Origin of the sequence: Weissella ceti, from assembly GCF_018394055.1 — a bacterium.
Classification (GTDB): Bacteria; Bacillota; Bacilli; order Lactobacillales; family Lactobacillaceae; genus Weissella; species Weissella ceti.
On the sequence record NZ_CP074441.1, the window covers coordinates 115344 to 173014 of the forward strand.

General features: G+C 41.9%; 42 protein-coding genes, 7 tRNA genes and 3 rRNA genes (1 of these 52 only partly in view). 45 read left to right on the forward strand and 7 right to left on the reverse strand.

Annotation, left to right across the window (positions count from 1 at the left end; all coding sequences use genetic code 11):
- The 3 genes from KHQ31_RS00575 to KHQ31_RS00585 all read left to right on the forward strand — a co-directional run.
- On the forward strand, positions 1–113 hold the final stretch of the coding sequence (locus KHQ31_RS00575) for an ABC transporter permease (RefSeq protein WP_213409101.1). 694 nt of this gene lie to the left of the window's left edge; 113 of the gene's 807 nt are visible here — the last part of the coding sequence; its start codon lies beyond the left edge, outside the window; the stop codon is at positions 111–113.
- A gap of 26 nt (positions 114–139) precedes the next feature.
- The gene (locus KHQ31_RS00580) at positions 140–1903 is read left to right on the forward strand and encodes a hypothetical protein (RefSeq protein WP_213409102.1); all 1764 of its coding nucleotides are present in this window, start codon (positions 140–142) and stop codon (positions 1901–1903) included.
- 111 nt (positions 1904–2014) lie between these two features.
- Positions 2015–2635 (forward strand): DedA family protein, encoded by a 621-nt coding sequence (locus KHQ31_RS00585; protein ID WP_213409103.1) that lies wholly within the window; start codon positions 2015–2017, stop codon positions 2633–2635.
- A 113-nt stretch (positions 2636–2748) separates the two neighbouring features.
- Here the strand turns inward: KHQ31_RS00585 and KHQ31_RS00590 are convergent, their stop codons facing one another.
- The 3 genes from KHQ31_RS00590 to KHQ31_RS00600 form a co-directional block, all read right to left on the reverse strand.
- Positions 2749–3339, reverse strand: a complete 591-nt coding sequence (locus KHQ31_RS00590; RefSeq protein WP_213409104.1) for a DUF308 domain-containing protein — start codon at positions 3337–3339, stop codon at positions 2749–2751.
- Between the two features lie 135 nt (positions 3340–3474).
- Positions 3475–4866, reverse strand: a complete 1392-nt coding sequence (locus KHQ31_RS00595; RefSeq protein WP_213409105.1) for an Nramp family divalent metal transporter — start codon at positions 4864–4866, stop codon at positions 3475–3477.
- A gap of 232 nt (positions 4867–5098) precedes the next feature.
- Entirely contained in the window at positions 5099–6457 is a 1359-nt protein-coding gene (locus KHQ31_RS00600) for a UDP-N-acetylmuramoyl-tripeptide--D-alanyl-D-alanine ligase (RefSeq protein WP_213409106.1), read from the reverse strand.
- A 150-nt stretch (positions 6458–6607) separates the two neighbouring features.
- Between KHQ31_RS00600 and mreB the strand changes: the two genes are divergently transcribed.
- From mreB to KHQ31_RS00660, 12 genes are all read left to right on the forward strand, one after another.
- Positions 6608–7588, forward strand: coding sequence for a rod shape-determining protein (gene mreB, locus KHQ31_RS00605; protein WP_213409107.1), 981 nt, complete (start codon positions 6608–6610; stop codon positions 7586–7588).
- A 9-nt stretch (positions 7589–7597) separates the two neighbouring features.
- Positions 7598–7798, forward strand: a complete 201-nt coding sequence (locus tag KHQ31_RS00610) for a DUF2969 family protein (RefSeq protein WP_213409108.1) — start codon at positions 7598–7600, stop codon at positions 7796–7798.
- Between the two features lie 19 nt (positions 7799–7817).
- Complete coding sequence (locus tag KHQ31_RS00615; RefSeq protein ID WP_213409109.1) at positions 7818–9011, forward strand: FtsW/RodA/SpoVE family cell cycle protein; 1194 nt, start codon at positions 7818–7820, stop codon at positions 9009–9011.
- Between the two features lie 99 nt (positions 9012–9110).
- On the forward strand, positions 9111–9926 hold the full coding sequence (locus KHQ31_RS00620) for a pyrroline-5-carboxylate reductase family protein (protein WP_264336108.1): 816 nt from the start codon (positions 9111–9113) through the stop codon (positions 9924–9926).
- A 99-nt stretch (positions 9927–10025) separates the two neighbouring features.
- Positions 10026–10097, forward strand: a tRNA-Glu gene (locus tag KHQ31_RS00625).
- Positions 10098–10116: 19 nt separating this feature from the next.
- Positions 10117–10188: transfer RNA gene (locus KHQ31_RS00630), tRNA-Glu, on the forward strand.
- Between the two features lie 100 nt (positions 10189–10288).
- Entirely contained in the window at positions 10289–11101 is an 813-nt protein-coding gene (locus tag KHQ31_RS00635) for an HAD-IIB family hydrolase (protein ID WP_213409111.1), read from the forward strand.
- Between the two features lie 97 nt (positions 11102–11198).
- Entirely contained in the window at positions 11199–13157 is a 1959-nt protein-coding gene (locus KHQ31_RS00640; RefSeq protein ID WP_213409112.1) for an ABC transporter ATP-binding protein/permease, read from the forward strand.
- A 143-nt stretch (positions 13158–13300) separates the two neighbouring features.
- The gene (gene nagA, locus KHQ31_RS00645; RefSeq protein WP_213409113.1) at positions 13301–14479 is read left to right on the forward strand and encodes an N-acetylglucosamine-6-phosphate deacetylase; all 1179 of its coding nucleotides are present in this window, start codon (positions 13301–13303) and stop codon (positions 14477–14479) included.
- Complete coding sequence (locus KHQ31_RS00650; RefSeq protein WP_213409114.1) at positions 14479–15180, forward strand: GntR family transcriptional regulator; 702 nt, start codon at positions 14479–14481, stop codon at positions 15178–15180. Before nagA ends, KHQ31_RS00650 begins: the two co-directional genes overlap by 1 nt.
- Positions 15181–15401: 221 nt before the next feature.
- A complete protein-coding gene (rpsD, locus tag KHQ31_RS00655; protein WP_213409115.1) occupies positions 15402–16013 on the forward strand; it encodes a 30S ribosomal protein S4 in 612 nt (203 codons plus the stop codon).
- A 224-nt stretch (positions 16014–16237) separates the two neighbouring features.
- Positions 16238–17989 (forward strand): septation ring formation regulator EzrA, encoded by a 1752-nt coding sequence (locus KHQ31_RS00660; RefSeq protein ID WP_213409116.1) that lies wholly within the window; start codon positions 16238–16240, stop codon positions 17987–17989.
- A gap of 338 nt (positions 17990–18327) precedes the next feature.
- On the opposite strand, the gene KHQ31_RS00665 is transcribed toward KHQ31_RS00660, so the two are convergent.
- Positions 18328–19635: an NCS2 family permease gene (locus tag KHQ31_RS00665; RefSeq protein WP_213409117.1), complete on the reverse strand. Its 1308-nt coding sequence runs from the start codon at positions 19633–19635 to the stop codon at positions 18328–18330.
- A gap of 254 nt (positions 19636–19889) precedes the next feature.
- On the opposite strand from KHQ31_RS00665, the gene KHQ31_RS00670 reads away from it, so the two are divergent.
- The 3 genes from KHQ31_RS00670 (at position 19890) to KHQ31_RS00680 (ending at position 23199) form a co-directional block, all read left to right on the forward strand.
- Positions 19890–21182 carry an adenylosuccinate synthase gene (locus KHQ31_RS00670; RefSeq protein WP_213409118.1) on the forward strand — a complete coding sequence of 431 codons (1293 nt, stop codon included), beginning with the start codon at positions 19890–19892 and terminating at the stop codon, positions 21180–21182.
- A 4-nt stretch (positions 21183–21186) separates the two neighbouring features.
- Positions 21187–21723: a phosphoribosyltransferase gene (locus KHQ31_RS00675; RefSeq protein ID WP_213409119.1), complete on the forward strand. Its 537-nt coding sequence runs from the start codon at positions 21187–21189 to the stop codon at positions 21721–21723.
- 111 nt (positions 21724–21834) lie between these two features.
- Entirely contained in the window at positions 21835–23199 is a 1365-nt protein-coding gene (locus KHQ31_RS00680) for a DUF2130 domain-containing protein (protein WP_213409120.1), read from the forward strand.
- Positions 23200–23279: 80 nt separating this feature from the next.
- On the opposite strand, the gene KHQ31_RS00685 is transcribed toward KHQ31_RS00680, so the two are convergent.
- Positions 23280–24113, reverse strand: coding sequence for a hypothetical protein (locus KHQ31_RS00685; protein WP_213409121.1), 834 nt, complete (start codon positions 24111–24113; stop codon positions 23280–23282).
- Between the two features lie 170 nt (positions 24114–24283).
- On the opposite strand from KHQ31_RS00685, the gene KHQ31_RS00690 reads away from it, so the two are divergent.
- The 7 genes from KHQ31_RS00690 to KHQ31_RS00720 all read left to right on the forward strand — a co-directional run bounded on the left by KHQ31_RS00690 (position 24284) and on the right by KHQ31_RS00720 (position 35209).
- Complete coding sequence (locus KHQ31_RS00690) at positions 24284–25111, forward strand: Cof-type HAD-IIB family hydrolase (RefSeq protein WP_213409122.1); 828 nt, start codon at positions 24284–24286, stop codon at positions 25109–25111.
- A 170-nt stretch (positions 25112–25281) separates the two neighbouring features.
- Positions 25282–26070 carry an isoprenyl transferase gene (locus KHQ31_RS00695; RefSeq protein WP_213409123.1) on the forward strand — a complete coding sequence of 263 codons (789 nt, stop codon included), beginning with the start codon at positions 25282–25284 and terminating at the stop codon, positions 26068–26070.
- A 17-nt stretch (positions 26071–26087) separates the two neighbouring features.
- Positions 26088–26879 carry a phosphatidate cytidylyltransferase gene (locus tag KHQ31_RS00700; RefSeq protein WP_213409124.1) on the forward strand — a complete coding sequence of 264 codons (792 nt, stop codon included), beginning with the start codon at positions 26088–26090 and terminating at the stop codon, positions 26877–26879.
- Positions 26880–26947: 68 nt separating this feature from the next.
- Positions 26948–28204, forward strand: coding sequence for an RIP metalloprotease RseP (gene rseP / locus KHQ31_RS00705; protein ID WP_213409125.1), 1257 nt, complete (start codon positions 26948–26950; stop codon positions 28202–28204).
- A 68-nt stretch (positions 28205–28272) separates the two neighbouring features.
- Positions 28273–29985 (forward strand): proline--tRNA ligase, encoded by a 1713-nt coding sequence (locus KHQ31_RS00710; protein WP_213409126.1) that lies wholly within the window; start codon positions 28273–28275, stop codon positions 29983–29985.
- A 156-nt stretch (positions 29986–30141) separates the two neighbouring features.
- Positions 30142–34464 carry a PolC-type DNA polymerase III gene (locus KHQ31_RS00715; RefSeq protein ID WP_213409684.1) on the forward strand — a complete coding sequence of 1441 codons (4323 nt, stop codon included), beginning with the start codon at positions 30142–30144 and terminating at the stop codon, positions 34462–34464.
- Between the two features lie 142 nt (positions 34465–34606).
- Complete coding sequence (locus tag KHQ31_RS00720; RefSeq protein ID WP_213409127.1) at positions 34607–35209, forward strand: TrmH family RNA methyltransferase; 603 nt, start codon at positions 34607–34609, stop codon at positions 35207–35209.
- A 94-nt stretch (positions 35210–35303) separates the two neighbouring features.
- Here the strand turns inward: KHQ31_RS00720 and KHQ31_RS00725 are convergent, their stop codons facing one another.
- Positions 35304–35690 carry a hypothetical protein gene (locus KHQ31_RS00725; RefSeq protein ID WP_213409128.1) on the reverse strand — a complete coding sequence of 129 codons (387 nt, stop codon included), beginning with the start codon at positions 35688–35690 and terminating at the stop codon, positions 35304–35306.
- Positions 35691–36206: 516 nt separating this feature from the next.
- On the opposite strand from KHQ31_RS00725, the gene KHQ31_RS00730 reads away from it, so the two are divergent.
- From KHQ31_RS00730 to KHQ31_RS00770, 9 genes are all read left to right on the forward strand, one after another.
- Positions 36207–37784 (forward strand): 16S ribosomal RNA (locus tag KHQ31_RS00730).
- A gap of 92 nt (positions 37785–37876) precedes the next feature.
- Positions 37877–37950: transfer RNA gene (locus KHQ31_RS00735), tRNA-Ile, on the forward strand.
- Positions 37951–37957: 7 nt separating this feature from the next.
- A tRNA-Ala gene (locus tag KHQ31_RS00740) sits at positions 37958–38030 on the forward strand.
- 199 nt (positions 38031–38229) lie between these two features.
- Positions 38230–41146: ribosomal RNA gene (locus tag KHQ31_RS00745) — 23S ribosomal RNA — on the forward strand.
- 93 nt (positions 41147–41239) lie between these two features.
- Positions 41240–41356: ribosomal RNA gene (gene rrf / locus KHQ31_RS00750) — 5S ribosomal RNA — on the forward strand.
- Together the 16S, 23S and 5S rRNA genes with 2 tRNA genes alongside form the textbook arrangement of a ribosomal RNA operon.
- A complete protein-coding gene (locus KHQ31_RS00755; protein WP_213409129.1) occupies positions 41353–42651 on the forward strand; it encodes a DEAD/DEAH box helicase family protein in 1299 nt (432 codons plus the stop codon). Before rrf ends, KHQ31_RS00755 begins: the two co-directional genes overlap by 4 nt.
- 30 nt (positions 42652–42681) lie before the next feature.
- Positions 42682–43314, forward strand: a complete 633-nt coding sequence (locus KHQ31_RS00760) for a ComF family protein (protein ID WP_213409130.1) — start codon at positions 42682–42684, stop codon at positions 43312–43314.
- Positions 43315–43423: 109 nt separating this feature from the next.
- Positions 43424–43972 carry a ribosome hibernation-promoting factor, HPF/YfiA family gene (gene hpf / locus KHQ31_RS00765; protein ID WP_213409131.1) on the forward strand — a complete coding sequence of 183 codons (549 nt, stop codon included), beginning with the start codon at positions 43424–43426 and terminating at the stop codon, positions 43970–43972.
- A gap of 105 nt (positions 43973–44077) precedes the next feature.
- Positions 44078–46759: a cation-translocating P-type ATPase gene (locus tag KHQ31_RS00770; protein WP_213409685.1), complete on the forward strand. Its 2682-nt coding sequence runs from the start codon at positions 44078–44080 to the stop codon at positions 46757–46759.
- Positions 46760–46873: 114 nt separating this feature from the next.
- On the opposite strand, the gene KHQ31_RS00775 is transcribed toward KHQ31_RS00770, so the two are convergent.
- Positions 46874–47500, reverse strand: coding sequence for a DUF1648 domain-containing protein (locus KHQ31_RS00775; protein WP_213409132.1), 627 nt, complete (start codon positions 47498–47500; stop codon positions 46874–46876).
- 192 nt (positions 47501–47692) lie between these two features.
- Here KHQ31_RS00775 and KHQ31_RS00780 point away from each other — a divergent pair, with 192 nt between their 5' ends.
- From KHQ31_RS00780 to KHQ31_RS00830, 11 genes are all read left to right on the forward strand, one after another.
- Entirely contained in the window at positions 47693–48136 is a 444-nt protein-coding gene (locus KHQ31_RS00780; protein ID WP_213409133.1) for a hypothetical protein, read from the forward strand.
- Positions 48137–48156: 20 nt separating this feature from the next.
- On the forward strand, positions 48157–50313 hold the full coding sequence (locus KHQ31_RS00785) for a Tex family protein (protein ID WP_265583733.1): 2157 nt from the start codon (positions 48157–48159) through the stop codon (positions 50311–50313).
- 112 nt (positions 50314–50425) lie between these two features.
- Positions 50426–50578 carry a hypothetical protein gene (locus KHQ31_RS00790; protein ID WP_213409134.1) on the forward strand — a complete coding sequence of 51 codons (153 nt, stop codon included), beginning with the start codon at positions 50426–50428 and terminating at the stop codon, positions 50576–50578.
- A 54-nt stretch (positions 50579–50632) separates the two neighbouring features.
- Positions 50633–52987 (forward strand): copper-translocating P-type ATPase, encoded by a 2355-nt coding sequence (locus KHQ31_RS00795; protein ID WP_265583734.1) that lies wholly within the window; start codon positions 50633–50635, stop codon positions 52985–52987.
- Between the two features lie 163 nt (positions 52988–53150).
- Positions 53151–53240: transfer RNA gene (locus KHQ31_RS00800), tRNA-Ser, on the forward strand.
- Positions 53241–53254: 14 nt separating this feature from the next.
- Positions 53255–53328, forward strand: a tRNA-Met gene (locus KHQ31_RS00805).
- A 5-nt stretch (positions 53329–53333) separates the two neighbouring features.
- Positions 53334–53423: transfer RNA gene (locus KHQ31_RS00810), tRNA-Ser, on the forward strand.
- A 64-nt stretch (positions 53424–53487) separates the two neighbouring features.
- Positions 53488–55071, forward strand: a complete 1584-nt coding sequence (locus tag KHQ31_RS00815) for an HAD family hydrolase (RefSeq protein ID WP_213409135.1) — start codon at positions 53488–53490, stop codon at positions 55069–55071.
- Between the two features lie 148 nt (positions 55072–55219).
- Positions 55220–56785, forward strand: a complete 1566-nt coding sequence (rny, locus tag KHQ31_RS00820) for a ribonuclease Y (RefSeq protein WP_213409136.1) — start codon at positions 55220–55222, stop codon at positions 56783–56785.
- Between the two features lie 185 nt (positions 56786–56970).
- Positions 56971–57213, forward strand: a complete 243-nt coding sequence (locus KHQ31_RS00825) for a hypothetical protein (protein ID WP_213409137.1) — start codon at positions 56971–56973, stop codon at positions 57211–57213.
- An 8-nt stretch (positions 57214–57221) separates the two neighbouring features.
- Positions 57222–57461: a hypothetical protein gene (locus KHQ31_RS00830; protein WP_213409138.1), complete on the forward strand. Its 240-nt coding sequence runs from the start codon at positions 57222–57224 to the stop codon at positions 57459–57461.
- Positions 57462–57671: the final 210 nt, after the last annotated feature.

Here is a 57671-nt window from a genome sequence, read left to right on the forward strand (position 1 = left end):
TTTGGCAAGATATGGGGCATATGATTTTTTTCTGGGGCACGATTGGTGTCTTGTTCTTTATCGGAACAATGATGCATATGCGCTTTCGAGATACATTTACTGAACTACTTTAAGCACGAAAGAATTGGAGTCGGATCGCATGGAATTACAAATTGAAGCAACGCCGACTACGATGAAGATTCGTAGTACGGAACAGTTAGCAAACTTACGCAGCCAGTATCAGACGCAGACGATGGTATGGACTGAAGAAGTAATGAACGATGCCTACGTTTATACGGTGTCTCAAGATGAGTTGATTCTTTTTTTTGCATACGAAAAAGCAGTATCTGCTAGCATTGTGTTCGATCAAGATGAAGAGCTAGTAGAATTAGCGGTTAACGATGCAAAACTAGTCTTTGGTGATAACCTTGATCTGCCGGTTAATGAGAATATCGTATCAATGTACGTGAGCTTGAAATCAACATTGCGAATTGGCTGGAATTGGTTTGGTACGACAGAGGCACTCGTTGAGGAACGTCGTATCAAGCACTATGAAATGACCGATGCGGGTTTGTTAGTTGATGTATCTGTCCGTACTAAATTCTTCGCACCAACCGTACTTGAAGCGAATGTTGTCGGAACTTTATTACCAACCCCCTTGGTGTACACCATCAAGAATCTGACAACAACTAAGAATGGCATGGATGGCTATGATACACATGGGCAGATATTGGTGCCTAATACTGACATTGCAGCCATGCATGCTCAAATTGTGCCACATCAAACCAAGCTAGAAACGTTTGAACTGAAGTTTAAGCTGCAAATCGATCAAGCACGTCTATCCAAAGACACGATGAAGTGGACAGCTGATAAGGATATGGTTTTAGCTAATCCGTTATTAAAACTCACAACGTCAACTTCAGAAGATTTAGTTTTAGCCACGCGTGTATCGGGTGCAGGCAATGTGATGTTTGTACCGTTAATCTTGGATCACGGTGAATTTGAAGCAGCACGCCAACAATTGTTAGATACAGATCTTACAATTGAACGCACAAAAATTGTCTTACTAGACCAAGGGATGACACGAGAACAACGCCAAAATACCCGTTTGGTATTTACGCATATGATGACACTTAATCGTAAGGACGTGTTCTTATTGACCGATGGTCAGTTTGAAGATGACGTAATTGATAGTTCAAACGAACAAATTGTATTTGCGAATTCAAAAGCACACGTTGGATTGTATCCACAAATCAAGAAGTTAGTAGTAACGGGTAATCGCCATGATGCACTACCGTTTGGTGCGCAAGCCGTTATCCCAATGAGTATCAAACACCATGTCTTCTTAATTGATGACCTTGTTGATCAAATCGAAACACAAGGCTTTAATTTTCCAGTACATGGTCAATTAGATTTCTTAGTTGCGAATCGACAAAATCGAAAGCTCGTAACGCATGCTGCGGGTAAGCATGCTAAGGTTCACGTAACTGGTTTACCACAATATGCGACATACGAACGTGAATCGCCAAGCGTTCCTGCAGAGGACATTGGGTTTGTCTTGTCTGAGTTAGACATGACAGTCTTCGAGGATATCACGACCAATATGGTGAAAAAAGAAATTAGCGAAAACGCTAATTTTAGAGCGTATAACTTGATTGTGACTGATCAATATCAGGTTGCCGTTAAAGCATCTTCCTTACAAGTGCCGGTGTTGTATATCAATCAAGAACTAACATTTGAAACAGTTGACCGCTTTTATCGCTTAGCTGGACCGGTGGTGCGAGATGTAAAGAGTGGAATGCCAATTATTTCGAAAGTTTTTCAACAGACATTTGATTTTAATCCATATGTAACCCGAGCCAATGAAAACTTGAACGGGGTACATCGAGCAACCGTTTGTGAAAGAATTGCTAAGTTTTTATAGACGAAATAAAAATTGTTTTTTCAGGCTCATTTAATACTTAGTAAGTATAGTAATTAGTCATTACGGCACATAAAACGTAGAGACGCTATGCGCGTAGAAATGAGGACTAATATGGAACAATTTATCGAAACGGCGATTAGCCAATATGGTTATTTAGCAATTGCGTTACTAATTACCATTGAGAATGTCTTTCCGCCAATTCCTTCTGAATTGATCCTAACATTTGCTGGATTTGTGACTTTTACGAGTGATTTAACAGTCGTAGGGGCAGTTTTAGCCGCAACGTTAGGTGCGATTTTAGGTGCAACAATCCTATATTGGATTGGAACATACTTGGATATGGAACGATTAGAAAAGCTAGTTAATAGCCGTTTAGGTAAAATTCTACGTTTACGTCTATCAGATTTTGAAAAAGCTGAAAAGCACTTTATGAAGCATGGGCGTGCAGCGGTTTTTTTCGGACGTTTCGTGCCAATCGTACGTAGTTTGATTTCTGTGCCCGCGGGGATGACGGGGATGCCATTTGGGACGTTCTTGTTGTACACAAGCCTAGGAACATTAATTTGGAATACAGTGCTTGTCTCATTAGGCCACTTTGCTGGGCGTGCATGGACGCAAGTATTAGCTACGGTGGATGAAGTCACATCAATCATGAAGATTGTGTTAATTGTAGCGATTATCATTGGTGGTGTTATCTACATTGTGCGTCGAAAGAAAGAAACTGCTAAATAATAGACAATAAAAGCGTTGTGAATCTTAGGATTCACAACGCTTTTTGTATATACGCCATGTAACGAAAACAAATAAAAACCACCTCATTAAGATGAGGTGGTCATATTTTTAAATTACTTGAAAGTCCCAGACTTCTTAGCGCTGAACAAAGCAACAAGTAGGTAGTAGATACCTAGCAAATCAGCGAAGATTCCTAAGATAATTGATTGTGTGTTTGGCGCAACGTTAGGGAAGATTGTTAGGTACATCCCCATCAAAATTCCAATCAAACCAATCGCGATACCGGCAAAACGATACCAGTTGTTCAATAGTTCAGGCAACCAAACTTGAGAAAGGATGCTGATGGCATTGAATAGTACCCAGAAGCCAAATACAAGGCCTAGGAATTCGTTAGTAACGTCTTGGCGGAATAGCATAGTTAGTCCCATAACAAAGCTTAGAAGCGCTGAAACAAGGAAACTACCACGTAGTGCTTGGCTCTTTGTAAACAACATCATATCTAGTACCGCTAGAAATAGTGTGTAAACGGCGAACAAGGCACTCATCGTGGCTAAGCCCTTAGTTGAAAAAGTAAACGCAAAAATTCCCAAAACAATTGCGATCATTCCGGCGGCGAAAAACAACTTGCGAGTTAAGTCGTTTAGCAATGCTGGTTGACCATCAGCGTAAGTCGCTGTGTTATTGTTATCTGTTAAAAAATTCATGGTGAGAGCTCCCATCTCATATTATTTTATTATATTAAATTTATCAGGCTTACTAGCAAAGGTCAAATTGATACTAGTACGATATGATGACAAAAAGGCACAAAAAAAGACGCCGAAGCGTCTTTAATGTATCGATTAGAACCAAGCAGCGATCAATTCAGGCAAACCGTATAGGTCAAGTCCGATCAAAATGATAACTGAGATCCAAGCGATTGTCTTAATGATAGGTCCGTTAGCGTATTCTCCCATGTACTTCTTGCTTGAAGTGAAGTATACAAGTGGAATCATTGAGAATGGTAGGGCAATTGATAGGAAGACTTGTGAGTTAACCATCAATGTGTCCAATGCGTGTTCGCTACCACCGTACATAATAGTACAGATCATAACAGGAACGATCGCAACCAAACGAGTTAGCAAACGACGTGCCCAAACTGGCATCTTCAAGTGGATGAACCCTTCCATAACAATTTGACCAGTCAAAGTACCAGTGATTGTTGAGTTTTGTCCAGATGCTAGCAAAGCAACGGCGAACAATGTTGATAGCAATGGTGACGCGATGGCACCAGCTAGTGTAGGATCTTGCAAAGCGTCGTAAAGGGCACGGAATGTTTCCAATCCATCACCACGTCCGAAGAACATTGCAGCCCCGACCAACAATAGCAACATGTTGATGATGAAGGCGATTGTTAGTTGGATGTTTGAGTCGATGGCTGAGAACTTCAAAGCCTTCTTAACTTCAGTGTCATCTGAACGGTCGATCTTACGTGTTTGTGACAATGATGAGTGTAGGTACAAGTTGTGAGGCATAACAGTGGCACCAATGATACCAAGCGCCAATGTCATAGCACCCTTGTCCATGAAGACTTCTTGATGAGGTACCAAGTTAGTTACCATTTGTTCCAAATCAGGGTTAGCCAACCAGACTTCGTAAGTGAAGACTCCAAGGATAACGATGATAAGTGTGATAACAATGGCTTCAATCTTTCGGAATCCTAGCTTTGTTAGGAACAATAGTAGGAAGACATCCAAGATTGTAAGTGCAACACCCCAAACTAGTGGGATATTGAACAAAAGGTTCAAGGCAATCGCAGCCCCGATAACTTCGGCAATATCAGTGGCCATGATGGCTAATTCAGTGATAATCCAAAGCATGATACCAACAGGCTTGTTCGTGATGGCACGAGTTGCTTGCGCCAAGTCTTTTTGGGCAACAATTCCAAGCTTAGCTGACATGTATTGTAGCAACATGGCAATCAAACTTGACATTAGGATGATTGATCCTAGTAAGTATCCGTATTTAGCACCACCGACGATAGAAGTAACCCAGTTACCTGGATCCATGTATCCGACAGCGACAAGGGCACCGGGACCTGAAAAGGCAAACAGTGTACGCCAGAAACCAGCGTTTTTCGGGATTGAGACTGATCCGTTTACTTCACCCAAGCTAGCATCATCTTCTGTAGCGGGAGTGAAAAAGCGGTTGCTCTTTGTTGTTGTGGCTTCGTCAGCCGGGTTGTTCTCTAACATTGAGAATCCCTCCTTTTGTGTAACTTTAATTATGTAACTTAATTCTTTCAGACTTAAGTTACTCTTATGTTTGGCGTAGGTCAATACTTTTTCTTGATTCCACCAATGGTGAAATTTCTTCCTTGAAAAATTTTTCATATGTTTAGAAAATAAAATATACGGGTAGTAAAAAATCGTACATGCGAACTAATGGTCTAGTCGCGTGTACGATTTTTTATAGGGGGTAAACTAATTAAGTTAATGCTGTGACGATTTCTTCTAGGTGGATACCATGTGATCCCTTTAATAGGATCATATCGTCTGGGGTTAGTGCTTTCTTTAAGTCAGTAACCAGTGTTTCTTTATCTGTTTTTGCATAACGGTGTACGTGACCGGCGAATTCTTCCGCAATGGCTGTTTCAAGATTGACCATTAATTCACCAACAAGGTATACATCGGAAATGGCCGCACTATTTAGTGACGTTGCCAAGCCGGCGTGTAGTTCTGGACCAGCTTCACCAAGTTCTAACATGTCACCTAGCACGACAAAACGACACCCGTTAGTAGGGACACTACTAAATAGGTTAAGGACTTCGTGAGTCGCAGTTGGGTTGGCGTTATAAACGTCAGATAGAATTTGACCACCAAAGGTACCAGTCAACCATTGTGTACGGTTAACTGTCATTGTAGCTGTAGCTAAACCAAGTGCCATTTTGTCAGTTGGGATATCTAGTAAGGTACCTACTAAAATAGCAGCTAGTGCATTGGCAACATTGTACTCACCACTCATTGGAATTGAGTATGTTTGGCCATCAGTGGCTGTGAAGGTTGCAGATGATGGTGTCATTTCAATGTTATTTGCAGACAGATCGTTTGAAGCTGATAGTCCAAATGAACGACTAGCCATATCTGGTAGTTTAGCAACACGTTCAAGTAACAAAGGTTCGTCACCATTGAAGACGAACGTACCATCGTTGGCTAGACCAGCGACGATTTCCATCTTACCGTCCGCTATACGGTCGCGTGTCTTGAAGAATTCGATGTGTGCTTCACCAATCATGGTTAGTACGGCGATATCAGGGTTAACCATTTCTGATAACTTAGTTAGGTCACCCGGGTGATCCATGCCGAATTCAACAACTAATAGTTCAGTATCAGCTGGCATGGCCAAAATAGTTGTTGGCACACCAATTTCATTATTGAAGTTGTTAGGTGTCTTAGTTGTCTTGTAAGTTGTTGCACCGATGGCAGCGATGAAGTCCTTAGTTGTTGTCTTTCCATTTGAGCCAGAAACAGCAACAATCTTTGGGGCAACTTCCTTTAGATAGGCCGCAGACAAAGCTTGGAAAGCTTCTAATGTGTCATCAACCAAGATGGCAGGCACGTCGGTTGGGTATGGTGTGTGGTCGCGTTGCCATAGCGTAACACTTGTTCCATTTGCAACAGCGCTAGCCAAATATTGGTGGCCATCATTTTCAGCAATCAATGGAATAAAAAGACTGCCGGGATTTGCAGTACGTGAATCAAAAGTTGTTGTTGTGACTGTAACGTCGGCAGGGTTGATAAACTCTGCATGAAGCAATTCGGCGATGTTTTGCGCAGATAGTTGCATGGCTTTAAGTTCCTTTTAGTTAATTTACTTTAATTTTACACTGCTAAGGAATACAAGAGCAAATTTATCTTAATTTGTTGTATACTATAAAGATACTTAACTGATAAAACTAATAGTGGGGAAGCCCATTTAAAAACAAGAGGTGGAAAAATGGCTAAAGGAATCGGAATCGATTTAGGAACGGCAAACGTTCTAATCTACGTTGAAGGAGAAGGAATCGTTTTGAACGAGCCTTCTGTTGTTGCCGTAGACACAAAGACTGATAAAGTGCTTGCTGTGGGATCAGAAGCATACCGCATGGTTGGTCGTACTCCAGGAAATATTCGTGCCGTACGTCCTTTGCAAGATGGTGTTATCTCTGACTTTGATATGACAGAAGCAATGTTGTCATACTTCATGTCAAAGTTGAACGCCCGTGGATTGCTATCACGTCCAAACATCATGGTCTGTGCACCAACAAACATTACAGAAATTGAACGTAAGGCGATTATTGAAGCTGCTGCTAAGTCAGGTGGCGGAAAGGTCTTCTTGGAATACGAACCAAAGGTTGCCGCAGTTGGAGCTGGATTGAACATCTTCTCACCAATTGCCTCAATGGTTATCGACATGGGTGGTGGAACTTCAGATATCGCCGTTTTGTCATTGGGAGACATTGTTGAAAGTGCCTCAATTCGTATGGCCGGAGATAAGTTGAACGCTGATATTTCTAACTACATCAAGCGTGTACACAACTTGCAAATTGGTGAACGCTCAGCTGAAACAGTTAAGATGACAATCGGAACTGCTTTGCAAAAGGCTGAACCAAAGACAATGGAAGTTCGTGGACGTGATATGTTCACTGGAATGCCAAGCACAATTGAAATTAACGAAAACGAAGTGGAAATTGCTATCCACGATACATTAGCTCGTATCGTTGAAGCAGCCCACGAAGTATTGTCACGTTTGCAACCAGAATTGGCTGCAGACATTATCGACCGTGGAATCGTCTTGACTGGTGGAGGAGCTTTGCTATCAGATATGGACCAATTGCTAACTGAACGTTTGAACGTACCAGTTGTCATTGCTGACCAACCACTAGATAACGTTGCTCGAGGAGCTGGTAAGCTGCTTGACCACATGACTGAAAAGTAAGGAGAAAACATGGCACGTAATAATAAGCCAGTCGCTGTTGAAATGATTGATACAGCCGATGGACGTACAGAAGTGAAGATTAACAAGGTAAGCCTTGGTTTTGTAGATGACACAAACAAGATTACTTTTTCTGATGGTCGCACAAACTCAGCTAGTGATTTTGATTCAGCAGTTGCAATGTTGATTGCTGATTTTAATCTACATCATTAGGCTGTAAGGGAGTGACAACATGTTGAAAAAGTTTTTTAACACTGATGGAGAAATTGATTGGGCCATCATCTTTGTTGTCTTGATGTTAGCGTTAATTGGGTTGGCATCACTGTATGTGGCCGGATCGTTTGATACTAGTGGAACAATCAAGGCGACACGAATGGTTGTCATGCAAGGCGCATACTATGTTGTTGGGATTTTCGTGGTTGCTGTTATCATGCAATTTGATTCAGAACAATTGTGGCGAGTAGCACCATATCTGTTTATGGCAGGTGTTATTTTAATGGTCGGTGTTTTGTTCTTGTATAACAAAACATATTACGATAATACAGGTGGTAAATGGTATGCATTTGGGCCGGTAACTTTCCAGCCTGCCGAAGTCATGAAACCAGCCTTCATCATTATGTTTGCGCGCGTAATCGCCCAACACAACAATGAATACCCAGAACATACCTTACGCTCCGATCAATTGTTATTGAAGCGTATTTTGATGTGGTGTGTGCCGATGATTTTCCTAATGTTGTTGCAAAAAGACTTTGGAACAACACTGGTTTTCTTAGCGATTATGTTCGGAATGACAGTTGTATCTGGTTTAACATGGCGAATCCTAGGACCGATTGTGGCCGTCGTTGGAGTTCTTGGGACGACAGCGATTGTGTTGGTTACCCAAACTTGGGGACGTTTGCTACTGGAAAAAGTGGGATTTAAGGGATATCAATTTGACCGTGTTGACTCATGGCTAAATCCGCAATTGGACACAACGAACGCTGGATTCCAGTTGTGGCAATCTATTAAGGCGGTTGGCTCAGGTGGGCTAACTGGAACAGGGTTTGGTGTTTCAAATGTTAAAGTGCCAGTTCGTGAATCCGATATGATTTTCTCTGTTATTGGAGAAAATTTCGGGTTTATTGGTAGTATGCTGTTGTTGATTTTATACTTCTTGTTGATTTACCAAATCTTCCAAGTAGTGTACGACACAGCGAACCAATTCTACGCTTATATCGCATCAGGGGTTGTTATGATGTTGATTTTCCACATTTTCGAAAATATTGGTATGACCATTGGATTGGTACCTTTGACCGGTATCCCATTGCCATTCATCTCACAAGGTGGATCAGCGCTGGTCGGAAATATGATTGGAATTGGGTTGGTGATGTCGATGCGTTATCATAACAAGTCATTTACGTTATCAAGTCAACGTGGATTCCATTAAACGTGATAAAATAGAGACGTTCCTGAGAAATCAGGAGCGTCTTTTTCTAAACAATATAATGAATAACTAAACACCTTCGTTAAAACTGAAGGAGAACTGATAAGGAGAACAAAAATGCTAACAATTGGATTTATTGGCGCTGGTAATATGGGGCAAGCGATGATGCAAGGTTGGGCTCCTAACAAAGAAATTAAGCAATTAGTTTACAGCACAACCATGGAAAAATCGGAAGCTGTTGCAGCTAAGATTGGTGGTGAAGCACGTGGTTCAATCATGGAACTATGGGCTGAATCAGACATGGTTGTGGTCGCTGTGCCGCCAACAGCCTTGGCTGATATTGCACCAGAAATTAAGCAATGGGCGATGTTGAAGCCAAGTGTTATTTTGACATCAGTGGTTGGTGGTGTTGACCTAGCCGCTCTGCATGCTCACTTTGGTGAACAATTGATGATTGTCCGCGCCTTGCCAAACATCAACGTCGCTTTGCGTTATGGATACACAGCCTTGGCGTTCGACGGAACAGTTGATGCAGATACACGTGGTGCGCTTGCGATGTTGTTCCTAGACTTTGGTCGTGCAGATGAATACCCAGAAGATCAATTTGGGGCGGTGAGTGCGCTAGCTGGATCAGGTCCAGCCTTCGTAGCTGGCTTTACTGAAGCAATGATGAAGGCGGGACTGGCAGCTGGGATTGATGCTGAAAAGGCCGAAAGTCTAGCTATTCAAACTGTTGCGGGTACTGGAAAGAATATGATTGATTTGAAGAAGGCCCCTAAGGATTTGGCTAATGAAGTCATGACTCCAGGTGGTTCAACAGCGGCCGGTTATGATGTATTGATGACGCAATTAGATGGGTTAGTACGCGAAACTATTGATGCAACAATGATTAAGAACGCTGAAGCGAGCGAAAATTAAAGAAAAAGCAAATAAATTGAAAAATAATATCAAAAAGGGGTTGCGCACCCCATAAATACTTGGTATTATAAATTTTGTTGTTAAGGCAACAAGGTTTATGGCTCATTGGTCAAGTGGTTAAGACTCCGGTTTTTCACACCGGCATCCAGGGTTCAATTCCCTGATGAGCTATTGTTTGAAAAAACAAAATGGTCCATTGGTCAAGTGGTTAAGACTCCGGTTTTTCACACCGGCATCCAGGGTTCAATTCCCTGATGGACTATAATGAAAAGGCATCTACATTCTTGTAGGTGTCTTTTTTTGTTACAATTAAGGTGTATCGAATTAAGAACAGAATTGTGAATCAAAGATCGGAGTAAGGGATGCTATTTTTAACAACGGATTTAGATGGAACTTTTTTGCATGATGATCATGATTTTGATCGCCCACGTTTTGAAAAGCTATTAGCCGAATGGCGTGCACAAGGTAATCGCTTTGTTGTGGCAACGGGCCGTGAATATAAGTGGGTAGCCTCAGTGTTTGCCGATTACCTAAATGATATTGATATTATTTCAAGTAACGGAACGGTCATTACGCTAGCTGGCCAAGAAGCTGATATGGCTTCAATTAAGCCAGAAAGTTTAGATGCCCTACAAAAGATTATTGCGGACATGCCAGTGAAGCCAAGTGGCTCAGTACGTGCTTATACAGAAAACAAAGTTCATTTGTTGAAGACTGATGTCTATGGACAAATGGAAGAAAAAGATGTGGCCTTTATGGCCCCTTTGTATGACGGTATCGTCGACATTGATAATCTACTAGATATTGATAAGCCGGTATCTACAGTAACTGGTGTTTGGGCTGATCGTGACAGTAGTGAAGCTGTCTCTGATGTCGTGAATAATGCCAACATTGGCATCCATGCTACAACATCTGGTTATGGTGCTGTCGACTTTTTGCCAAGTGGGGTTAATAAAGCAGCGGCGATTAAAAAGTTGTTGTCGCATTATGGCACAACAGAACAAGCTGTCTATGCCTTTGGGGATGGGATGAATGATTTAGAGATGTTGCAACTAGCTGGACATGCTTATGTGATGGCGAATGGGGATGATAAGCTACGTGTCTATGGCTTTGAAGAATTACCTAACACACATATGGAAGATGGCGTCTTAGTAAAGTGGGAAACCTTGGTATAGCAATCAAATCCTACCTTTATGCTTAATTTATCAAAAAAAGGATACTCTTTTTTTACAGATTTATTATGTGAAAATAAGTGAGTATTGGGAGAATACAATGGCATTTCTAGAACTACGAGACATTTTTAAGTCTTACTACATTGGAAAAGAAGAGTTTCCAGTTTTAAAAGGAATTGATTTAGATTTTGAATTGGGTGAATTTGTTTCAATTCTAGGGGAATCTGGTGGTGGAAAGTCTACTTTGATGAACATCATTGGGGGACTAGATCGTCAATTTAAGGGTCAAGTCACCATTGATGGTCAAACACTAGATCACACACAAGAAAAGCAACTAGATGAATACCGTCGTTCAACGATTGGTTACATTTACCAATCATATAACTTGATCAATCATCTATCTGTTTTGGACAATGTCCTATTGTCACTAGATATGACAACATTGTCTCGTGGTGAAAAGATTAACCGTGCCAAAGAATTGTTGGCGGATGTTGGACTATCTGACCAAATTAAGAAGTTTCCAAATCAACTATCTGGTGGACAAAAGCAACGTGTCGCTATTGCGCGTGCACTTGCTAAGGACCCAGATGTGATTATTGCGGACGAACCAACTGGTGCGTTGGATGCGGTAAACACGCAAGAAGTCTTGGTTATTTTGAATAAGATTGCTAAGCAAGGTAAGTTGGTGATTACGGTTACCCACTCACAAGACGTTGCGGACAATGGCTCACGTATCGTCCGTTTGGTAGACGGTAAGATTGCGAGTGACGATGTGATTCGTCCAGAAGAACAGAACGTTGAACCTGATAAGAAGGCCTTTGCTTCAAAGCCACTTCGTTTCATGGACAGCTTACGAAGTTCATGGAAGCATCTATGGCGTAATATCGGTAAGAATTCACTAATCATTATCGGAACGGCTATTGGTTTGTTTGCGGTGATTTTGTTTGGTGGATTGGGGAACGGCGTTAAGTCATACATTAATGACCAGGTAAATTCATTGGTTAACCCGCAATCAATTACGGTTATGCGTGCAATGGATGAAAACAGTATGGATGGGATGAACCTAGACCCAAGTACAATGGGAATTTCAGATAAGCAAATTAGTCAACTAAAAACAGTTAAGAATGTTGACAGTGTCGAAGCTGGTTACGAATTCCAAAATGCGCAAATGTCAGGATTGTCTAAGAAGCCAGTTAGCCTATCAAGTGTGCGTAGTTGGACTGCACAATATAACAATGACATGATCGTTGCTGGTAAGCCAGCGAAGGAAAATGAAATGGTCGTTGATAAGGCGTCTGTTGCACAACGTGTCGACAAGAAGAACTGGAAGTCAGTAATTGGTAAGACGGTTAAGGTAACGTTTACCAGTGCTGATAAGGATGGTAAGCCAGTCATCGTTGAACACGATGTGAAGATTTCAGGAATTACTGAAAGTCAACAAGGGGCTGTTAATGCCATGCAAGCGGCAACCATGTCAAAGATTTTGAAGGATGCCGGGGCGATGTCTGAACCAGTCTTTGTGGGGATGCAAGCCAATGATCGTGATGATGTTGATAAGATTAAAAAAGAGATTGAAGGTATGAAGGTTAACGGTAAGGCTGCCTATACCGTTATTACAGTTGGAACTATCTTGGACACTGTGAACATCTTCGTTGACCTAGCAACTAACATCCTAGCGATGATTGCTGGTATCTCATTGATTGTGTCTGCTTTGATGATTATCGTGACAATGTACATGTCTGTTGCGGAACGTACGAAGGAAATTGGTATTCTACGTGCATTAGGTGAATCAAAGCGTGATATCCGTCGTTTGTTTACAAGTGAATCAATTATGATGGGGTTGATGTCAGCTGCCCTAGCAACAGGACTAGCATTTGGACTAGGAACGTTGATGAATAGCGCTTTGTACAGCATTGCTAAATTCGATATGATCCAAATTGGGGTTGGAAATGTTATCTCAACATTTATCCTAGCTTTGGTTATTTCATTCTTAGCAGCCTTGTTGCCAGCTCGTCGGGCAGCTAAGTTGAACCCAATTGATGCTTTGTCTGCGGATTAAAATAATGCATAGTTATTTAAAAGACTTACGTAAAAAGTAAGTCTTTTTTTACTGGATTGGCTTATTTGACTGGAAAAATTGGACTATACCATCTATAATGATAGGTAACAGTTACTAATCAAACATATGCGGAGGGCGATACAATGAGTAAAGTATTAACACATGTAGATATCTATACCGGTGATGAAGAGAATCCAGTGATCAAAGATGGATTCATTCGTTTTGAATCAACCATTGAAGCTATGGGAAGTATGAAGACTTTCGTACCAACTTCAAGTGACGACATCACACGTGGTGACCGTCAAGTGGTAGTACCAGGGTTTATCGACGTCCATGCTCACGGTGCTTATGGTTTCGATACGATGGATGGGAAAGCATCAGATATCGTCAACATGGCACATGGGCAAATCACAGAAGGAATCACATCTGTATTCCCAACAACGATGACGCAATCAGTTGAAAACATTGATAACGCCATGGTTGCGATTAATGAAGCTGCGCAAGAAGAACCATCAATCGTTGGGGTTCACTTGGAAGGTCCATTCATTAACCCACACTACAAGGGTGCACAACCAGAACAATACATCATTGCGCCATCCGCTGAACTAGTTGCAAAGTGGCACCACATGTCTGGTGACCGTGTGCGTTTGATTACGTACGCACCAGAACAAGCTGAAGATTTGGCTAGCTTTGAAAACTACTTGCTAGACAACAACATCATCGGTTCTGTTGGACATTCAAATGCAACACGCGAATTCCTACAAAATGATGTTAAGGCAAGCCACATTACTCACCTATACAACGCGCAACGTCCAATGAGCCACCGCGAACCAGGAGTTGCTGGTCACGCGATGCTAGAAGACAGTATCCGCGCTGAAATGATCGTGGATGGTTTCCACATCAAGCCAGACATGGTTAAGTTGGCCTACAAGTTGAAGTCAGCTGACCGTATCGATTTGATCACTGACTCAATGCGTGCCAAGGGACTTGGGGATGGTGAATCTGAACTAGGTGGACAAAAGGTTTGGGTTAAGGATAAGCAAGCACGTCTTGAAGATGGAACTCTTGCTGGATCAGTACTTGAATTCGATGATGCTTTCCGTAACATGATGGCCTTTACTGGGGCAACTGTTGAAGAAGCGGTTAAGATGTCATCAATTAACCAAGCTGAAGAATTTGGTCTAACACAAAAGGGTGCATTGCGTACTGGTAAGGATGCGGACTTTAACGTATTCAGCGCTGACTTTGCAACTCTTGATGCAACATACAGTCTAGGACGTCGCTTTACAAAGGCAGATGCTCCTAAAGGAGAAATGATTTAATGAAAGCACCAGTCTATGTACAAATTCACGATGATATTCGTGAAGCGATTGATGCCGGCCGCTGGCAAGCAGGGGATAAGATTCCATCAGAACGTGAATTAGCTGATCAATTTGATGTGTCTCGTATGACACTTCGTCAAGCTGTGATGTTGTTGGTTGATGAAGGGGTTCTTGAACGCCGAGTTGGGTCTGGAACTTATGTTGCAGAACAAAAAGTGCAAGAAACTTTGAATGGGCTAACATCATTTACAGATTTGATGGCAGCAATTGGTAAGGTTGCGACAACTAAGACAATTAGTTATCACATTGGGAAAGCAACTGCATCCGAACAAAAGCGTTTGAACATGAATGAAGGTGATAATGTTTTGCGTATGGAACGTGTCCGTTACGGTAATGAAGAACCAATTGCGTTCGAAGTTGCGGCAATTCCGGCACGATTAGTACGTGGATTGTCACGTGAAGCACTATCAAATTCGCTATATCACACATTGGAAACAGAACGTGATATTCATGTTAACTATGCACGTCAAACTGTGACAGCATCCGCTGCGACAGAACGTATTGCAGACTTATTGGATATTAAGCGTAGTGATCCAGTTCTAGTATTGCGTCAAACTACATTTGGTCAAAACGATGAACCATTTGAATATGTACGCACACAATATGTTGGATCACGTTTTGAATTCTATCTAGAGCGATAATTCTTTGTTGCTTCAAGGTTGTTAATTTGCTATGATAATGGAAGTGTTGAAAACTGCAGCGGATTGCCCGCAAGCTCGTCAACAATTTATCGACCTGTTTCAATTATGGCAGTGAAGATCTAGTACCCGCGCTGCAGCGGTGAACGTTAGGATAAATTGCACGAATGTGAGGTAATTCTCCTAGAATTCAACAAAAATTATAAATTCTGGAGGACATTTACATGTCACGTTATACTGGACCAAAGTACCGTCTATCACGTCGTCTTGGCGTATCATTGTCAGGTACAGGTAAGGAACTAGCTCGTCGCCCATACGCACCTGGAGATCACGGAAACGACCGTCGTAGCAAGATGTCAGACTACGGAATGCAACTAGCTGAAAAGCAAAAGGTTCGTTTCACTTACGGTTTGACAGAACGTCAATTCCACAACTTGTTCAACAAGGCCGGTAAGGTTCGTCAAGGAACTCACGGTGATAACTTCATGATCTTGTTGGAACGTCGTTTGGACAACATGGTTTACCGTTTGGGATTGGCATCAACTCGCCAACAAGCCCGTCAATTGGTTAACCACGGTCACATCTTGGTAGATGGAAAGCGCGTAGACATCGCTTCATACGAAGTTGCTGTTGGGCAAGAAATCTCAGTTCGCGAAAAGTCACGTAACAACGTTCACTTGGTTGCATCATTGGATGCCCAAGCTGGAACTTTGCCATTCGTTGAATTTAACCGCGACACAATGACTGGTTCATTGGTACGTTTGCCAGAACGTTCAGAACTAGACAACGATTACAACGAATCATTGATCGTTGAATACTACAACAAGTTGGGATAATTTTAATTATTACAATCTGTTGTACAAAGAAGTCTCAAGTCTCGTACTTGGGGCTTTTTTTGTGCTTTTAAAAAGCAATCCATTAAAAAAAAGTTAAGAAATACAAGTAAACCTAAAAGAAATGGTAAAACCAAGCATGAAAACGGCGGGCATGATAGTCTAGAGTTAATAAGTCTAGACAGAGGGAGTTAGGTGGTTTAGAGACCATCAGAATGTGACTAAGTATGACACAAATTGGACATATCGTAATCGGCCTAATTGTTGTATCAGCAGCAATTTATTTAATCATTTTCTTAACACAACTTGTGACCAAGCGTAAAGTTGCCGCATTGATTGCACGAAAAGAAAAGTTAATGACCATTCCCATGCGTGATCGCTTGGTAAAAGGTCGTCAAATGAGTTTGACAGGGCAATCTTTAAAGCAATTCCAAATCCTAGAGGGTAAGTACGTGGCATTAGAAGAACAAGGCTTCGAAGAAATCGATGACTTGGGGAATGCAGTTGTATACGAATCACAAGGGTTAAATTTCGTAAAGTCAGCTCAAAGTCTACGACGTCTCCAAAATGCTTTGCGTGATGCAGAAGCAACAATCGATATTGTTAACCAAGGTTTGAGTGACTTGGAACAACTAGATATCGCCCACAAGCAAGCCGTTAAGGAACTTGAAGGGAAGTATCAAGCTGTTCGTTCACAACTACTTGCGGAATGTGAACAGTATGGACCAGCATTTGCTGAGCTTGAAAATGTCTTGGATTCTTTGGAAGAAGACTTCAATGAATTTGCACGCTTGACCGAAGAAGGTGACCATGCGGCCGCGGCGCAAGTATACGAAACATTGGGTATGGAAACAACGCAATTAGAACAACGTATGCAACAACTACCAGCTTTGGTTCACACGCTGGAAGAAGTTATGCCTGATCAATTAACTGAATTGCATGAAGGGTACCAACACATGTTGGGAACTGGATTCAAGTTCAACCAAGACATTGATGCCGATTTGGGTGCCATTGAAAAGGAACGTCGTGTTGGAGTTGAAGCACTACGTAACTTGCAACAACGTGCAACGAGTGAAACAATTGAACGTACAGCAAAGTTGATTAATGATATGTACGCCATTTTTGAAGCAGAATTTGATGCCTCACAACAAGTTGTGGCTGATAACCAACAATTAGGCGACTACGCACGTCATGATCACAAGTTGAACCATGAACTAGAAATTGAAATTGACCGTCTAGCACAAGATTTCATCTTTACGAAGAGTGAAGCGTCACAAGTTCGTGGCTGGAAGGCTGAATTGTTGAACGTTGATACAGCATTACGTGCGATGCGTAAGGCAATCAAAGCGCAAGATGTGGTCTTTTCTAACTTGCTAGAACCACAAGCAGCAATGCGTGCGGATCTAGAAAAGATTGAAGAAGCACAAGTAACCATGTTGGCTGAATTCAAAGAATTGCCAACGATCTTGAAGCAAGAACGTGACCGTTTTGTCCGTCTGCAAGAAAAGATGCGCCAAATCCAACGTTCCGTTGAACGCCAAGCTTTGGCAGGTGTTCCTAAGAACTACATGGACCAATTCTACGTTGTAACTGACGAATTGGGCCGTGTTGAAAAGCAATTGCAACTGAACCGCATTGACCTAGATGATATTCAACGTCAATTGAGTGTTGTTGCTGCTGACTTAGATACATTGGATGAAGCAACTAACGATTTGATTGAAGCCGCAACCGTTACTGAACGTCTAGTTCGTAAGGCGTCAACTTTCCAAGAAAACGAAACACTAGAACAAGCAACAGCCATGGCCAAGCACTACTACGAGAGTGAATTTGACTATCCTAAGGCAATGCAAGTACTAGCGGACGCCTTGGAACCATTAGTGCCTGGTATTTTGAAGCAAACGGTTAACACATACCGTCAAGAACAAGCTACTTTGAAAGCAGAGTTCGCTGAAAAAGAATCAACACGTGCTATTAATTAATATCGAAATAGAATCACAAATAAACACTGACAGTAAGTCTTAAACTTGCGGTCGGTGTTTTTGTTTGGAGAAATAGATGTGTGTAAAGAAGGTTCTCTAGAGTAAATGACTTAGATGTAGAGCTTATAGTTGGATTGAATGAAATAAATTCATAATCAGTTCCGGACATTGTCATACATAGACGGTGTCCCTGGTATGAACATGCTATATACATGTGCGTATTGTCGAAACAGAATTCAAGGGAAGTGAAATAGTGTAAATATAAAAAGCCGCTTACTCATCGAGTAGGCGGCTTTTATCTTGAGTTTATTGTGTTTTACTGAATGTCTGTGTAGATATTAGTGGTTAATCAAGAATAGGAAGGCAAAGAAGATGATAGCCAAGATGTACATCAATGGATGCACTTGCTTAGCGCGCTTCGTTACGATCATCATGATTGGGTAAAGCATGAATCCAAGCGCAATTCCGTCTGAGATTGAGTATGTTAGTGGCATACCAACGATGATAAAGAAGGCAGGAGCAGCAACTGCAAAGTCATCCCATTCAATATCACGTAGGTTACGAGCCATTAGGACACCCACGACAATCAATGCAGCAGATGTCACTTGTGATGTGATCACGGCTAGTAGTGGTGAGAAGAACAAAGCGAATAGGAATAGAATTCCAGTTACAACTGATGTGAATCCTGAACGTCCACCAACGGCAATACCAGCAGATGATTCAACGTATGTTGAAGTGGGTGATGTACCAAGCACAGCTCCGGCAGTCATTCCCAATGCATCTGAGAACAAAGCCTTACCGGCACGTGGCATCTTACCATCCTTCATGAAACCTGCTTGTGTGGCAAGTCCGATCATTGTTCCAGCAGTATCGAAGAATGTAACAATCAAGAAAGTAATAACGACAGTAGCAAGTTGTAGTGAGTTGATATCACCTAGATGTTGGATAGCCACACCAAATGTTGGTTCAAGTGATGGCACACCAGCAACGATTGTATCAGGGACACTAATCAAACCAGTTAGCATACCTAGAATGGCAGTAGCTACCATTCCGATAAAGATAGAAGCTGGAACGTTACGTGCCATCAATACGAATGTTAGGACAACACCGAAGATAGCAAGTAGCGTTGTTGGTTCAGTTAGGTTTCCGATACCAACAAGTGTGGCGTCGTTGTTCACAACGATACCTGAATTAACTAATCCAATGAATGTGATGAACAATCCGATTCCAGCTGCGATGGCAGCCTTCAAGTTTTCTGGAATCGCGTTAATGATTGTTTCACGAATCTTGAACAATGTTAGGACTAGGAAAATCATTGCGGCAACCAAGACACCAGCTAAGGCTGTTTGCCAAGGGATTCCCATTCCTAGAACAACTGAATAAGCGAAAAATGCGTTCACACCTAATCCGGGTGCGATAGCGATTGGATACTTGGCAACAACTCCCATGAAGATTGTAGCTAAGGCGGCGGTCAGACCTGTGGCGGTAAAGACGGCTCCTTGATCCATCCCAGCGGCTCCTAGGACACTAGGGTTGACGAAAAGAATGTATAGCATGGATACGAAAGTCGTTAATCCAGCGATAGATTCGCGTGTAAAGTTCGTGTTTAGTTCGTCAAATTTGAAAAATTGGCGTAAAGACTGCATGGTTTCCTCCGTGTAAAACTCGTCTATATTGCGGTAACACCCACATTTTAGGGAATGACAAAATATAAGTCAACCTTAAAACACGAACATTAAAAACGAGCGAAAATAAAATTCCGCTATTTAAGCGAACTTTAAACGATTTACCTGTTGATTAATATTTTTTTTATTGGTAGAATGAAATTAACGATAAAAGAGTTATTGTTCGTGTTTTGCTGATTATAATCAATTTTGATGAAAAAACAGAGGAGAAAATCATGGCAGGTATTGTAGTTGTTGGTAGTCAATGGGGTGATGAAGGTAAGGGAAAGATCACAAACTTCATCGCAAAGGATGCGGACATGGTTGTTCGTTACCAAGGTGGAAACAATGCTGGACACACTATTTACGTGGACGGTAAGAAGTTTGAACTTTCAGCGGTTCCATCAGGAATCTTCAACCCAGAACGCTTGGCTGTTATTGGGAACGGTTCAGTCGTTAACCCAAAGGCTCTGCTAGAAGAATTGGCAAGCATCCAAGTTGAAGGCATCACAACTGACAACTTGCGTGTGTCAGATCGTGCGCACGTTATCTTCCCATACCACATGTTGATTGACCGTCTTTCAGACGCCAAGAAGGGTGACAGCAAGATCGGAACAACAGGACGTGGAATCGGACCTGCTTACATGGACAAGGCTGCTCGTACAGGAATTCGTGTCGTTGACTTGTTGGATGAAGAAGTCCTACGCGAACGTTTGACAACTGTTTTGGCAGAAAAGAACGAAATCCTAGAAAAGATTTACAATGAAGCACCATTGGACGTTGAAGAATTGGTTGCTGAATACTCAGAATACGGACGTATTTTGAAGCCATACATCACAGATACAACAGTTATCGTGAACGACTACTTGGATGCTGACAAGCAAGTGTTGCTTGAAGGGGCGCAAGGAGCCATGCTAGACATCGATCACGGAACATACCCATACGTTACTTCATCATCACCAGTTGGTGGAGGAGCAACTATCGGTGCCGGAATCGGACCTACTAAGATTGACTCAGTTGTTGGGGTTGCTAAGGCCTACACATCACGTGTTGGTGATGGGCCTTTCCCAACAGAATTGTTTGATGAAACTGGTGATCGCATCCGTGAAATCGGACATGAATACGGTGTTGTGACAAAGCGTCCTCGTCGTATTGGTTGGTTGGACACAGTTGTTTTGCGTCATGCTTCACGTATTGGTGGATTTACACACCTATCATTGAACTCATTGGACGTTTTGTCAGGACTACCAACATTGAAGATTGCGGTTGGTTACGAACTAGACGGACAACGCATTGACCACTACCCAGCAAGTTTGGCTGAAGTTCGTCGTGCAAAGCCTGTTTACGAAGAATTGCCAGGATGGGATGAAGATATTACTGACATCAAGTCACGTGATGCTTTGCCTGAAAATGCACAAAAGTACTTGAAGCGTGTTGAAGAATTGATTGGTGTGCCTTTGTACACATTCGCAGTTGGTCCTTCAAACGAACAAACAATCGTCTTGTTTGATATCTGGAACGAAGGGTAAACCAATGGAAAAGATGAACTTAGAACGTGTCGTATTAACACCTGAAGAAATTGCAACAATGGTTGATCGTGTTGCAATGGAAATTAATGCCGAATTGGCTGACATTGAACGTCCAGTCGTTGTAGGAGTTATGAAAGGTGCATATGTCTTTATGGCTGACGTGTTACGTGCCATGGATCGTGATGTTGATATGGATTATATCGATGTTTCAAGCTATGTGGGTGACTCATCTACAGGACATATCACTATTCAACGTGATATTAAGACAGACTTAGCGGGTAAGACCGTCGTGATTTTGGATGAAGTTGTGGATACTGGATTAACATTGAAGTATCTAAAGGCTGATTTCGAACGCCGTGGTGCTAAGAAGGTCTACGTCGCAGTTGCGGTCGACAAGCGTGATGGATTGAGTGACGGTGGTGTCACACCAGACTTCACCGGTGCTAAGGTACCGAATGAATTCTTGGTTGGTTACGGAATGGACTACAAGAACCACTACCGTAACTTAGGTTCAGTTTACGTTTTGTCCCTAGATAAATAAGTGAATCTATTTCGAAAGACTCGTCAGGAACTGACGGGTCTTTTTTTGTGTCTCTTGTTATAATGAAAGCATTAACCGATTAAATGCAGCGAAATATGAGGAGGACGTATAATGGCGAAAGTGAAATTCCATATTCAATCACAACATGAATTAGTGTTAGATCAAGATGCTAAAGAAGGGGATGTGATTGATTTAACTGAAGAACAAAATATTGATACGTCCGTTATTTCAAAGAACATTCAAGAGATGGTCGAAGCACAAAGTAAGAAAGACCAAGCAGAATGGCAAAAGCAACAAGATGTCCTAACTAAGGAACGTTTAGCTGCCGAATTGACTAAGGCGGAAGCTGGGCATGCGTCTGAATTGAGTAAGCGTGAACAAGAAGTCGAAGTCTTGAAGGCTAAGTTATTAAGTGCCGAAGAAGCAACTGACACAGCGGTGAAGACTAAGTTGATGGAACAAGAAGCTGCACAACAAAAGGCATTGAATGAACAAGCGCAACAAATTGCCGAACTAAAGGCTGAATTGAAGACGCAAGCGTTGGAAAAGGATTCAGAAAAGCAACAAGCCCTTGCGGATTCAGCGAAAAAGGTAACGGAACTAGAAGGAAAGTTACAATTCAAGGATCAAGAAAAAGAATTGGCTAAGAAAGAAGTTGAGAGTAAGTTCGCTGTTCAATTAGAAAAAGCAAATGAACAAGTCGAATTCTACCGTGACTTTAAAGCACGTCAATCAACGAAGGATATTGGAGAAAGTCTAGAACAATATGCTTTGAACGAATTCAACAAGATTCGTATGAGCGCTTATCCAAATGCTTACTTCGAAAAGGATAACGAAGTATCAAAGGCATCAGGATCTAAGGGAGACTTTATCTTCCGTGACTATGCTGATGGCATGGAATACATCAGTATCATGTTTGATATGAAGAATGAAGCTGATGAGACTGTTGCGAAGAAGCCTAATTCTGCGTTTTTCAAGGAATTGGACAAGGATCGTCGCGAAAAGGGAACCGAATATGCAGTTCTTGTTTCGATGTTGGAAGCAGATAGTGACTTCTATAACACTGGAATTGTGCAAGTGTACGAATACGAAAAGATGTACGTTGTCCGTCCGCAATTCTTTATTCAATTGATTGGAATCTTGCGTAACGCGGCATTGAACAGTATCGAATACAAGCGTGAACTTGAAACAGTTAAGGAACAGAATATCGATATTTCTAACTTTGAATCAGAACTACAAGCATTTAAAGATAATTTCGGTATCACAGCGACTCGTTTCAACGGAAACTTAGAAAAGTTGGATAAGAATCTTGAAGACAGTATCAAGAAGTTGGAAACAGCCCGTGATGAATTGCGTAAGGCGATGAAGAACTTGGGAACGGCAGAAAACAAGATTGATAAGGTTGATATCAAGAAGTTGACAAAGAATAACCCCACTATGGCGGCGAAGTTTGAAGAACTAAACAGTCAACAATAGAAACAGCTAAAAAGGACCGGCATTTCATATCGAATGCCGGTCCTTTTATTTGATTAGATTACCGTACTTTTCTATAGGACTTACTTTTGTTGTAAGAATATAGCTAAAATCGTAATCGCTTGAAGCGCTGATAGAATACCAAATAGGTACTCAGTTTTAATCGTTAGATTGATCAAAATCAACCAAGTGAAGACAATCAAGACAACTGCCAATAATGTCCAACTATTCCAAGGTAACGTCAAAACGTTAATTAGCAAAATGGCTCCCAAAACAAATGATGCGATACGCTTGTGACGTGTGTTCGTAATAAAAATACTAGCCATGTAGTATAGATATGAGAAGAACAATGGCAACAAACTATAAATAAATGGAATCGTTAGGAAGGTGTTTTGTTGGTAGAAAATTGCGACAGGTACAGAGACCGTAGCGATAACTGCGAACAAATTTAATCCAACGATGTTTTGTAACTTCAATGGCTTAATGTTGATCAGGATCAAAGTAATAGGCAACAAGCTCAATAGGATAACTTGTTGTGCTGTCATTTGTTGATACAAGAAGTACAGTGAAGCAACGGGTACGAAAGCGATAGCCAACGTACTGATTTTGTAACGACTTTGACCAATGGTGAAGTAAATTGAAATCGCCAATAGAATTGTGTACACCACGAATAGTGGGTTTTGTTGCCATTGACCACCAGCCAAGTTACGTGAATAAATCAGTGGATAAACCCACCAAATGGCTAATTGCGAAATGATTGAAATGAACAAGGTAATCGCTGCAGCACGTGGAAAGCCACTGAATCGGCGTGGTGGTGTTTGTTTTGGTTTGTTTTGGTTGTTGTATGAAGTTGGTTCGGTTGAAATGTCGTTCAATCGGTTCAGACGTGACAACCGGTCTTCGTATTCTTGGTCCATGTTAAGTCCCCTGCTTAAAATGTTTATTTGGTCTAACTTTATAAGTTGCTCTTAATATTGTATCAAATTTCGCGCAAATCGGTTGGGTTTGATATAATTCTAATCAATGAATCGTTTGACATGGGAATCAGACGGTAAATACATACTCAAAATAGAAAGCAGGTTAGAACATGACTTTTAAATTAATTGCCACTGATATGGATGGAACATTTTTGCAAGATGACCGTAATTATGACGTCGCGCGTTTTGATGCTGCGCTAACTGAAATGGAAGCTCGTGGGATGAAGTTTGTTACAGCGAGTGGGAACCAATACGAACAACTACGTAATTACTTTGCACCAGTTGGTGCTGACCGTATTACTTACGTTACAGACAACGGTGCCTTGGTGATTGATCAAGGTAAGGTTTTGTACGAAGGAACATTATCACCTGAAAAGATTGAAAAGGTGATTACTTGGAATCGTGAACACCATGGAGTTGCAGGGAACTTGATTATTTTGTCAGGGGTTAAGGGTGCTTACGTATCAAACCACGCCACACAAGAAATCATTGACCGTGCCAAGTTGTTCTACCCAAATGTTTATCAAGTTGACAAGTTTAAGGATATTGATGACGATATCTTCCGTGTGTCATTCATCTGGGATGAAAATGCGGATGTGTATGAATATATTGTGAAGTTGCGTGAAGCCTTTGATGGGGATGTGCACGTAACGGGTTCAGGATTTGGATCAGTGGACGTGTTAGCAGGTAACGTCAATAAGGCGCATGGTTTAGCTGAACTATCAATTGCTTGGGATATCAAGCCGGAAGAAATGGCTGCCTTTGGTGACAATGGGAATGACTTGGAAATGCTAAGTTACGTTGGTCAAGGGTTCGTGATGCCGAATGCAGAAGAATTCATGTTGAACAAGGTTGAAGATAAGGCTTTGAACGATAATAACCATGCTGGAGTTACTGAAACAATTGAAGCGATTTTAGCTGGTAAGTATGATCGCTAAAAGTCAGACGAATTTGCTTAAAGAAAGCGTTGGGCGTTAGTGCCTGGCGCTTTTGTCGTTTGAGAAAAGCGATGAATTATTTGTGAATTTTACGAGCTAGTTAAGATTGTGTAGTATAATTAGAAGATTGAAAACGAATCAAATGGATTCGGTATGAAGGAGCAAATATCGTGCTATTTAATTGGACCCGAAAAAAAGCAGTAACTGTAACGTCTGCCGTTGATATGAATCGTGTACCAAACCATGTGGCAATCATTATGGATGGAAACGGTCGTTGGGCGAAGAAGCGCAACATGCCACGTATTGCAGGACATCAACGTGGAATGGAAGTCGTTAAAGAAATTACTAAGGCTGCAAATAACTTAGGTGTGAAGGTTTTGACGCTGTACGCTTTTTCTACTGAAAATTGGAAGCGTCCTGAAAAAGAAGTTGGCTTTTTGATGCAACTGCCAGGTAAGTTTTTTGATACATTCGTACCTGAATTGATTGAACAAAATGTGCGTGTCCAAGTTATGGGATACATAGATCAATTACCAGCGGATACACAACGTGCCATTAATGATGCAGTTGAACAAACAGCCAATAACACTGGGATGGTTTTGAACTTTGCCTTGAATTATGGGGCACGTGCCGAAATCACAACAGGTGTTCAAGCGCTAGCCCAACGTGTTGCTGATGGTGAAATGACTGTTGATGAAATCACTGAAGAAACAGTTAGTGCATCACTGATGACTGGTTCATTGGGTGAATACGCAGATCCAGAACTATTGATTCGTACTAGTGGGGAACAACGACTATCAAACTTCTTGGTTTGGCAATTAGCATATGCGGAATTCGTCTTTATGCAACAACATTGGCCAGAATTCACGCCAGACATCTTTGAAGAAGCGATTATGATTTTCCAAAAGCGTGATCGTCGTTTCGGCGGATTGGCTGAAAATAAAAGTGATAAAAAATAATTGAGGTAGGGAATTTTATGAAGACTCGTGTTATTACAGCGGTAATTGCGTTAGCAATTTTTGTGCCGATTGTTTTATTTGGGGAATGGGCAATTCAAGCAATGGCAAGTCTGTTAGCGTTGATTGCTACAAGTGAAATTGTACGTATGCGTCGTACATTGTTGATTGACTTCGGAGCAATCTTGGCAATGGTTGGGGCGGTGTTTGTAACGTTGCCAGCAACATTATGGCAACAATTGAACTGGCCAATTTTGTTGCAAGGTTCAACAATGCTATACATCTTTGTGCTGTTGATGTTGTTCCATACAGTTATTGCCAAGAACAAGTTTAACTTTGAAGATGCTGGTGTTTTCACGATTACGATGATTTATGTTGGAATGGGATTCCACTCATTCGTACAAGCGCGTGATGCTGGTATTTCAACAATTTTCTTCGTATTGCTAATTGTTTGGATTACTGATTCAGGTGCTTACATGGTTGGTCGTAAGATTGGTAAGAACAAGCTTGCACCAAACATTAGCCCAAACAAGACTTGGGAAGGATCAATTGGTGGAACATTGGTTGCTGTTATCGTTGCGGCTATCTATGTCTACTTCTTCCCACAACACTACGGTTGGTTAACAATGGTCGGAATCGCTTTCGTGGTTTCGGTTGCTGGTCAATTTGGTGACTTGATGGAATCTGCTTTGAAGCGTTTCTACAAGGTTAAGGACTCTGGTGACATCTTGCCAGGTCACGGTGGAATTCTAGATCGTTTCGACTCAATGTTGATTGCGTTCCCAGTATTCTTCCTATTGGGTGGATTTTAGAAATTTTTAGACATCGACGTCGGTCGGTGTCTTTTTACTATCAGAGTAAAATGTGAAAGGTGGGAAACATGCAGTCAATTATTGCGTTTATTTTTGTGTTTGGCTTAATCGTTGTGGTCCATGAATTTGGGCACTTTATTGTGGCGAAGAAAGCCGGTGTGCGAGTCCGTGAATTTGCGGTGGGGATGGGGCCAAAGTTATTCCAAACACAGAAGAATGGGACAACTTACACAGTACGCGTATTGCCACTAGGTGGTTATGTGCGTTTAGCCAGTCAAATGGATGATGAGACAAGTTTAGAAGCGGGGATGACCGTTACATTAGCGCTTGAAGCTAAACGTGTCATGAAAATTAATGCCTCAAAAGACAATGATCTATTTGCAGGGCAGCCATTAATTGTGAATCGTTTTGATTTAGTAGATGACATGTTTATCGAAGGTTACCGTGATATGGAATCAGATGAATTGATTCGCTATGTGGTTGATCATGATGCCACAATCGTTGAAGCAGATGGAACAGCTGTGCTAGTTACACCGCGTGACACGTTAGTTGAATCAGCTAAGTTATGGCAACGTACCTTGATTAATATCGCCGGGTCATTTAATAACTTGATGTTAACGATTGTGTTGTTCATTGGATTGGCGTTTGCAATGCCAGGGGTAACGACAACAGGAGTTGATCAAGTTGCACCAAAGTCACCAGCTGCTGTGGCTGGTTTGAAGTCAGGTGATCAATTGACGTCAGTTAATGGCCAAGAGATGTCAAAGTGGTCAGATATTCAAATGGCTATTCAAGGATCAGCTGACAAAGAGCTGACGCTTGGTGTAATACGTAGTGGTGAAACAGAAACAGTTAAAGTAACGCCAAAGGCAACTAAAGTTCAAGATATGACAATTGGTCAAATCGGGATCACCCCAGCAATGGATGCATCAATTGGCGCACGTGTGCAGTATGCCTTGAATGCGACGGTGACTTCGGTATCACAAATTTGGCACGCTATCTTGAACATGACACAAGACTTCTCGCTTGATAAGTTAGGTGGACCGGTAGCTATTTACAAGACAACCGAAACGGTTAGTGGTTTTGGTATTTTAGGCTTGCTAGGATTTATCGCCATGTTGTCAGTTAATTTGGGGATGATGAACTTACTACCAATTCCCGGACTTGATGGTGGGAAGTTGTTGTTGAACTTGGTTGAGGCGATTATTCGCCGCCCAGTGCCAGAAAAAATTGAAATGGCTGTGACACTAGTTGGGGTTGGAATCTTAGTATTCTTGATGCTCGCTGTGACAGGAAATGACATTCTACGCTATTTTGTACGCTAGATATGTTAAGATAGATATCTATATAGCGCTAAACGTTTGGTGAAATAGGAAAAAGAGGATTTGAGAATATGAAGCAATCAAAGGTATTTATTCCCACATTACGTGAAGTACCCGCTGATGCCGAAGTGATTTCGCATCAACTACTTGTACGTGCCGGATACATTCGTCCAGTTTCAGCTGGAGTTTTTGCATACTTGCCATTGGCACAACGTGTCTTGAACAAGATTAACGAAATTATCCGTGAAGAAATGGAAGCAATTGACGCAGTTGAAATGGCTGCGCCAGTTTTGTTGCCAGCTGAAATGTGGCAAGAATCAGGACGTTACGAAACATACGGTCCGAACTTGTTTAAGTTGAAGAACCGTCATGAACGTGACATGATCTTGGGCCCAACACACGAAGAAACACTAACGACATTGATTCGTGATGACATTAAGTCATACAAGCGTTTGCCTTTGACAATGTACCAAATTCAAACTAAGTTCCGTGATGAAAGTCGTCCACGTTTCGGATTGTTGCGTGGTCGTGAATTTATCATGAAGGATGCTTACTCATTCTCTGTGGATGAAGAAGGATTGAACCAAGCATACAACCAAATGGAATCAGCTTACATCAAGATCTTTGATCGCGTAGGTTTGGATTACCGTGTTATCGTTGGTGACGCTGGAGCCATGGGTGGTTCAGATTCTAAGGAATTCTCAGCCCCTGCAGCAGCTGGTGAAGATATCATTGCTTACTCAGATGCGTCTGATTACGCAGCAAACTTGGAAATGGCCAAGGATCTTTACACACCTAACAAGTCACATGCTCCTGAAGTTGCTTTGGAAAAGATTGCAACACCAGAAGTGAAGTCAATTGAAGAATTGGCTGAATACCTACAAACAACGCCTGACCAATTGGTTAAGACAATTGTTATGTACGCTGACGAACAACCTGTTTTGATCTTGATCCGTGGAGACTTTGAAGTTAACGAAGTTAAGGTTCAAAACTTGTTGAACGCAGATGAACTACGTATGGCAACTGATGAAGAAGTTGTTTCATTGCTTGGTGCCCCAGCTGGATCTCTTGGACCGGTTGGTGTTGGTGAAGATGTTAAGATCATCGCTGACGAATGGGTAACTGACATGGTTAACCTAACTGTTGGTGCTAACGATGCTGGATTCCACTACCTAAACGCTAACGTTAACCGTGACTTCCGCATTGATGAAGTTGCTGACGTTCGTACAGCCCGCGAAGGAGACTTGGCGGTTGATGGTAAGGGACACTTGAAGTTCACTCGTGGAATTGAAATTGGTCACATCTTTAAGTTGGGAACTCGTTACTCAAAGGCAATGGGTGCTCAAGTCCTTGATGCTAATGGTCGTCAAGCTGACGTAATCATGGGATCATACGGTATTGGTGTTTCACGTTTGCTTTCTGCTATTGCAGAACAAAACGCTGACGAAACTGGATTCTCATGGCCACAAACAGTTGCGCCTTGGGATGTTCACTTGGTGCCAATCAAGTTTACTGATGAAGTACAAGGTGCTTTGACAAACGAATTGAACACTGCACTTGAAGCTGCTGGTTACGAAGTTTTGGTCGATGACCGTAACGAACGTCCAGGAGTTAAGTTTGCAGATTCTGATTTGATTGGATTGCCTGTTCGTGTCACAGTTGGTAAGAAGGCTGGCGAAGGTATCGTTGAAGTGAAGTTGCGTAATGCTGAAGAAGGTATCGAAGTGCGTGCCGAAGAATTGGTAGATACACTTGGTATTTTGCTAGGGCAAAACGCTGAATAAGTAAAACAAAATGAAGGAAGCTAATACGCTAAGGCGTATTGGCTTCTTTTTATTTCAAGATTTAAAATCAGTTCACAAGATGCAGGGCATGACAGAATGCAATTATTGCGTGAGGTTGGTATAATGATGGAATAGAATTTTTACGGGGGAAAAATGATGGCTTTGAATGCGCAAGAACAATTTCAGGTTTTACTACAACAATTGAATTTTGAAACAACACCAGCGTGTTTCGAAAATGCTGCATTGGACAAAGTGGTTGTCCATAAGAAGTCAAATACATGGCAGTTTTTCATGACATGGCCTGGCTTGCCCGAAGTAACCGAAACAGCAGATTTTATTAATCGTATGCAAACATCTTTCACTGCGATTGCAGGGACTGATTTTCAAGTGACACTACCAACAGAAGTTGATAATGCAACGATCGTTAACTATTGGGGCTGGGCATTACAACAAAATCAAAAGCAAGCAAGTGTATTCCGACAAGCGTTCAGCAATGGTATGCTGCAAGAAACGGATGGAAAGTTAACACTAATCTTTAGTAATGCTGCATGGGCACAATATGCGGAAACAAAAGGTTTGCCAATTATTGCGCGTACTTACGCGAAGCTTGGCGTTGATTTAGAAAAGCGTCTTACAATTCAAGTCAATGAAGCTTTGCAAGCTGAAACATTAGAACAACACAAAAAGAAAGTTGCTGAACAAGATCAACAATTGGCTGAAACTGCCAAGGTTCAAATTGAACAAGCGCAACAACAACGTAAGCAAGCACCAAGTAAGTCTGGTGGCGCAACTGGAAATGTAAATGCAGTTGGTCGAAAGATTGGTGCTGATGCTGAACGCATGGCAATGATTGACGTTGATAGTGAAGAACGTTCTGTTATTTTTGAAGGATACGTATTTGATGCGGAAATCCGTGAACTAAAGTCTGGGCGTAAATTGCTGAACATGAAGATTACGGACTACACAAGTTCATTTATTGTGAAGAAGTTCTCTCGTGATGAAGCTGATGAAGCTTTCTTTGATAGCATCAAGCCTGGTGTTTGGCTACGTGTTCGTGGACCAATTCAACAAGATGATTTCGCACGTGATTTGACAATGACAGCATTTGACATGGAAATCGTGAAGCATGCAAGTCGTCAAGAAGCCTATGAAGGTGAAGAAAAGCGTGTTGAACTTGGGACGCACACATTGATGTCTACCATGGATGCGACGAATAGTATTGGGGACTATGTTAAGCAAGCAGCCAAGTGGGGAATGGATACAATTGCTATTACCGACACTGCTGGTGCGCAAGGTTTCCCAGAAGCAGCATCTAGTGCGAAAAAGAATGGCATCAAGATGATTTATGGAATCGAAGTTAATTTGGTCGAAGACGGTGAACCAATTGTCTTCAACCCGAAGGATACGAATCTTGAAGATGCTGAATACGTCGTATTTGACATCGAAACAACTGGATTGTCTGCGGCCTACGATAAGATTATTGAACTGTCTGCAGTACGTATGCAAAAAGGGAATGTCATCGCTGAATTCTCTGAATTTATTGATCCTGGTTTCCCATTGAGTGAAACAACTGTTAATTTGACATCAATTACTGATGCCGATGTGCAAGGATCTAAGTCAGAAGAACAGGTTCTGCGTGAGTTCCGTGAATTCTACGGGGATGCCATCTTGGTCGGGCACAATGTTACCTTTGACATGGGCTTTGTTAACGAAGGATTCATGCGTCATGGAATGCCGTTGATCGAAAACCCAGTCATTGACACGTTGACGTTGGCACGTTTCTTGTACCCAACAATGCGTTCATATCGTTTGAATACACTAGCTAAGCATTTTGGTGTTTTGCTAGAACAACATCACCGTGCCATCTTTGACGCGGAGACAACTGGGCACTTGAACCGTATTTTCTTAGCAGAAGCAAAAGAAAAGTATGGCATTACTTCAGCTAACCAATTGAATGATCATATGACCGAAAATGATGCTTGGCGTCACGGTCGTCCAAATAAAGCAACAGTCTTGGTGCAAAACCAAACAGGGGTTAAGAACCTGTACAAGATGTTGTCAGAATCAAATACGAAGTACTTCTTCCGTGTACCGCGTGTACCACGTTCATTGTTGAATAAGTATCGTGAAGGGTTGCTGATTGGAACTGGAGATACTTCCGGTGAATTCTGGGAAGCGCTAGTTCAAAAAGGACAAGCGCAAGCGCTGGAAAAGGCTAAGTACTATGATTACCTAGAAATTCATCCATCAGCGAACTATGTACCGTCAATTGAAGCAGAATTAATTCAAGATGAAGCGCGTTTGCGTCAATTGATGCAACAAGCGGTGGAAATTGGTGACCAATTAGATAAGCCTGTTGTCGTAACAGGTGATGTGCACTATCTAAATCCTGAAGACTATATTTACCGAAAGGTATTGATCAGTTCACAGGGTGGAGCGAACCCGTTGAATCGTTACTCACTACCAGAATTGCACTTCCGTACCACACAAGAAATCTTAGATGACTTTGCTTGGATGGGGGCTGACTTGGCAAAAAAGTTGGTTATTGATAATACGCGTAAGGTTGCGGACATGATTGATGAAGTTGAAGCCATTAAGGGTGGAAACTACCCACCAAACATGCCAACAGCTGAACAAGAAATTAAAGACCTAACGTATGAGACTGCTCGTAAGATGTATGGAAATCCTTTGCCTGAAATCGTTGAAGCGCGAATCGAACAAGAATTGCACTCAATCATTAACAATGGATTCTCGGTTATCTATCTGGTTGCGCAACGTTTGGTGGCAAAGTCTAATAAGGATGGATACTTGGTTGGATCGCGTGGATCTATCGGATCATCTTTGGTCGCATTGTTAATCGGGGTTACTGAAGTTAATGCGTTGCCACCACACTATCGCAGTGCAAGCGGAGACTATGTTGAATTCGTTGACCCACGTGTGTATGACTCAGGATATGACTTGCCAGATAAGTACAGCCCAATCGATGGCAGTTTGCTAATTGGGGATGGACACAATATCCCGTTTGCGACTTTCCTTGGCTTCCTTGGAAATAAGGTTCCCGATATCGATTTGAATTTCTCTGGTGACTACCAACCATATGCTCACAATTACATGAAGTCTCTGTTTGGGGAAAACAATGTATTCCGTGCGGGAACAATTGCGACTGTTGCAGATAAGACTGCTTATGGATATGCCAAAGCGTATGAACGTGAAAACGAACTACAATTACGTGGGGCGGAAATTGATCGTTTAGCTGCCGGTTCAACTGGGGTTAAGCGTACGACTGGACAACACCCAGCCGGAATCTTGATCGTGCCAGATGATATGGAAATCTTTGACTTTACACCAATTCAATACCCAGCGGATGATGTCAATGCGACTTGGAAAACAACTCACTTTGATTTCCATTCAATTCACGACAATATCTTGAAGATGGATATCCTGGGACATGATGACCCAACCATGATTCGTGCCCTACAAGATATGTCGGGAATTGATCCACAAACGATTCCAATGGACGATCCTGGTGTGATGAGCTTGTTTACAACACCAGAAGGCTTGGGTGTTACGGAAGAACAAATCTTCTCAAAAACAGGAACATTAGGGGTGCCAGAATTTGGGACGGCCTTTGTTCGTGGAATGTTGGAAGAAACACAACCCAAGAACTATGGTGAATTACTACAGATTTCTGGTCTTTCTCATGGTACTGACGTGTGGCGTGGTAACGCGGATGAATTGATTCAAAAAGGGATTGCGGATATCCGTACAGTTATCGGAACGCGTGACAAGATCATGACGGACTTGATCAACTATGGAATGCAACCTGAATCAGCCTTCCAAATCATGGAAAAGGTGCGTAAGGGTAAGGGAATCACAGATGAGTATCAAGTGGAAATGCGTGCTGCGCAAGTGCCGGAATGGTATATCGAATCTTGTTTGAAGATTAAGTATATGTTCCCGCGTGCCCACGCGGCGGCTTACGTGTTGATGGCCTTGCGTATTGCGTACTTTAAGGTGTACTTCCCAACGTTGTACTATGCGGCTTACTTCTCTGTGCGTGCTACCAACTTTGATATTGTGTCAATGTCACGTGGAATGAACTCTACTAAGGCGAAGATTCAAGAAATCAAGCAAATGGGTAATGAAGCATCAGCTAAGGATAAGGATCTTTTGACGGTGCTTGAATTAGCCAATGAAGCACTAGAACGTGGTATCAAGTTTAATATGGTTGATTTATATAAGTCTGATGCTGACCAATGGATTCTAGATGGAAAGACATTGATTGCGCCATTTAACGCCGTACCTGGTTTGGGTGATAACGTTGCGAAGCGTATCATGGCTGCGCGAGCTGAAGGAGAATTCCTATCTAAGGAAGATTTGGCTCAACGTGGTGGTGTATCTAAAACATTGATGGACTTCTTTGACCAAAATGGTGTTCTAGAAGGTATGTCTGATCAAAACCAATTGGATTTGTTCTAAGTAATAGAATAAGAAAGTATCTATATAGATAGAGACTGTACTAGATTAAAGCGCTAGCCTGATGGTTAGCGCTTTTTTGTTTGAAAAAAATGATTAGCCTGCCTATAATGAGATATTGATAATTAAGAGATGAGGAAAAGACATGAGTGATATTGACCTAGATAATGCAATTGACTACCGAAACCTAGGGGATGACTTTAAGGGACTAAGTAATGAAGATATTATGCAAGCCCTTGATCAACGCCGAGGTGAGATGATTACAGTCTTGCAAAATATTAGTCATGACTTTAATAAGGCAACCGCTGTGCGTAATCACAATGCCTTTTCGGGAAAAGAGATTGTCTTCTTGAATCCCGACAATCCAATGGATCCTGAAAATGAAGAAGGTGCTAAGCGCTGGAATAAGAAGGGTGCCGTTGGAGCGCAACACTACGAACACATTAAGCATGCACGTATTAAGGACTACGAAAAGTTATTCGCAGACTGGCGTGCAGATGGATACACAATTTTTGCCGTTGATAATACACCAGGGTACGAATTGAAAAGTATCTTTGATGTTGAATTACCAGAGAAGAGTGTTTTCTTGTTTGGGGAAGAACAAATTGGTTTGGCAGATGCGTTAATTGAAGCGTCTGATGGGATGATCTATATTCCACAAACGGGATCTGTTCGTTCAGTGAATGTATCTGTGGCACATGGAATCATTAGTGCGTTGTATTCAGCCCAACATCCAATTAAAAAATAGTGTGTAACTAACCATAGAAAAATATAAAAAGCCTGATTAACTCTTACTAACTAGAGTTAATCAGGCTTTTATACTGTCTTAGTTCTCGGATTTCTTAAACAAGTAGTTCGAATTCCAAGTTGTTGTACATATCACGGTCACGAATTTGACGGTAACCAAAGACTTGTTCTTCACGCTTTAGCAAATCGGTATGCCAAGTGATTGTCTTTTCGTCCTTCGCAAACATATCTTCCTTCAACTTATTAACAAGAGATAGGAACTTTGTTGCGTTGTCAGCAGCGACTGACATGTAGGCGCGTTCGTCATTACCGTACTTCTTTGAGATACGCTTTAGAGTAACGATCATTACTTGACGTGTGTATGCAGGGTTACGGTTTAGACGTACACTAACGTTGATATGGTTGAAATTGTTGTCTCGACTATATTGCAACAATGTCGCAAGGTATAGTTCTGGATTGATTTTATCTTCTTTTTTTGACATGATAACCTTCCTCGTTTTTTGATAGTATATCATGATTAAGAACGGGAAATATTGATATTAAAAAAACTTTGGTAAATGTGTTGACATTTAGTGGGCTGGTCTATAGTATTAAACGAGTTGTTAAGGGGAAGCCGATAAGGCCAACCGATACCAAGCAAATTGTTCAAAAAACTTTTCCAAAAAAGTTGTTGACAATTGCGCAGCTCGTCTGTAATATTAAACGAGTTGTTAAGGGCAAGCCATTACGGCAAGCGCAACAACAAGTTGCTTGAAAAACTTCTTCAAATTAGTTGTTGACATCACGTTGATAACTTGATAAGATGATTAAGTTGTTTCAGGGAGGCGCAAGTCGCCTACGGCAATGAAGTAGATCATTGAAAACTGAATATCGTTTCGATGTAACAAATGTGTAGGTCGACCAACTATTAGTTGGTCCAAACATTTGCGAAGTCAATTCGCTAGTAAATTCGTTTAACATCTGTTAAACAACAAAAAAATTGAGTTATACTCAAACTTCAAATTGAGAGTTTGATCCTGGCTCAGGATGAACGCTGGCGGCGTGCCTAATACATGCAAGTCGAACGCACTGTGGTTCAACTGATTTGAAGAGCTTGCTCTGATATGACGATGAACATTGCAGTGAGTGGCGAACGGGTGAGTAACACGTGGGAAACCTACCTCTTAGCGGGGGATAACATCTGGAAACAGATGCTAATACCGCATAACACTAGCAACCGCATGGTTGCTATTTGAAAGATGGTTCTGCTATCACTAAGAGATGGTCCCGCGGCGCATTAGTTAGTTGGTGAGGTAATGGCTCACCAAGACGATGATGCGTAGCCGAGTTGAGAGACTGATCGGCCACAATGGGACTGAGACACGGCCCATACTCCTACGGGAGGCAGCAGTAGGGAATCTTCCACAATGGACGAAAGTCTGATGGAGCAACGCCGCGTGTGTGATGAAGGGTTTCGGCTCGTAAAACACTGTTGTAAGAGAAGAATAGCATTGAGAGTAACTGCTCAGTGTCTGACGGTATCTTACCAGAAAGGAACGGCTAAATACGTGCCAGCAGCCGCGGTAATACGTATGTTCCAAGCGTTATCCGGATTTATTGGGCGTAAAGCGAGCGCAGACGGTTATTTAAGTCCGAAGTGAAAGCCCACAGCTTAACTGTGGAAGTGCTTTGGAAACTGGATAACTTGAGTGCAGTAGAGGAGAGTGGAATTCCATGTGTAGCGGTGAAATGCGTAGATATATGGAGGAACACCAGTGGCGAAGGCGGCTCTCTGGACTGTAACTGACGTTGAGGCTCGAAAGTGTGGGTAGCAAACAGGATTAGATACCCTGGTAGTCCACACCGTAAACGATGAGTGCTAGATGTTTGGGGGTTTCCGCCCCTAAGTGTCGCAGCTAACGCATTAAGCACTCCGCCTGGGGAGTACGACCGCAAGGTTGAAACTCAAAGGAATTGACGGGGACCCGCACAAGCGGTGGAGCATGTGGTTTAATTCGAAGCAACGCGAAGAACCTTACCAGGTCTTGACATCCTTTGACCACGCCAGAAATGGCGCTTTCCCTTCGGGGACAAAGTGACAGGTGGTGCATGGTTGTCGTCAGCTCGTGTCGTGAGATGTTGGGTTAAGTCCCGCAACGAGCGCAACCCTTATTACTAGTTGCCAGCATTCAGTTGGGCACTCTAGTGAGACTGCCGGTGACAAACCGGAGGAAGGTGGGGATGACGTCAAATCATCATGCCCCTTATGACCTGGGCTACACACGTGCTACAATGGCAAGTACAACGAGTCGCTAACCCGCGAGGGTACGCAAATCTCTTAAAGCTTGTCTCAGTTCGGATTGTAGGCTGCAACTCGCCTACATGAAGTCGGAATCGCTAGTAATCGCGGATCAGCACGCCGCGGTGAATACGTTCCCGGGTCTTGTACACACCGCCCGTCACACCATGAGAGTTTGTAACACCCAAAGCCGGTGAGGTAACCTTTTAGGAGCCAGCCGTCTAAGGTGGGATAGATGATTAGGGTGAAGTCGTAACAAGGTAGCCGTAGGAGAACCTGCGGCTGGATCACCTCCTTTCTAAGGAAAATCGGAAACCTACACATTCGCATTGAAACGATATTTAGTTTTGAGTGGTTTACACTCAATGTAATACACGAGAGAAGAACCTCGGGACTGTAGCTCAGCTGGTTAGAGCGCACCCCTGATAAGGGTGAGGTCGGAGGTTCGAGTCCTCTCAGTCCCATTCTAACGGGGAATTAGCTCAGCTGGGAGAGCACCTGCTTTGCAAGCAGGGGGTCATCGGTTCGATCCCGATATTCTCCATTGCCACTCACGTGGCAGTGACTTAGATCTTTGAAAACTGAATAATATTGTAAATTTTAAATTCATTTCAAATTAATTATTTAATTAAATTGAGCCGAAAAAAATACACCGCGTAATTTTTTGAGTTTTTTAAATTAGTTTAAATCGCATGTGGCCTTGAGCCACATACTCAAACTTGAATCATCAACGTAAGTTGATAGGTTAAGTTATTAAGGGCGCATGGTGGATGCCTTGGCACTAGGAGCCGATGAAGGACGGGACTAACACCGATATTCCCCGGGGAGCTGTAAGTGAGCTTTGATCCGGGGGTTTCCGAATGGGGGAACCCAGCTTGTGTATGCAAGTTATCACCTGATGAATACATAGTCAGGTTGAAGGTAGACGTTGTGAACTGAAACATCTCATTAGCAACAGGAAGAGAAAGAAATATCGATTCCGTCAGTAGCGGCGAGCGAAAACGGAAGAGCCCAAACCAATGTGCTTGCACATTGGGGTTGTAGGACTGTCGTTGTGGAGTTACAAAGTTGTTTGTTAGCAGAATCAGCTGGGAAGCTGAGCAGGATAGGGTGATAGCCCCGTATGCGAAAACGAACAACCTCCCGTACAGGATCCTGAGTACGGCCGGACACGTGAAATCCGGTCGGAATCCGCGAGGACCATCTCGCAAGGCTAAATACTCCCTAGTGACCGATAGTGAACCAGTACCGTGAGGGAAAGGTGAAAAGCACCCCGGAAGGGGAGTGAAAAAGTTCCTGAAACCATGTGCCTACAAGAAGTCAGAGCCCGTTAATGGGTGATGGCGTGCCTTTTGTAGAATGAACCGGCGAGTTACGATAACGTGCAAGGTTAAGGTGGAAAGACCGGAGCCGTAGCGAAAGCGAGTCTGAAATGGGCGCTTGAGTACGTTGTTGTAGACCCGAAACCAGGTGACCTACCCATGTCCAGGGTGAAGATGCGGTAAAACGCATTGGAGGCCCGAACCCGTGCATGTTGAAAAATGCTGGGATGAGGTGTGGGTAGCGGTGAAATTCCAATCGAACTTGGAGATAGCTGGTTCTCTCCGAAATAGCTTTAGGGCTAGCCTCGGAATGAAGCGTGTTGGAGGTAGAGCACTGTTTTGGTGCGGGGCCCATCTCGGGTTACCAAATTAAGATAAACTCCGAATGCCAATCACGTATGTCCGGGAGTCAGACAGTGAGTGATAAGATCCATTGTCGAAAGGGGAACAGCCCAGATCGTCAGTTAAGGTCCCTAAGTGTGTGTTAAGTGGAAAAGGATGTGGAGTTGCATAGACAACTAGGATGTTGGCTTAGAAGCAGCCACCATTTAAAGAGTGCGTAATAGCTCACTAGTCGAGTGATTCTGCGCCGAAAATGTACCGGGGCTAAACACACCACCGAAACTACGGGTGCCACGTAAGTGGCGCGATAGGAGAGCGTTCTATGGGCGATGAAGTCAGACCGTGAGGACTGGTGGAGCGCATAGAAGTGAGAATGCCGGTATGAGTAGCGAAAGACAGGTGAGAATCCTGTCCACCGTATGACTAAGGTTTCCTGGGGAAGGCTCGTCCTCCCAGGGTTAGTCGGGACCTAAGGCGAGGCCAAGAGGCGTAGTCGATGGACAACAGGTTGAGATTCCTGTACCAGGTGAACATGTTTGAACGATGGAGGGACGCAGAAGGCTAACAGATCCCAGCTGATGGATATGCTGGGTTAAATCATAAGTCTTAGAGTGAGTTAAATGCTTGCTCTTCCAAGGACAAGTGATGATGAGGACCGAAATAAAGTAGGGAAGTCTGTGATGTCACGCTGCCAAGAAAAGCTTCTAGTTAGTGTTTACCTGCCCGTACCGCAAACCGACACAGGTAGTCGAGGAGAGCATCCTAAGGTGAGCGAGTGAACTCTCGTTAAGGAACTCGGCAAAATGACCCCGTAACTTCGGGAGAAGGGGTGCTCAGCGAAAGCTGAGCCGCAGTGAATAGGCCCAGGCGACTGTTTATCAAAAACACAGGTTTCTGCAAAATCGTAAGATGACGTATAGGGGCTGACGCCTGCCCGGTGCTGGAAGGTTAAAAGGAGTGCTTAGCGCAAGCGAAGGTACGAATTGAAGCCCCAGTAAACGGCGGCCGTAACTATAACGGTCCTAAGGTAGCGAAATTCCTTGTCGGGTAAGTTCCGACCCGCACGAAAGGCGTAACGATCTGGGCACTGTCTCAACGAGAGACTCGGTGAAATTTAAAGACCCGTGAAGATGCGGGTTACCCGCGACAGGACGGAAAGACCCCATGGAGCTTTACTGTAGCTTGATATTGAGTGTTTGTGCAGCTTGTACAGAATAGGTAGGAGCCGTTGAGATCGGAACGCTAGTTTCGAAGGAGGCATCAGTGGGATACTACCCTCGTTGTATGACCACTCTAACTCACATCGCTTATCGCGATGGAAGACAGTGTCTGGCAGGCAGTTTGACTGGGGCGGTCGCCTCCTAAAAGGTAACGGAGGCGCTCAAAGGTTCTCTCAGAATGGTTGGAAATCATTCGTAGAGTGTAAAGGCACAAGAGAGCTTGACTGTGAGACTTACAAGTCGAGCAGGTACGAAAGTAGGACTTAGTGATCCGGTGGTTCCGCATGGAAGGGCCATCGCTCAACGGACAAAAGCTACCCTGGGGATAACAGGCTTATCTCCCCCAAGAGTCCACATCGACGGGGAGGTTTGGCACCTCGATGTCGGCTCATCGCATCCTGGGGCTGTAGTCGGTCCCAAGGGTTGGGCTGTTCGCCCATTAAAGCGGTACGCGAGCTGGGTTCAGAACGTCGTGAGACAGTTCGGTCCCTATCCGTCGCGGGCGTAGGAAATTTGAGAGGAGCTGCCCTTAGTACGAGAGGACCGGGGTGGACGTACCTCTGGTGTATCAGTTGTTCCGCCAGGAGCATCGCTGAGTAGCTATGTACGGATGAGATAAACGCTGAAAGCATCTAAGTGTGAAACTCGCCTCGAGATGAGATTTCCCATTCTTTATGAAGTAAGACCCCTCAAAGATGATGAGGTAGATAGGCTAGAAGTGGAAGTGCAGTGATGCATGGAGCGGACTAGTACTAATGGTTCGAGGACTTAACCAAGTTGAACAAAACGTGGTGTTAAGGCTCAATTAAAGAGTGAAGTAAAATTTACATATTATTCAGTTTTGAGAGACGTAAGTCTTGAATATACCGTGTTGTGATGATGGCATTGAGGCCACACCTGTTCCCATACCGAACACAGAAGTTAAGCTCAATAGCGCCAAAAGTAGTTGGGGGATCGCCCCCTGCGAGGATAGGACGTCGCAATGCAACCGAAGATACCATCAGAAATGATGGTATTTTTTTGCGTTTTTTTCTATAATAATCGTTCTATTAATATGGAAAATAAAACAGGATATATTCAAGGCCGAGACGTTGTAACGAATAAAGATATAGGCGGACCAGCAATTCAAAACAAACAATGCATGCGCTGCTATGCCAAAATAGAGCAATGGATGCGTGGACCAAAATATTCGTATTGTTGGACCTGCCACCAAATGGGAATCATAACCGATCAGACGCGTTTAATTCAGACACCAGAAAACAATGATTTTAAAGTAGCGCCTAATCTACTAACATGGGTAGGTAAGTTAACCCCACAACAGCAGCGTATTTCAGAAATATTGTGCGCAGAACGCAATGAAAATCAACTGATTCATGCAGTAACCGGGGCAGGAAAAACAGAGATGTTGTATCCACTATTACAGCAAAGCTTTTTGAATAGGCAACGGATTGCATTTGTGGCACCGCGTGTTGATGTGGTTAAAGAGATTGGACAACGTTTGAGTACCCATTTTAAAGTGACACAAACAATCATGACTGGAGAAACACCAGATGAAGAAGGACACTATCAATTAGTCTGCGCAACGATTCACCAATTATTTAAATTTAAGCAGGCATTTGATTTAATCATCGTCGACGAGTGTGATGCGTTTCCGTTATATAAAAATACATGGTTGAAAGGTGCGTTACAAAAGGCACTAAAAAGCGAAGGTCGATTTGTCTATTTAACAGCGACATTACCTAAAGCGTTACCTCGTGAATATGGGATAAAGAAACAAAATATTCTATGTTTATATAAAAGGTTTCATGGATACCCACTGCCAAATTTAAAAATCAGATTATTACATAATTGGCGTAAACAAATACCGAGCGAATTGATGAAAATACTGGTGTCCAATGAATGGCCGATTTTGATATTTGTGCCTACAATCAATGATTGTTTAAGGTTACAGAAACAAATTCAAGGGAATCTTTCAAAAAATATAGGCATAGCGTATGCGGGATCATCAGAAAAAAACGAAAATATAGCTAAGTTTAAAGCAGGTGAACTCAATATACTAATTACAACAATTCTATTAGAGCGTGGTGTTACGTTTTCGGGGATTGATGTTGTGATTTTAGGGGCAGAAGAAGATGCATATACGACGTCGACACTCATTCAGATTGCGGGGCGCTGTGGTCGAACATTGGAACGACCAACAGGAAATGTATATGTTTATACCACATGGAAAACAAGAAAAATTCAGGCGGCATATAAAGAAATAGCGAGAATGAATCAATGAATTGTGTGTTGTGTCAAAAACCATTTCTAAATGAACTGGGATATTTACTCAGACATGTGTTTATTAAAGCAAACCATGAGTCGGATATGTATTGCGTGTAGTAAAACTTTTCAACAAGTGACAGATGATCGCTGTATGTTTTGTGGACACCAAGCACAAAACATGAAATGTCTGCAATGTGTTCAATGGAAGCGAACTATAAAGCACACTGCACTTTATCAATATAATGATGCCATGAAAGAGTATTTCAAAGCATACAAACTATGGGGCGGCTACCATCTAAAAGATGTGTTTAAAGCAGAGCTGCTAAAAGAAATTAAACGTATGAAGCATCCATTAATCGTACCCATTCCTAGTACACAAGAAGCTAATGAAGCCCGCGGATTTGATCAAGTTAGAACACTTTTGACAGGGATTCCATATAAACCATTATTGATATGTACAAACAAGAAGAAACAACATCAAAAAAATTTGAATTTAAAACAGCGCCTAGAAAGTAATCAATTATTTGAGCTTAATAACTCGTGTTCATTACCCACAAAAGACACAAAAATTTGTTTATTTGACGATATTTATACGACCGGTCAAACAATTTTTCATGCAGCCGAATGCTTGAAATCACAAGGTTTTACAGACATTGTCAGTATGAGTATTGCTCGATAATTTATGAGAACGCTTTCATAATTAAGAAGGATACGTTATAATTTAGGTACTAAGAAATTAGTAAAAAAACATCATGTTAAATGATGGGATGTAGATAGGAGAATTATAAATGTTAAACTATCAAGTTCGTGGAATTAATTTTGAAGTAACAGACGCGATTCAAGAATACGTTGAAAAGCGTGTTTCAAAGTTGGAACGTTATTTTAAGGACGATGCCGACTATACAGCCCATGTAAAATTATCAGCAAATAAAAACAAGTTGTTTACAGCTGAAGTGCTTATCCAAACACCATACGTATTGGTACGTGCGGAAGATACGCAAGAAGATTTGTATCAAGCAATTGATTTCGTTGTTGAAAAGTTGGAACGTCAAGTACGTAAATACAAGACCAAGGTTAACCGTAAGTCTCGTGAAAAGGGATATAAGGGAATTGACTTTGAACTAGAAGCTAGCGAAGCCGAAGAGCCAGAGGACACATTGAACATTGTTCGTAAGAAGAGTGTTGAACTAAAGCCTATGGATCCGGAAGAAGCTGTTTTGCAAATGGAATTGTTGCAACACGATTTCTACATTTTCATTAATGCTGAAACTGAACAACCTGCTGTTGTTTATAAGCGTAAGGATAATCAATACGCTATGTTGGACGCAGAAGCATAAAGTGCTAAAATTAAATAAGACTTTTCAAGGAAGCTTGGAAATAAAAATCAAATCCACGCATGATGCTAATCAGCGTGGGTTTTCTTTTAGGGGGGAAATATGGGTATGGGAAATACTAAGAAAGAGCTGTATCAAGAAACAGCGGAAGCGTTAGCTGAACAATTAGATACAGATTTAACAGTTGGGCTGACATCTGATGATGCAGCAAAAAGATTAGAAAAGTATGGAGAAAATGCGTTACAGGGATCAAAACGTACTACTTTAATACAAAAGTTTTTCAATCAATTTAAAGACTTAATGATCGGTGTGCTGTTAGCAGCAGCATTGATTTCAGTTTTTGTTGGTGAAGGTGCTGACGCAATTATCATTTTGGCTGTGGTTTTATTGAACGCTGTATTTGGTGTTTTCCAAGAATCAAAAGCAGAAGATGCCATTAATGCACTACAAAAAATGACTGCACCAAACGCAAATGTAATGCGTGATGGAAATGTGGTGACCGTATCTGCGAATAAATTAGTACCCGGGGATATCGTCATGCTCGAAGCTGGAGATGTTATTCCGGCAGATTTGCGATTGATTGAAGCGGCTAATTTACAAATTGAAGAATCAGCCTTAACAGGAGAATCAGTTCCTGTTAACAAAGATGCAGTAACTTTAGACGCTTCTGATTTACCGTTGGGTGATCGTGTAAACCTAGCATTTATGAGTTCAAATATTACCCACGGTCGTGGTGTTGGACTTGTAACATCAACGGGAATGAACACGGAAGTTGGTAAAATTGCGGGAATGCTTGATAATACTCAAGCCACTAAAACGCCGTTGCAAGAAAGTCTGACACAATTAGGTAAGACATTGACGATCATGATTCTTGTGATTGCCGTAGTTGTCTTTGTAGTTGGTGTATTACGTGCCCCAGGTGGTATGAATAGTCAAAACGTGATGGAAATGTTGCTGACTGCGATTGCATTGGCTGTTGCAGCGATTCCAGAAGGATTACCAGCGATTGTTACAATTACGTTAGCGTTGGGGACAACACGTTTAGCTAAGCGTCATGCTCTAATGCGTAAGTTGCCAGCGGTTGAGACACTGGGAGCCACTCAAATTATTGGTTCAGATAAAACTGGAACTTTAACACAAAATAAGATGACAGTTGAAAAGTACTACGTAGATGGCGTGTTGTTTAATGCGGACACACCATTAGCGAGTGATGGACAACAATTGGCTGACATTATGGCCTTGAACAATGATACAAAAATCACCTCTGATGGTGAGAAATTAGGTGACCCAACCGAAACATCATTGATTACTTTTAACGAAAGTCAAGGACGTGATGTTGATGGTTTATTGGCACACTATCCACGTGTAAACGAATTATCATTTGATTCAGATCGTAAGTTAATGTCTACTTTCCATAACGTAAACGATAAGACTATCGTGACAGTTAAAGGTGCCCCAGATGAGTTGTTGAAGCGTGCGGAATGGCAATTACTAGACGGTAAGGTACAACCATTGTCTGCCGAAGACAAAGAAACTTTGCTGGCGGTTAATGACGATATGGCCCGCGAAGCCTTGCGTGTATTGGCATTTGCATACCGTGAATTCGCCGAAATGCCGACGGAAGTATCTACTGAAACAATTGAAAATGAACTTGTCTTCGTTGGTTTCGTCGGAATTATTGATCCAGAGCGTTCAGGTGTGGATCAAGCTGTTTATGAAGCCAAGCAAGCAGGTATTCGTACACTGATGATTACTGGTGACCATAAAGTAACAGCTGAAGCTATTGCGCGTCGTTTGGGTATTCTAGATGATACACAAGCAGAAGAAGCCATTATTACGGGTGCGGAATTAGATCAATTGTCAGAAGAAGAATTTGATAATCAAGTTGCACAATATTCTGTTTATGCACGTGTGGCACCCGAACACAAAGTTCGCATTGTTAAAGCATGGCAAAAGCAAAATAAGGTTGTCGCAATGACTGGAGATGGTGTTAATGATGCGCCGGCTTTGAAGACAGCTGACATTGGTATTGCGATGGGAATTACTGGAACGGAAGTATCAAAGGGTGCTTCTGATATGATTCTAGCGGATGATAATTTCTCAACCATTGTTAATGCAGTTGATGAGGGACGAAAAGTATTCTCAAACATTCAAAAGGCGATTCAATATCTACTATCTGCCAATTTGGGTGAAGTCCTAACCTTGTTTGTGATGACAATGATGGGATGGAGTATTCTGGCGCCAGTGCATATCCTATGGATTAATTTGGTCACAGATACACTACCAGCGATTGCATTAGGGGTAGAACCTGGTGAGCCAGGTATCATGAAGGAAAAGCCTCGTGGACGTACAAGTAACTTTATGTCTGGTGGATTAGGAAGTGCGATTGTCTACCAAGGTATCCTAGAAGGTGGAATTACATTGTTTGTTTACTGGTTCGCGCTAACGTACCCAGTTCACGCAACGGACGCTGCAATTCACGCAGATGCCCTAACGATGGCATTTGTTACATTAGGATTGATTCAATTATTCCATGCCTTTAATACGAAGAGTATCTATCACTCACTATTCACAATTAAGCCATTTAGTAACAAGGCCTTTAACTGGAGTATCATGATTGCTGCGGCAATGATGGCCATTACTGTCTTAGTACCTGGCTTGAACGGTGTTTTCCATGTTACTGAATTGGATTGGCACCAATGGTTGTTGGTATTAGGAAGTTCATTTGCAATCATCCCAATTGTTGAACTTGTTAAGTTATTCCAACGTCGTGTTTTGAAAAAGGGTTAGATCATTTCACGGTGACAGATGAATAATGACAGAAAAAGCGTATACGACATTCGTATACGCTTTTTTATTATCTTATTTAATTATTTTACTTAGCTCAGTCAGATAATTTATTCTTTAATCGAGTGCGCGAAAAGTAGTAGAAAATGTTACGAAGATGATAAGTGCAATACCACCCAGGATGGTTACCGCAGAAACAATTGGGGCAAAGAACATGCTTGCGAAAATCAATGCACCGACAGTCATCATTGTGTTTGAAATAACACGCATCACGTGATTGTAACTTTGCTCGTTGGTAAAATTTCTAAATAGGCGTTTCTTCTTTTGGTTCATAGGTGTTGATGGAATGAAGTATCCCATAATGATGAGAATTAGACCAGCAATACCTGTACCGACCATCCCCATATCTAATGGCTGCCCTAGTCCAACATATAAACTAGTCAATGTAACAACCCAAGATAAGACTGGGATTAACCAGCGCACAACATATGCCATTTTAGGAAGGGGATGTTTCACGAAGCGAGAAGACACGATTATTAAAATAATTAATTGAATCACGGTCATGAAGAGTGGAATACCAAACACCAGTGATTCACGGGAAGCCCAACGATCAGCTTGCCCGTTTAGCCCCCAATGAACCGCAACTTGTTCTGGCAAATTTGGTAAAAAGTAAATACCGACCAAGATGGGTAATAAGACAACGATAACAGATAATACAATTGATGTTTTGTTCCCAATTTTCATAGTAGACCTCCCAAAAGTGTTTAGTTTATATTCTAATTATACTTCATTTTATGTTAATTGATTTAATTCGTAAGGTTATTCCAATCGGAATATGAATATCAGAAACGTGCAGGTACATCAATGCATGAAATCTTATCAAACACACGATATGGTATAATAAACCTCATAAACTAAAAGAAATGAGTACTTATCATGGTAAAGAACAAGTTTGGAAACCCACAACAATACGCAATGCAATTGAGCGAAATCGTTCAAACAACAGAAGAAATCGGAACTAAGGTTGGTCCATTTTTCGCCAAGCTAGAAGAAGCAATGCAAGCTGATAAGCTTACTGAAATGCCAAAGGCTGACTTCCAAGAAATCGCGGCTGAATTCGATGAAACAGTTGAAGCATACGAAGAAACAATTACACGTATGAAGTCACTTAAGGCACCTGTTCGTGTAATGGGATTGCACCAAAGCATGATGACAACATACCGTGCTTACGTTGACGCAACTCACAAGATGGCAGATGCATTGAACGTTGAAGAACAATCAATTACACAACCAGCCTTTGGTGAATCAGAAGTTGCCCAAGAAGACTTGATGGATAAGTTTACGGCACAAATTAACCGTATTTTGACTTCAGTCTTGTAATAAAAAAGAAGGTACTTATTGTGGATGCATTAATTAAACAAACGGCCGCAGAGCTTAACTTGCCGGTACATAAGGTATCTGCAGTAAGTGCACTGTTGGCTGAGGGAAACACAGTACCGTTTATTGCCCGTTACCGTAAAGAAGCAACTGGTGATTTAGATGAAGTACAAATTCGTGATGTTCAAGCTGTTACGAAGCGTTTGGAAGATCTAGCTGCACGTAAACAAACGGTTCAAAAAGCAATCACTGAACAAGGCGCTTGGTCAGAGGGGCTAGCCAAAACTTTGGCTGCGGCTGAAACGATGCAAATGGTTGAAGATATTTACCTACCTTATAAGCAAAAGCGCCGTACGAAGGCGACGATTGCGAAGGAAGCTGGTTTGATGCCGTTTGCTCAAGAGGTACAAAAGTTTTCAGCAACAAATCTAGATGATGTGGCAACGCAATACATCAATTCAGATGCAGATATTAATAGTGTGAGTGATGTATATGATGGCGTTCATGAAATTTTTGCGGAAGTTATTGGTGAAAATGCCGGTCTTCGTGATTGGGTTCGTCAGTATACGCATAAGAATGCACAATTTGTTGTCAAACAAAAGCGTGGGAGCCAAGATAAAGACCCACAAGAAATCTACAAGTTGTACTATGACTTCAGTATGCCGATAACTAAGTTGGCAAATCACCAAGTGCTTGCGGTTAATCGTGGTGAAAAAGCAGGCGTACTGTCTGCATCACTAGATGTTGATGTAGACAGTATCACACGTTATTTGAACTTCCGCTTGATTGGTTCTAAGACGGGTGCGTCAGTTGAAATCTTACAAGCGGCTGCATTAGATGCCTATAAGCGTTTTATTGGTCCAGCTATTGAACGTGAATTGCGTAAGGAATTATTTGAACAAGCTGCGCAAGATGCGATTAATGTGTTTGGAAAGAACTTGTACCACTTGCTAATGGCATCCCCATTACGTGGACAAATTGTTCTTGGGTTTGACCCAGGTATTCGTACTGGATCAAAGTTAGCTGTGGTTGATGAGAATGGTAAGTTCTTAGATAAGGCTGTGATTTATCCCCATAAGGCAGCTAAGTACGACCCATCTGGGGCAAAGAAGACAATTGTTAACTTGGTGAAGAAGTATGGGGTTCAATTAGTTGCGATTGGTAATGGAACAGCGAGTCGTGAATCACAAGCCTTTATTGCCGAATTGATTCGTGAAGAATTGCCACAATTAAAGTATGTGGTGGTTAATGAAGCAGGGGCTTCAGTCTATTCGGCGAGTGATATGGCACGTGAAGAATTCCCTGAATTACAAGTTGAACAACGTTCAGCGATTTCAATTGCGCGTCGTTTGCAAGATCCAATGGCTGAATTGATTAAGATTGACCCTAAGGCTGTGGGTGTTGGGCAATACCAACACGATTTGCCTGCCAAGGAACTTGATCAAGAAGTGGATACAGTATTGGAAACAGCCGTTAACCAAGTTGGGGTTAATTTGAACACGGCATCTGCGCCATTATTGACGCACATTGCTGGCTTGACTAAAACAACTGCGAACAACATTGTGACTTACCGTGATGAAAACGGACCATTTGCGTCACGTGCAGCCTTGAAGAAAGTGCCAAAACTTGGCCCTAAGGCGTTTGAACAAGCCGCAGGGTTCTTGCGTATTCCAGATGGAACTAATGTGCTAGACAACACTGATATCCACCCAGAATCTTATAAGGCCGCGAAAGCGTTGTTGCAAAAGATTGGGGTAAAGCCGGGTGCTGAAGCTAAGGCTGCCATGCAAAAGCTAAACAAAGCACAGGTGGCTGAAGAACTAGAAATTGGTGTACCAACGTTAGAGGGTATCATGACGTCATTGGAAAATCCTGGGCGTGATAGCCGTGATAATGCGAGTGGCGCCATTTTACGTTCAGATGTTTTGACATTGAAGGATTTGAAGCCGGGGATGGAACTACAAGGAACAGTTCGTAACGTAGTTGATTTTGGCGCCTTTGTTGACCTAGGTGTTCACGAAGATGGTTTGGTGCATATTTCTCGTTTAGCAAAGCGTCATGTGAATAATCCCCATGACGTTGTTGCGGTTGGAGACATTGTTAAAGTTTGGGTGCTTGAAGTCGACGTTAAGCGTCAACGTATTGGCCTAACGATGTTGCCACCAACAGAAGATAAATAAAATCTAACTAACTATATTAAAAAAGACGTCTTTAAAGTATTAAAGGCGTCTTTTTGTATAGCAAAAATGTATGGTAACATATTATTAGTAAGGGAAATGGGAGGAGGATGCGATGAGTAATTGTGAAACATGTGGTTGCCAGGGAAATGTCGTAGAAGTTGTCGTTGATACAACGCAAGCGGCAGTGCAATCATCAAGTGCTGTGGGAGTAAATGCATCCCCAGCAGCAGAAGAGTCATTGTCAACTGAAGACGTGCCTCCGTGACGAAACAATAATTAGTTACAAATTTATTGTTTTAAGTTACACAGGGAGGATATTATGAAACACGAAAATCACACGAATAATGATATGAAACATATGAATCACAGTGAATACGAAGGCCACGATATGAGCCACATGGATCACGGTACACATGAAGGCCACGATATGAAGCACATGGATCACGATGAACATGAAGGCCACGATATGAGCCATATGGATCACGGCACACATGAAGGCCACGATATGAGCCACATGGATCACGGTACACATGAAGGCCATGATATGAGCCACATGGATCACAATAAATATCAAAGTCATGATATGAAGCACATGGATCACGATGGACATGAAGGCCACGATATGAGCCATATGGATCACAGTGAACACCAAGGGCATGACATGAGTCATATGGATCACAATATGCACGGTGACATGGATATGTCAGGTCATGATCATCACATGATGAATATGGGTGATATGAATCGTCGACTATGGATTTCATTGCTATTAATGGTAGTTATTATTGTGCTATCACCAATGATGGGGATGGAATTACCATTTACGATCACTAATATACCAGGCCAAAATTGGTTGGTCTTGTTATTGGGAACGGTACTGTTTTTCTATGGTGGGAAACCATTTTTTGATGGTGCGAAACAAGAACTAACAGCAAAGAAACCAGCAATGATGACCTTAATTACAATGGGAATTAGTGTTGCTTATTTCTATAGCGTTTATGCAACAGTCATGAATGTGTTAAATCCTGAAGCGCATGTTATGGATTTCTTTTGGGAATTAGCCAGTCTAATTGTAATTATGCTGCTAGGGCACATTATTGAAATGAAGACAGTGATGCAAGCTGGAAGTTCAGTGGATGCGTTGGCACAATTGGTACCTAAACAAGCACACGTGAAGTTGGCAGATGGTTCATTACAAGACATGCCTATTAGTGATGTGAAAAGTGGTGATACATTAGTCGTCAAAGAAAATGAACGTGTACCAATGGATGGAATGATTGTAGCGGGGATGCCAACATTGGATGAATCTTTGTTAACTGGTGAATCCGCAGGAGTCATGAAACATGAACATGATGCTGTTGTTGGTGGGTCACAAAATTTGAATACGGCATTCAGTATGCAAGTCACTAAAACTAGCGAAAGTGGGTTCTTAGCACAAGTACAACAATTAGTTGATCAAGCCAAGGGACAGAAATCAAATGCAGAAAATCTTGCTGATAAAGTGGCTGGTTGGTTATTCTATGCAGCGGTGATTATTGCTGCAATTACATTAGTTGTTTGGACCCTAGTTGCAGGATTTAATACAGCATTGCCATTTGTCGTAACCGTATTGATTGTGGCCTGTCCGCATGCGTTAGGATTAGCCATTCCTTTGGTTGTTGCACGTATGACGGGATTAGCTGCTCAAAAGGGATTGTTGATTCAAAACCGACAAGCTTTGGAGCAAATCAATCATGTTGGCTACCTATTGATGGATAAGACCGGAACGCTAACAGAGGGAAAGTTTGTTGTCCAAGATGTGAAATCATTTTCGGATAATATTTCACCAGATGAGGTTTTGACGTTAGCTGCATCTCTGGAACAAAATAGTACACATCCACTAGCACAAAGCATTGTGAATGCCATGCAGGGACAACCATTAGCTTCTGTCGATGACTTTCAAAACATGCCTGGTGTTGGTGTAGCTGGAGTCATTGATGGTCACAATGTTAAAGTGGTTAAGGCAGGGTATTTAGATAGCCATGATATTGCGTATGATCATGAAGTTTATGAAGACCAAGTGAATAAGGGGTACACAGTTAGTTTTGTATTGCGTGAAAAACAAGCCATTGGACTGTTATCAGCAGGAGATACAGTCAAGCCAGATGCTGAAAAATTGGTGAAGCGTGTACGGCGTATGGGGATTGAACCGGTTATGGTGACTGGTGACAACCAAATGGCTGCGGAAAGTATTGCCCATATGTTGGGGATTAAGTTATTGCATGCTGAACTAATGCCTGAAGATAAAGTAGATATCTTGAAAAGCTATCAAGAAAAAGCTGGTGTGATGATGGTTGGGGACGGTGTTAATGATGCACCTGCCTTGGCTCAAGCAACAATTGGGGTTGCGATTGGTGCTGGAACGGCAGTAGCAATTAATTCAGCGGACGTTATTTTGGTCAATTCCAAGCCAGCTGATATCTTGAGTTTGGTGACTTTGGCGAAGAATACACGTCGAAAGATGGTTCAAAACTTATGGTGGGGTGCAGGTTATAATGTGATTGCACTACCATTAGCGGCGGGATTGCTAGTACCTTGGGGGATTGTCTTAGGCCCATTAGCTGGAGCAATATTAATGTCACTATCAACGGTTATTGTAGCGTTAAATGCCTTAAGTTTACGAGTAAAGGCATAGATTACAACTGAGTAGATAGAAGATTTAGGATTTAAATTTAAGCAAAAAGAACACGTATGGTCGAATATTGATGCATACGTGTTTTATTTTTGGTTTTTATCAAGAAAATTCTGCAAAAGGGTTGACGAATGAGGGTTAGGGCTGTAATATTGAATATTGTTATGGAGGATTACCCAAGTCTGGCTGAAGGGAACGGTCTTGAAAACCGTCAGGTCGTGAAAGCGGCGCGTGGGTTCGAATCCCACATCCTCCTTTTTCTTATATTATCGCGGGATGGAGCAGTCTGGTAGCTCGTCGGGCCCATAACCCGAAGGTCGTAGGTTCAAATCCTGCTCCCGCAATTTATGGAGAATTACCCAAGTCTGGCTGAAGGGAACGGTCTTGAAAACCGTCAGGTCGTGAAAGCGGCGCGTGGGTTCGAATCCCACATTCTCCTTAATTTAAAACATATCCCACATTCCATGGGATATGTTTTTTTTTACCAAAAAATGAGGAGGGTTATGATGACTAAGATACATTTACATTTTCTGCGTTATGCAGGAATTGCGTTACTATTTGCAATCGTATCAGTACTTTTACTACCGGTGTATGGTGGGTTACCAGTTGTGTTTGAAGTAACAGATGAACGCTTTATCTATGGATTATTAGGTTTGTCTGGATTGTTTATCATGTGGACATCAGTACAAATGTTACGACAAGCAATACGTGAGTTAAAAACATGTGGGACTGGATCGGTGTTATTGGTTGTCTTGGGACAAGTGATGCTTTTGGGTGTGACGATGTGGCAATATTTAACACCAGCCTCAATGCATAATTTATTTATGGGTGTAACACTACCAATTTACTTTGTAAGCATGTGTATCGTATACCTAACATTAAATTGGGCACAAAAACAAGAAGATAAAGGCTTATTTTCAACACGTATTCAAAAGAGTACGCGCGGATTAGTCGCAATGATTCTGCTAATGAGTGTTGTTAGTTTTGTTGTATTTTTGAACCGCGGAGACATACAAGTTGCATTATTGATTAGTGGTGCTTTGTTACTAGTTGTAGAGCCACGTTGGGCAATCTTACGTGTGAGTGAATTACGCAAGAACGAAGTACATAATTTAGAAAAAGAAGGTATTCAAGTTCTTGATCACCAAAGCTTGGATAAATTACCAACATTGTCAGATGTTATTGTTGAAAAAGAGGGTGTATTAACTGAAAATAGTTTTCAAGTTTACTCAGTTAATTCACTGTCTAAATCGTTAAGTGAATATGATGTTTTAACAATTGTTGCAAGTTTGGAAGCCAATTTGTCAGATGATTTTAGTCGCAGTGTTGTAGCATATGCACAAGAACATGGCGTGTATCCAGTAGAAGTATTGGAACAAACCGTGTTACCAAGTGTTGGTGTTGAAGGGGAAGTCTTTGGCGTTGAATATGCATTGGTTATGGCTTCTTATGCGCACGAACAACAATACCGTGTTAATGCGAAACGTCTAGAAGCAACTTTGGCATTAGGGAACTCAATCCGTTTGCTTGTGCATGGGGATGAAGTTGTTGGTGCTGTGAATTATGGTGAAAGTTTCCGTCGTGATTTAGGAGATCTTGATCGTTATTTCCAAACGCACGATATGCAAGTACGTGTTGCCACAACGGATACAATGGGATCTGTCCGACCAATTCGAGAAATCATGAAGAGTGTTGTGACTGTACAGGCAGATTTAACAGCTGCCCAACAATACGAACAACAAGCATCTTGGACTGAAGAAGTCCCAACGCTGTTCTTAACACGCGGTGCATTACCGGCGAAGGTAGATCCAGCTCTTGTTATTAAGACAGGGGATAATGATCGAGGTGCCGATATTATGCTAACAGAGATGACACAACTATCTATGTTGCATGAAGCTGCTGTTAAATTACGTAATATCAATGTTTGGACCATTGTTCGCTGGACGATCTTGAGTATTGTGCTTGTAGCAGGGCTGTTTATGGCAGAACTAGTCTTTGATGACTGGTTGGTTGCACCAACTTTTGCGATTTTAATTCGTGCTATCATGTCTTTGATTTTAAGCCTCGTTGACCCTGAATTGAAATAACTATGAAATAGAGACTATGGTCTCTATTTTTTTGTAATCACTCGGTCATTAAATTGACATTAACACGTATAAACCTTAAAATTAAACTTGTGTGAATAGCACCATATCGTATACATGGAGACATGTATATAGAGACAGGAGAAATATAATGGAGAACGTACTCATGTTTATCCTTGTTTCGTTTGCCGCAATCGTAATTGGTGGTTTTCTGGGTTATTTTTTTGCTGATAAAGCAATTAATAAGCGACTTTCAGATGCCCATAGAAATGCAACAGATATCACGAATCAAGCAACTATTGAAGCAACGCAATTAAAAAAGTCTGCTTTAGTAGAAGCTCGAGATGAAAGCCAACGTTATCAAGACCGTATTGAATCTGAACTACAAGAACGACGTTCAGAAGTAAAAGTACAAGAAGAACGACTTGTTAGTCGTGAAGCTGTATTAGATCGTAAAGATGCTTCTTTGCAAAAGCGTGAAGAAGGTGTTGTTGATAAAGAAAAGGTTCTAGATCAACAACGACAAAGTGTAGCTGACAAGCTGAAGCATGCAGATGCTTTGGTTGATGCACGTGAATCAAAGCTTAGTGAAATTGCTAACCTTGATCAGGAAGAAGCACGTGAACGTGTTTTGTCTGAAACTAAGGATGCCTTGGCAGCCGAACGTGCAGTGATGATTAAGGAAAGTAATGCACAAGCAAATGCTGAAGCTGATAAGCGCGCCAAGGAACTTATTGTTGGTGCCATTCAACGTTCAGCTGCTGACATGGTTGCTGAAACAACCGTTTCAGTTGTTAACTTGCCAAATGACGACATGAAGGGCCGTATTATTGGTCGTGAAGGTCGTAATATCCGTGCCTTGGAAACAGTCACTGGAATTGACGTTATCATTGACGATACACCGGAAGCGGTTGTGTTGAGTGGTTACGACCCAATCCGTCGTGAAATTGCCAAGAACACATTGGATAAGTTGATTTCTGACGGACGAATTCACCCAGCGCGAATCGAAGAAACCGTTGAAAAGTCTCGTAAAGAGATGGATGAACATATTCGTGAAGTTGGAGAACAAGCAGTCTTTGATCTAGGGATTCACAACATGCATCCTGATTTGATTAAGACACTTGGTCGTCTAAACTACCGTACTAGTTACGGACAAAACGTTTTGGTACATTCTATTGAAGTTGCCAAGCTATCAGGATTGCTAGCTGCGGAACTTGGTGAAGATGTTACTCAAGCTAAGCGTGCAGGTTTGCTACACGACATTGGAAAGGCAGTTGACCATGATGTTGATGGCTCACACGTTGAACTAGGAGTTGAATTGGCTTCTAAGTACAACGAACGTGCTGAAATCATCAACGCAATTGCTTCACATCACAATGACGTTGAACCTGAATTCGTTGTATCAGAATTAGTTGCTGCAGCTGACTCAATTTCAGCTGCACGTCCAGGGGCTCGTTCAGAATCTTTGGAAAACTATGTGCAACGTTTGAAGCAATTGGAAACAATTGCTAACGGATTTAGTGGTGTTGATAAGTCATTTGCGATCCAAGCAGGTCGTGAAGTTCGTGTTGTTGTTGAACCAGCAGCCGTTACTGACTTAGAAGCAACTGTCTTGGCACACGATATCAAGACACAAATTGAAACAGAATTGGATTATCCAGGACATATTAAGGTCACAGTAATTCGTGAATCTCGTTCGATTGAATATGCTAAATAAATAAGAAGCATCGACTTAGGTCGATGCTTTTTTTGCGTCTTAAAAGTCATTAAAACCGTTAGTAGGCATGTGAGTTGATTGGAAAGGCTAATCACTTATAAAGAGGTCGAAGATGATAGAAACACAAAAGAGGAGGCCGTAGGTGCTAAGTTGGGAAGCATAGTATATTGAATTGGGAGGATAGTATGGGAGAACAAGTAAAAACAACAGTAAAGGTACCAATTTCAAAGGCAAAATTTTATGGTTACTTGAGCGCAAATGATGCAAAAACAGGTGGGCCAAAGTTATTGCGAACTTTGTGTATTGCATCAGATGTACGTAATTCTGAATTGACAACGTTAGCGCATTTCTTTGTGGAGTTGGGGGAAGAAGAAGTGATTTCGCATATTTTAGTTGCGAAGAATACGTTAGAAAGCATGGGGAATTAGGAGAAATTATGGCTAAATTAAAAGTAACCTTTATTGTTGATCGAGCTAACAAAGATAAAAATGTCGAATGGTTTGTAGATAATGTTGATGGGACTGTTACGCAAGAACAAGCACAAAAAGCTTTGCAACGACTAAAGCGAATTGAATATTTGTTAAAGCCAAATGGAGAGCCTTTATATCGCGACGTAAAGGAAATTGATGCTGAAATTTTGCAAGAATCTGCAGTTCTTAAAGTGACTAGCGCGTAAGTTATTAAAAGAAAAATTTTGGTTTCTCAGAAAGAATAGGGTATAATAATCGTATTCAGAATGTTGTGGAGCTTGGCCACATGACACGTGTTATGAGACAACTCCATCCTGACTCAAAGGTCCTCAACGCGCAGGGGGCCTTTTTTATATGTTTAAAGTGTATGGTAAATATATATGTGTTAGATGAGTAAAGATAAAACCCGCATACCA

What these genes read in the sequence shown, in the direction of transcription:
- rpsD (WP_213409115.1), top strand. Translation starts at nt 15,402, where the DNA reads ATGTCACGTTATACTGGACCAAAGTACCGTCTATCACGTCGTCTTGGC.
- KHQ31_RS00690 (WP_213409122.1), top strand. Translation starts at nt 24,284, where the DNA reads ATGACTTTTAAATTAATTGCCACTGATATGGATGGAACATTTTTGCAA.
- rny (WP_213409136.1), top strand. Translation starts at nt 55,220, where the DNA reads ATGGAGAACGTACTCATGTTTATCCTTGTTTCGTTTGCCGCAATCGTA.
- KHQ31_RS00595 (WP_213409105.1), bottom strand. Translation starts at nt 4,866, where the DNA reads ATGTTAGAGAACAACCCGGCTGACGAAGCCACAACAACAAAGAGCAAC.
- KHQ31_RS00635 (WP_213409111.1), top strand. Translation starts at nt 10,289, where the DNA reads ATGCTATTTTTAACAACGGATTTAGATGGAACTTTTTTGCATGATGAT.
- KHQ31_RS00790 (WP_213409134.1), top strand. Translation starts at nt 50,426, where the DNA reads ATGAGTAATTGTGAAACATGTGGTTGCCAGGGAAATGTCGTAGAAGTT.
- KHQ31_RS00710 (WP_213409126.1), top strand. Translation starts at nt 28,273, where the DNA reads ATGAAGCAATCAAAGGTATTTATTCCCACATTACGTGAAGTACCCGCT.
- KHQ31_RS00600 (WP_213409106.1), bottom strand. Translation starts at nt 6,457, where the DNA reads ATGCAACTATCTGCGCAAAACATCGCCGAATTGCTTCATGCAGAGTTT.
- hpf (WP_213409131.1), top strand. Translation starts at nt 43,424, where the DNA reads ATGTTAAACTATCAAGTTCGTGGAATTAATTTTGAAGTAACAGACGCG.
- KHQ31_RS00580 (WP_213409102.1), top strand. Translation starts at nt 140, where the DNA reads ATGGAATTACAAATTGAAGCAACGCCGACTACGATGAAGATTCGTAGT.
- KHQ31_RS00755 (WP_213409129.1), top strand. Translation starts at nt 41,353, where the DNA reads ATGCAACCGAAGATACCATCAGAAATGATGGTATTTTTTTGCGTTTTT.
- KHQ31_RS00775 (WP_213409132.1), bottom strand. Translation starts at nt 47,500, where the DNA reads ATGAAAATTGGGAACAAAACATCAATTGTATTATCTGTTATCGTTGTC.
- KHQ31_RS00780 (WP_213409133.1), top strand. Translation starts at nt 47,693, where the DNA reads ATGGTAAAGAACAAGTTTGGAAACCCACAACAATACGCAATGCAATTG.
- KHQ31_RS00675 (WP_213409119.1), top strand. Translation starts at nt 21,187, where the DNA reads ATGGAAAAGATGAACTTAGAACGTGTCGTATTAACACCTGAAGAAATT.
- rseP (WP_213409125.1), top strand. Translation starts at nt 26,948, where the DNA reads ATGCAGTCAATTATTGCGTTTATTTTTGTGTTTGGCTTAATCGTTGTG.
- KHQ31_RS00830 (WP_213409138.1), top strand. Translation starts at nt 57,222, where the DNA reads ATGGCTAAATTAAAAGTAACCTTTATTGTTGATCGAGCTAACAAAGAT.
- KHQ31_RS00685 (WP_213409121.1), bottom strand. Translation starts at nt 24,113, where the DNA reads ATGGACCAAGAATACGAAGACCGGTTGTCACGTCTGAACCGATTGAAC.
- KHQ31_RS00640 (WP_213409112.1), top strand. Translation starts at nt 11,199, where the DNA reads ATGGCATTTCTAGAACTACGAGACATTTTTAAGTCTTACTACATTGGA.
- KHQ31_RS00700 (WP_213409124.1), top strand. Translation starts at nt 26,088, where the DNA reads ATGAAGACTCGTGTTATTACAGCGGTAATTGCGTTAGCAATTTTTGTG.
- KHQ31_RS00680 (WP_213409120.1), top strand. Translation starts at nt 21,835, where the DNA reads ATGGCGAAAGTGAAATTCCATATTCAATCACAACATGAATTAGTGTTA.
- KHQ31_RS00760 (WP_213409130.1), top strand. Translation starts at nt 42,682, where the DNA reads ATGAACTGGGATATTTACTCAGACATGTGTTTATTAAAGCAAACCATG.
- KHQ31_RS00715 (WP_213409684.1), top strand. Translation starts at nt 30,142, where the DNA reads ATGGCTTTGAATGCGCAAGAACAATTTCAGGTTTTACTACAACAATTG.
- KHQ31_RS00725 (WP_213409128.1), bottom strand. Translation starts at nt 35,690, where the DNA reads ATGTCAAAAAAAGAAGATAAAATCAATCCAGAACTATACCTTGCGACA.
- KHQ31_RS00650 (WP_213409114.1), top strand. Translation starts at nt 14,479, where the DNA reads ATGAAAGCACCAGTCTATGTACAAATTCACGATGATATTCGTGAAGCG.
- KHQ31_RS00610 (WP_213409108.1), top strand. Translation starts at nt 7,598, where the DNA reads ATGGCACGTAATAATAAGCCAGTCGCTGTTGAAATGATTGATACAGCC.
- KHQ31_RS00770 (WP_213409685.1), top strand. Translation starts at nt 44,078, where the DNA reads ATGGGAAATACTAAGAAAGAGCTGTATCAAGAAACAGCGGAAGCGTTA.
- KHQ31_RS00660 (WP_213409116.1), top strand. Translation starts at nt 16,238, where the DNA reads ATGACACAAATTGGACATATCGTAATCGGCCTAATTGTTGTATCAGCA.
- KHQ31_RS00825 (WP_213409137.1), top strand. Translation starts at nt 56,971, where the DNA reads ATGGGAGAACAAGTAAAAACAACAGTAAAGGTACCAATTTCAAAGGCA.
- KHQ31_RS00670 (WP_213409118.1), top strand. Translation starts at nt 19,890, where the DNA reads ATGGCAGGTATTGTAGTTGTTGGTAGTCAATGGGGTGATGAAGGTAAG.
- KHQ31_RS00795 (WP_265583734.1), top strand. Translation starts at nt 50,633, where the DNA reads ATGAAACACGAAAATCACACGAATAATGATATGAAACATATGAATCAC.
- KHQ31_RS00665 (WP_213409117.1), bottom strand. Translation starts at nt 19,635, where the DNA reads ATGCAGTCTTTACGCCAATTTTTCAAATTTGACGAACTAAACACGAAC.
- KHQ31_RS00720 (WP_213409127.1), top strand. Translation starts at nt 34,607, where the DNA reads ATGAGTGATATTGACCTAGATAATGCAATTGACTACCGAAACCTAGGG.
- KHQ31_RS00585 (WP_213409103.1), top strand. Translation starts at nt 2,015, where the DNA reads ATGGAACAATTTATCGAAACGGCGATTAGCCAATATGGTTATTTAGCA.
- KHQ31_RS00615 (WP_213409109.1), top strand. Translation starts at nt 7,818, where the DNA reads ATGTTGAAAAAGTTTTTTAACACTGATGGAGAAATTGATTGGGCCATC.
- KHQ31_RS00590 (WP_213409104.1), bottom strand. Translation starts at nt 3,339, where the DNA reads ATGAATTTTTTAACAGATAACAATAACACAGCGACTTACGCTGATGGT.
- KHQ31_RS00815 (WP_213409135.1), top strand. Translation starts at nt 53,488, where the DNA reads ATGATGACTAAGATACATTTACATTTTCTGCGTTATGCAGGAATTGCG.
- nagA (WP_213409113.1), top strand. Translation starts at nt 13,301, where the DNA reads ATGAGTAAAGTATTAACACATGTAGATATCTATACCGGTGATGAAGAG.
- mreB (WP_213409107.1), top strand. Translation starts at nt 6,608, where the DNA reads ATGGCTAAAGGAATCGGAATCGATTTAGGAACGGCAAACGTTCTAATC.